The following is a 57,671-nucleotide window of genomic DNA, read 5'->3' as shown; positions in this document are numbered from 1 at the left end:
ACGCTCTTTGTGACTCTCTTATTAGCCCCGACATACGTCCACCCCCAGCACGCCCCTGCCCAGCAACCCCTCGACTCAGAACATCACACCGGCATCGCCCTGCGCAGTCGCGGCATCAAACCCCTGAGGCCTCCTACACGAACGACCGTCGAAATCCGACGACGTTTCTACAACCTCCGCGTTACTTTTCCACGATTCACAAAGTCAGACACGTCTGCACTCCCGGCAGGAACGTACGATAGACAGAATGAGTTTCAGCACCTCGACTCCGCCTAAGATCACGCGACGCAGCGCGACCAAACTCCTCGGCGGAGCCATCCTGTCCAGTTTTGCAGCAGCCCCTCTCGAAGCTCAGCAGGCCGCCCCCGCAACACCCGCCTACACTCGGCTGCTCACCGACGAAGACATCGCCTTCCTCGAAGAGATGGAGCGCGCCGGCTGCCTCTACTTCACCGAGCAGGCTGACCCAGCCACAGGACAGGTCCTCGACCGCGCCACCAACAAGACCGCCACCGGCGAGTTCGACCAGCACTTCGCCGCCAGCATCGCCGCCACCGGCTTCGGTCTCACTGCACTCTGCATCTCCGACAAGCGCGGCTATCAAGACACCGCTCGCATCAAAAAGCAGGTCATCACCACGCTCGACTTCCATCTCAACAAGATGCCGCACGAGCACGGCTTCTTCTATCACTTCAGCGACGTCAGAACCGGCAGGCCCCTCATCAACGTCGAAGTCTCCTCCATGGACACCGCCATCTTCCTCTGCGGCGTCCTCACCGTTCGCGCCTACTTCAACGATCCCAAAATCACCGACCTCGCCACCCAGCTCTACAACCGCGTCGACTGGCCCTGGATGCTCAACGGCGGCAAGACCTTCTCCATGGGCTGGTTTCCCGAGACCGGCTTTCTCTCGACCCGCTGGGATCACTACTCCGAACTGATGATGCTCTACCTCCTCGCCATCGGCTCACCTACCCACCCCATCTCCGCCGAATCCTGGAGCGCCTTCACCCGCCCTCCCATGACCTTCGGCCCCTACTCCTACATCAGCGGACGCGATCCCCTCTTCATCCACCAGTTCTCCCACGCCTGGTTCGACTTCGCCGGCAAACGCGACGCCTTCGCCAACTACTTCTCCAACTCCATCACCGCCACCCGCGCACACAAGGCCTTCTGCCTCGGCCTCAAACGCGGCTACACCGACGACTACTGGGGCGTCTCCGCCTCCGATTGGGAGCACGGCTACACCGCCTGGGGCGGCCCTCCCCTCATGGGTCCAGTCGATGGGTCCGTCGTCCCCTGCGCCACTGCCGGTTCACTGCCCTTCCTCCCCCACGACTGCGTCCGCGTCCTCCGCGCCCTCCGCGACAACTTCGGCAAAGACGCCTGGGGACGCTACGGATTCTGCGACGCCTTCCACCCCGACCTCCACTGGTACGACCCCGACGTCCTCGGTATCGACCTCGGCATCAGCGTCCTCATGGCAGAGAATCTTCGCAGCGCCTTCGTCTGGGACATCTTCATGCAGAACCCCGAACCGGTCGCCGCCATGAAGGCCTGCGGCTTCCACAGCGCTCGCCAGCCCATCAACCCCTCCGAGCCAAAGCCCACCGCGATCCCGAGCTCCGACCAGCCTGTAGCTCCAAGCACCAACCGCCCACCAAACATCATCTCCCCGAAACTAGTAGACCAGCACTAGCCGAGAGCAATCCTCCCGACCGAAGGGAGGGCCCGCGCACCTAATCCACAAAGACCGGTATACGCCCCTCGAAGTGACCGCCCCACGCGCAGCGGGCCCGTCCGGCAGGACGCACTACCCCAGCAACTCCAGCAACCCCGCCTCATCCAGCACCTTCACCCCCAGCGAGTTCGCCTTATCCAGCTTCGAACCCGCCTCCTCCCCCGCCACCACATAGCTCGTCTTCTTACTCACGCTCCCCGAAACGCGCCCCCCCGCCGACTCAATCTTCTCCTTCGCCGACTCCCGCGTAAGATTCGGCAGCGTCCCCGTCAACACAAACGTCAGCCCCTCCAGCGTAGAGGTCGTCACCCGCTTCTCCGCCGTCATCTCCAGCCCCAGCCCAGCAAGATCCTTCACCAGATCCTTGTTCTTCTCCACCGCGAAGAACTCCGCAATCGCCTGCGCCACCTTCGGCCCCACCTCATTCACCGCCTCTAACGCCTCGCCAGCCTTCCCCGCATCCTGACTCGCCGCCGTCATCAACTCATCCATCGAACCGAAGTGCTCCGCTAGCAGTTGCGCCGTCCGCTCACCCACAAACCGGATCCCCAGTCCCAGCAGCACGCGCGCCAGCCCCGCTTTCTTCGACCGCTTGATCTCTTCCAGCAGCGCATCTGCCGTCTTCTCGCCCACCCGCTCCAGCCCAAGAAGATCCTCGCGCTTCAGCCGATACAAATCCCCAATCGTATGGATCAACGGCCCCCGCACCACGACCGGCGCACCCTCCTCCGTCACCACATCCCCACCCAGCTCCGCACTTTGGCCAAGCAGCTGCGCCACCATCGCATCACCCAGCCCCTCAATGTTCATCACCCCACGCGCCGACCAGTGCAGCAACTCTTCGCGAACCCGCGCCGGACACGAATTATTGACGCACCGCCAATCCACCTCGCCCTCGATCCGCTGCAGTTCGCTCGCGCAAACCGGGCAGTTCTTCGGAAAAACAATCTCCTTCGTCCCTCGCGGATGCGTCTTATCCTCCACCACCTCCACGATCTTCGGAATCACATCCCCGCCCCGCTCCACCTGCACAAAATCCCCTATGCGAACGCCCAACCGCGCAATCTCATCCGCGTTATGCAGCGTCGCGCGCGACACCGTAGTCCCCCCAATCAACACGGGAGTAAGCGCAGCCACCGGAGTCACCTTCCCCGTACGCCCCACTTGAAACAACACACCCTCCAGCTTCGTAATCCCCGCCCGCGCCGCAAACTTGTAAGCAATCGCCCACCGCGGAGCCTTCCCCGTAAATCCCAGCCGCCGCTGCTGCGCCGTCGCATCCACCTTGATCACAACGCCATCAATCTCATACCCCAGCGAATCACGCAGCGGCTCCGCATCCGCAATAAACTTCACCACGTCATCGATACTCTTCAGCGCCTTCGCATAGTTGTTAACGCGAAAGCCCGAAGTCTTCAAAGCCTCCAGTGCAGTCGACTGCTGCGGCAGCAAAAACTCGCCATCCTTCAGCAAAAAATAAGCATAAAAATCCAGCCGCCTCTGCGCTACGATGTTCGGCTCCAGCGTCCGTATCGTCCCCGCCGCAGCATTCCGCGGATTCGCCGCCGGAGCTTGTCCTGCCGCCTCGCGCTCCTCATTCATCTTCACAAACGCCGCATGCGGCAACACCACCTCGCCGCGCACCTCAAAACTCTGCGGCAAACCCGCCGCCTTCAACTTCGCAGCCGGGATACTCAGCGGCACCGACCGAATCGTCCGCACATTGCTCGTCACATCCTCGCCGATCGACCCATCCCCACGCGTCAGCCCCCGCCCCAGATGCGCAGCTCCGCCCTTGTCAGATCCCAGCCCAGATCCAGGCCCATACTGCAACGCCAGCGAAAGCCCATCCAGCTTCAACTCGCACACATACCGCACCGCCTCCGTACTCGGCAGCGCATCCCGCACCCTCTGGTCCCACGCCCGCAGCTCCTCCTCGTTGTACGCGTTATCCAGCGACAACATCGGCCGCGAGTGCGGCATCTTCACGAACCCTTCCTTCGGCTTGCCCCCCACGCGCTGCGAAGGCGAGTCCGCCGTCACCAGCTCAGGATGCTTCTCCTCGAGCCGCTTCAGCCGGTTCATCAGCGCGTCATACTGCGCATCCGTCAACTCTGGCGCATCTTCGACGTAGTACAGATGCTCATGATGACGAAGCTGATCGCGCAGCTCCTCTATCTCTTGATCCGGTGTCAACGCAGTCGCCATAGGCCAGATTATAAAAGCTGATGTCCTGCCGGACGGGCTCTCTACGCGGGAGGCGGTCACTTCGTGACGCGTATACCGGTCTCGGCAGGATTGGCAGCATGGTCCTCCCGTTGGTCGGAATCATCTTCGTTCGCGACCAACGGGAGCACCATGCGAAGCGGTATACAAGTCACGAAGTGACCGCCCCGCGCGCAGCGGGCCCGTCCGGAAGGACAAAATCTGCATCTCACACTCCATGCCCTACCGCCTCCGCCGCTACCCGCCCGCCCCACTCGCCAATCAAGACGCGCAAAAGAATCTCGAACGCCCCAGCGCCCAGGACATCTACGAACAGGTCGCCAACAACGCCCGTCAGGAGCTCGGCCGCTCCAGCGTCTCCCTCGCCATCTCCGGCCTCGCCGGCGGAATCTTCATGGGCCTCTCCGCCCTCGGCAATGGCATCGCGATCGCTCTCCTCACCACCCCCGGCACCGTTCCCTCCCACACCATCTTCTTCGTCGGCAAGATGTTCTACCCCCTCGGCTTCATCGTCGTCATCCTCGGCCGCTCCCAGCTCTTCACCGAAAACACCCTCTACCCCGTAGCCCTCGTCCTCGCCGAAAAGAAACACTTCTGGAAGACCCTGCGTCTCTGGGCCACCGTCCTTCCCGCCAACGTCCTCGGCGCTCTCACCTTCGCGGCCCTCGCCGCCCTCACCAACGCCGTCAATCCAAGCGTCGTGCAAGCCCTCGCAGGCCTCGGCCTCGAGGCCATCCACAACCCCGCCGCCACCATCTTCTGGAGCGGCGTCATGGGCGGCTGGATCATCGCCACCGTCGCCTGGCTCGTCTCCGGATCACACTCCATCACCGGCTCCGTCATGATCATCTGGATGCTCACCTTCGTCGTCGGCCTCGGCAACTTCGCCCACTGCATCGCCACCAGCGGCGAGATCCTCGCCGCCGTCCTCATCGGCAAAGCCGCCTGGACCAGCTACTTCACCTGGCTCCTCCCCGCCGTAGCCGGCAACATCTGCGGCGGCGTCGGCATGGTCACCCTCCTCGAGTACGGCCAGGTCATCTACGGTGGCGACGCCGACGCCGAAGCCATCGCCCCCCATCAGAAAGAAGAGACCAAGACCGAAGAGTCTGCAAAAGCCTGAGCCCCTCTCTCCGAAATCCGCGACCTTTCGCCCACTTCCTCATCCAAGACTCACGCAGCAGGATTGCAGGAGTACTCAACATGCCCGACACAGTAAAGATGGTCCGCTTTCACAAAATCGGCGGCCCCGAAGTCCTCCAGTTCGACGACCTCCCCCTCCCCGAACCACGCAAGGGCGAAGTCCGCCTCCGCGTCAGAGCCATCGGCCTCAACCGCGCCGAGAGCATGTTCCTTCACGACCGCTACCTCGAAACGCCCGTCCTCCCCTCCACCAACGGCTACGAAGCCTCCGGTATCGTCGAAGCGGTCGGTCCCGGCGTCGACACCAGCTGGATAGGCAAAAAGGCCAGCACCACCCCGGCCTTCTCGCTCAATCACTACGGCGTCTATGGAGAGGTCGCCATCGTCCCGATCCACGCAGTCGCTGAGTACCCTTCCAAGCTCTCCTACGAAGAAGGCACCAGCATCTGGATGCAGTACATCACCGCCTACGGAGCCCTCATCTACTACGGCCATCTCACCAGGGGCGACTACGTCATCATCACCGCCGCCAGCAGCAGCGTCGGACTAGCCGCTATCGAGATCGCCAAAGCCGAAGGCGCCACCAGCATCGCCACCACGCGCACCTCAGCCAAAAAAGCCGAACTCCTCGCCTTAGGCGCCGACCACGTCATCGTCACCGACGAAGAGGACCTCGTCGCCCGCGTCAACCAGATCACCGCCAACCAGGGCGCGCGCATCGTCTTCGATCCCATCGGCGGCAAAGGCATCGAAGCCCTCGCCAGCGCCACCGCAGTCCAGGGCACCATCTTCGAGTACGGCGCGCTGGCCATGGAGCCAACCCCCTACCCCCTGTTCACCGCACTCAGCAAGCGTCTCATTATCCAGGGCTACACCCTGCGCGACATCCTCGCCGATCCAGTCAAGTCGCAAGATGCGAAGAAGTACGTCTTCGACAACCTCGTCGCCGGCAACTTCAAACCCCGCATCGACAGGACCTTCCCCTTCGCACAGATCGTCGAAGCCCACCGCTACATGGAATCAAACGCGCAGATTGGCAAGATCGTAGTAACCCTTTAGCCCTCGCGAGCTTCCATCCCAAACCTACGGCGCCTTATCCTCACCGATGTTCAGCATCGTATCCACGTTGCTTTTATCGATCAACGAAACTCCGGTATCGATAAACGTAGGAATCGGCGCAAAGGAATTCAACGAGTAGTCCTGCGCCAGCGGCTTCAAGGGATAGTGATGAATATCGTCCAGCGCCTTCAGCCCCACCAGCGCCATCGTAAAGGGCTTCTGCGAGATGGTCGAATCGATCGTCCCATCCTTCACCCCCTGCAGCACGGTTTGGTCCGTGTCCATCGCCACCAGCAACCGATCCTTCACGTTCGCCCGCCGAAACGCCTCGGCCACATCTCTACCCGACGCCGCCTCCAGGCACACGATCGCATCCACCCGGTTCGCTCCCGTTCGCGAAAGATAATCCCGCGTCTGATCCATCGCCAGACCCGAGTCGCCCTTCATGTCGAACACATCAACAATCTTGATCCCCGGATAGTGCGACAACGCATCCTTGTAACCCTTCAACCGCTCATCAATGTTCGGCTGCCCAGGAATCGAAAAGAAAGCCACGTTCCCCTTGCCATTAAGCTTCGCCGCAACCCGCTGTCCACCCAGTCGCCCTGCCTGCAGATTATTCGTTCCGATGAAGTACAGCCGTCCACTCGCTGGAGCGTCCGAGTCCATCGTGATCACCGGAATCCCCGCACCCAGCGCAGCCGTGATCTCCGGACCCATCAACTCCGCGCTCGCCACCGAAACCAGGATCCCCGCAGGCTTGCGTGCCACCACCGTACGAAACTCCGCGACCTCGCCCTGCGGATCGAACGTAGTCGTCCCGCGCATCTCGGCCGAAACCCCATACTGACCCGCCGCCTTCTGAAACCCGGCATTCGCCGCCTTCCAGTAGGGCAGGTTGATGTTGGTAGCAATCAGATAATAATGCTCGTCTTTGCTGTGTCGGGTGCATCCCGCAAGCACTGGAAGAAACATAGCCAAGAGCACAAAAAGAGGTCGTCTCATAAAAGAGTTCATCGTCATCCTCTGGCAAAACTTCTGTCCGAAGCCAAAAACATTGAATCAGGCATCGGCTCAGATCACATCTCGCGGGCCCTGACACAAAATCCAAACCACGGAACGAAGGAACCGTCCCGAAATCTCCGCGCCGCCGAATGAGTCCATCTCTTTGCTTCAACCGGAAAACTCTCAGAGAAATCGCCAGATACCACCGCAAAAAAATCTACTGGTTCACCGATCTCTGCTTCTTCATAACAGCGTCCAGATTCGTCTTATCCACCAGCGCAACTCCCGTATTGACGAAGGTCGGAAACGGAGAATAAGGATCCAGCGCGTAGTCCTGGTCAAGCGGTTTCACGGGATAGTGATGAATATCGTCCAGCGCCTTCAATCCCAGAAACGCCATCGCGTACGGCTTTTGAGAAATCGTCGAATCGATCGTTCCATCGCCCACCAGCTTCAACGTGTCCGAGTCCACATCCATCGCGATCAACAAGCGGTCCGTAGCATTTCTCCGTTTGAAGGCCTCCGCTACGTTCGCACCCGACCGGGAGTCCAGGCAGATAAACGCGTCGATCCTCGCCGGCCCCTTCCGCTCAAGGTACTCACCCGCCTTATCCATCGCCGTCCCCGGATCCGTCTTGATATCGAACACCTCCACGATCTTGATCCCGTGATAATCCTCTAAGATATCCTGATAGCCCTTCAACCGCTCATCCAGGTTCGGCTGCCCCGGATTCGTGAAGAACACTACATTTCCTTTCCCATTCAGTTGCGCCGCCGCGCGCCTCCCGCCCAGCTTGCCCGCCTCGAAGTTGTTGGTCCCGATAAAGTACAACCGCTTGCTCTCCGGCGAATCCGAGTCGATCGTAATCACCGGGATGCCCGCCGCAATCGCCGCATCGATCTCCGGCTGCATCAGCTGGGAGTTCACAACCTGGACCAAAATCCCCGCAGGCTTCCTCGCCACCATCGCCTTGAACTCATCCACCTCTGCCTGCGCGTTCAACCCCGCCGGCCCGCGCGTATCGACCGAAACCCCATACTCGGCCCCCGCTGCAGCAAATCCACTCGCGGCCACCTTCCAATATGGCAAAGCCGTATTTGTGGCGATCAGGTAGTATTGCTCACTCTTGCTGTGACGGGTGCATCCTGCAATCAGTGGAAGCACCACCGCTAAAAGCGCAAAAAGATACCGCTTCCTCAAAGTATTCATGTCCATCCTCCGGCAGTATCTCTGTCCGAAGCCGAAAAAAATGTCGAAATCGGACAGCAGCGCAGGCTCTATTTCCCTGCGGGAGCCAGATACTACTCCAAATCACTCTGCGGAGTAAACCCGTGCAGACTCCGCCTGATAACTCCACTTGATAAACTCCATACAGCATGGTCCTACCCTTCGTCCGCGAGCTCCTCGCAGACCTGGAGCACTCTGAAGCTTTTGAGCGTGTACGCCGCCACCTCAGCGGAGGCACGGGGCGCAGACGTGTCTCCGGACTCACCTTCACCGCCCGCGCCCTCTACCTCCCCTTCTTCGTCCGCGCCGCCCAGGCCCCCTGCGTCATCATCGTCGCCGACAACAAAGCCGCCGAAGCCCTCCAGGCCGCCGTCCTCAGCGCCTGCGAACTCACCGGTGCCCTCGCGCCCGAATCCGTCCTCCGTCTCCCCGCACACGACGTCCTCCCCTTCGAAAACCTCTCACCCCACCCCGAAATTCAAGAGACCCGCGCCGCCACCCTCTGGAAGATCGCAACCAATCAGGCACGCCTCGTCATCGCGCCAGTAGAAGCCGCCTGCATGCGTCTCTTCCCCCGCGACTACTACCGCGCCCTCACCCTCCATCTCAAAGTCGGCGAAGAGTACATGCCCGACATGCTCGTCGAGCACCTCCTGTCGGTTGGTTATACGAAGGTAGACGTAGTCGAGATGCCCGGCCAGGTCACCCTCCGCGGCGGCATCCTCGACATCTACTCCCCCGAGATGGACCGCCCCGTCCGCATCGACTTTTTCGGCGACGAGATCGAATCCATCCGCCGCTTCGACCCCGACACCCAGCGCTCCGCCTCCACCCTCGACCACGCGCTACTCCTCCCCCTCACTGAAACTCCCGTCACCGACAAGCTCCTCACCGCCATCAACGCCCGCCTCACCCGCGCAGGCAAAGCCGGAGCCGCAATCGAAGGCGGAGAAGAGCCCGCCGAGCTCCTGACCCATGTCAGTACAAGAACCGGTGAGGCCACCATCTTCCCCGGCTGGGAGTTCTTCGCCCCAGTAGCCGGAGCCAACCTCACCCTCCTCGACCTCCTCAGCGCCTCCAGCCCCACCGCCCCGCGCGTCTTCCTCGAAGAGCCCGCCATGATCAAAAACCAGGGCGAGCGCTGGTGGAACAAGATCGAGCAGCGCCACGAGCGCTCCGGCATCGGCAACCTCGTCCGCCCCGAAGACATCTACCTCTCCCCCTGGGACCTCGACGACCGCCTCCACAAGTTCCCCGGCATCGAACTCGACCAGCTAGGCGCAGTCGACATCCTCGACGCCGACCGCAGCGACCTCTCCGAAGTCGACTTCGCCACCCGTCCCACCATGCGCTTTCACGGCTCCATCCCAGCCATGATCGACGCCATCAACGCCCTCATCAAACAGGAAGCCCGCATCCTCCTCACCGCCCCCAATCAAGGCGAAGTCGAGCGCCTCGCCGGCCTCCTGCAGGAGTACCAGCTCCCCTATCGCCTCGGCTCGCGCAACGAGAGCCCCGGCAGCTCCACCATCTACACCGAGTCCAGCTACCTCGGCGGCAACACCATCGACCTCCGCACCCCCGTCATCGTCAAAACCCCCATCGCCGCAGGCGTGCAGATCCTCGAACTTCGTGAACGAGCCCTCGACAAAGGCACCGCCCACGGCCAGATCGTAATCTTCGGCGCGCAAGACCTAACCGACGACGCCGACGTAACCACTCGCCCCGTCCGCCGCGGCAAATCCAAAGCCGCCGCCTTCATCTCCGACTTCCGCGACCTCGCCGTAGGCGACTACGTCGTTCACGTAGAGCACGGCATCTCCCGCTACTGCGGCCTGCGAGTAATCGAAGAAAACGACGCCCCGCCACTCGAACTCATGATCCTCGAGTTCGCCGACGAAGCCAAACTCTACGTCCCCCTCACCCGCCTCGACCTCATCCAGAAGTACCGCTCCAGCGAGACCGGCCCACCGCCCGAGTTAAACAAACTAGGCACCCAAGCCTGGCAAAAGACCAAAGCCCGCGTAAAAAAGGCGATGGCCGACATGACCGCCGAGCTGCTCAAGCTCTACGCGCAGCGTCAGGCCGCCGTCGGCACGCCCTTCTCGCCCGACACCAACATGCAGCACGAGTTCGAAGACGCCTTCGACTTCAACGAGACCGACGACCAGCTCACCGCCATCGCCGACATCAAGGCCGACATGGAGTCAACCCGCCCCATGGACCGCCTCCTCTGCGGCGACGTCGGCTACGGCAAAACCGAAGTAGCCATGCGAGCCGCCTTCAAAGCAGTACAAGACAGCAAACAAGTAGCCGTCTTAACCCCAACAACAGTCCTCAGCTTCCAGCACTTCGAGTCCTTCAAAAAACGCTTCGCCAACTTCCCCGTCAACATCGAGATGATCTCCCGCTTCCGCACTGCCAAAGAAAAAAAGATCATCCTCGAAAAAGCCGAAGCAGGAAAGATCGACATCCTCATCGGCACCCACGCCGTCCTCTCCAAAGATTTAAAGTTCCAGGACCTCGGCCTCCTCGTAGTCGACGAAGAGCAGCGCTTCGGCGTCCGCCACAAAGAGCGCCTCAAGCAGATGCGCGCTCAAATCGACGTGCTCTCCATGTCCGCCACGCCCATCCCGCGTACTCTGCATATGTCACTGATTGGGTTACGTGATATGTCGGTCATCGAAACTCCCCCCAAAGACCGCATGGCCATCCAGACCATCGTCGCCAAGTTCGACGAAAAACTAATCCGCACTGCAATCGAGATGGAGCTCGAGCGCGGCGGCCAAGTCTACTTCGTCCACAACCGCGTCGAAACCATCTACGACCTCGCCTCAAAGATCCGCGAGCTGGTCCCGCAAGCCCGCATCGTCATTGGCCACGGCCAGCTCCCCGAAGCCGAGCTCGAGCGCGTCATGCTCGCCTTCATGAACCACGAGTACGACGTCCTCGTCGCCACCAGCATCATCGAAAACGGCCTCGACATCCCCCTCGCCAACACCATCATCATCAACCGCGCCGACCGCCACGGCCTCTCCGAGCTCTACCAGCTCCGCGGCCGCGTAGGCCGAAGCAACCGCCGCGCGTATTCGTACTTATTAATCCCACCCGAAACCGAACTCACCGAAGTCGCCCGCCGCCGCCTGGCCGCACTCAAAGAGTTCTCCGACCTCGGCACAGGCTTCAAGATCGCCGCCCTCGACCTCGAGCTCCGCGGCGCAGGCAACATGCTCGGCGGCGAACAGTCCGGCCACATCGAAGCCATCGGCTTCGAGATGTACACCACCCTGCTCGAAGAGGCCGTCCGCAAGATGAAGGGCGAAGAGGAAAAACCCGCCCACGCCAACACGGTCATCAATCTAGGCATCTCCGTCCGCATCGACTCCGACTACATCCCCGAAGAAAATCAGCGCCTCCGCATGTACAAGCGCATCGCCGGAGCCCAAACCCAGGCCGACCTCGCAGACGTCCGCGCCGAGCTGCAAGACCGCTACGGCACCCCACCCGAAACTGTCCTCAACCTCTTAGCCGCAGGCGAGATCCGCCTCCACTGCGAACAACTCGGCATCTCCCAACTGGACCGCAAGCGCACGCAAGTCGAACTCCCCAACCCCAACGGCAACAAGAAGGCCCCCATCAAGACCTTCGTCGAGATGCTCCACGTAAAATTCGCCGCCGTCAACGCCGACCCCTCACACTTCACCAACGACAACAACAAAACCGTAGACCCCGCCACGCTCATGAAGCTAGTCAGCCGCAACACCAAACGCGGCGCCCAGTTCACCCCCCAGGGCACCCTGCGCTGGCCCCTCCCCTCCGCAAAATCCGAAGAAGTCCTCTCCGAAACCCGAGCACTCCTCGACGCCCTCGACACCACCCTCCCCAACTGACGCGCACTTAACCATCGCGCTTCTTATGAGTGCCTTCTGGTACACAAAGAGATCTGTAGAAAAAAACTCAGCCAGCACGCGACTGTTATATGTCCCTCCTTATCTGCGCCTCATCACCAGAAATAGAATCAGGAGCAGCACCAATAACCCTATACTTCCCGGCCAAATAAAAAATCCGCCGCGACTCGTGGTACCCATCACCAGGCATCCTGTCATCATCGAGCACGAAACAAGCGCTAATACCAGCACGCCAATCGTCGTACCAGCTCTCCCCATTCGCCCAAACTCCATTTGCCTCATATCGCTCCTTACAGTCAGTCGGTATAGATGCACACCCGCAGAATTGCGTCTCCTTGCGGGGCTGCTGTCTATTGGGTTTCGAGATAGACCGCGTCGAGACAATCGGCGATGATTCCAATCACCAATGAAAACCGCCATCCGCGTCCTCTGGACCATCTGCTTTGTACTCGCATTCAACACGGCAGTCTCCACTCACACCGCCAAAGGAGCGACCCTGCCCGCCGACGAAACCGCCGGCTCACCCTCCATCGCCCGCATGCTCCTCGACAAGCACTTCCACGACCTCGAAGCCACCAGCAAAGGCACCATGCTCGCCGCTGGCTCCGGAGCCAAAGGCTCCTCAGGAGGCTACGTAGCCCTCGAGATCGTCACCGAAACCCTCAAAGGCCGCACCGGCACCTTCCTCCTCCAGCGCACCGGCACCATGACACACGGCACGCCAACCCTCAGCGTCACCGTAGTCCCAGATTCAGGCACCGGTCAGCTCACCGGCCTCGCCGGCAAAATGTCCATCAATATCGTCGAAGGCAACCACTCCTACGACTTTGAATACACTCTGCCGTAGCGCCCTTAACGCAGCTCCTCCCTGCTCTCCGTAACCTTTTCCTCCACTCGGTGTCCTATTAATAAGTAGTCACCGAAGCCGTCCTCCCCTGTATCGAGACGGGAAAGGGGCCTTATGCATCAGCCCATCCAGATCGGCAAACTCACCATCACCTTCCTTCAAAGCCGCCATGAGACCCAAGGTGCCGCGGACGTCTTCGAGCTCCTCATCCCGCCCCACGCTCACCTCAACATTCCCCACCTTCACCGCCTCTCCGACGAGACCATCTTTGCCAGGAACGGCATCACCACCTGGATCGTCGACCAGCGCCGCATCACCCTCCACCCGGGCCAGCAACTCCACATACCACGGGGCACCATCCACTCCTACCTCAACGACCACCAGCAAACCGCGCGCGTCATCTGCCTGCTCACCCCCGGCCTCCTCGGTCCCGAGTACTTCCGCGAGCTCTCCCGCATTCTCAAAGCCGAAGATCCACCCAACCTAGCCGACATCGGCAGCGTCATGGCCCACTACGACGTCATCCCAGCGGGCCTCCCGTCCCCGCCCGTTCATGATCACGGCCCACCCATCCTCACTCTGCCGTAAACTGGTCGCATCTCATGACCAGCCGCATCTTCGCCTCCAAAGCCCTCCTCGTCGCCGCTCTCGCCTTCGCTTGCATCCAACCCGTCCGCGCCCAGCACCTCTCCGCCGACGGCGGCGTTCAGACCTTCAACTACCTCGCCGACCAATACTTCTCCGACGTCTACTTCCACTTCGGGCCCACTGCAGGCACCTCCGCCGGCCTCCACCAGTACGACGACAAGCTCGAGGACTACTCCACCCAAAGCATCCAGAAACAAATCGCCGCCCTCCACACCTACGAGAAAAAAGTCGAAGCCATCGACCCCTCCGCCCTCGACGCCTCCGTAGCCGGCGACCGCGCCATCCTCCTCAACAGCATCCGCAGCACCCTCCTCACCCTCGAGGTCATCCGCCCCTGGGAAAAGAACCCCGACAACTACTCTTCCGGCATCACCAACTCCGCCTTCGTCATCATGGAGCGCCCCTACGCCTCCGCCGACATCCGCCTCAAAGCCCTCATAGCCCGCGAAAACCAGATGCCGCAGGTCCTCCTCGAAGCCCGCAAGAACCTCAAGAATCCCCCGCACATCTACACCGAAATAGCCCTCGAGCAGATCGACGACATCATTGGCTTCTTCCAGACCGACGTCCCCTCCGCATTCACAGACGCCACCGACGCCGACACCAAAGCCGCCTTCGCCAAGTCCAACGCCGCCGTCATCGAAGCCCTCAAGTCCTACGCCGCCTGGCTCAAATCCGACCTCCTCCCCCGCTCCAACGGCGACTTCAAGTTCGGCGCCGACACCTTCGCAAAAAAACTCAGCTACGACGAAATGGTAGACATCCCCCTCGACCACCTCCTCGAGATCGCCTACGCCGACCTGCACAAAAATCAAGCCGAGTTCGCCCGCGTAGCCAAAGAGGTCGACCCCGCCAAAACCCCGCAGCAGGTCCTCGCCGAACTGGCCACCATCCACCCCGCACCCGACAAACTCCTCAGCACCTTCAACGAAACCTTTGCCAGCCTCATCGACTTCATCAACACCCACCACATCATCACCATCCCCTCCAAGGTCGAGCCCACCTTAGAAGAAACCCCGCCCTTCATGCGCGCCACCACGCAAGCATCGATGGACCCTCCCGGCCCCTTCGAAACCCACTCCACCAAGGCCTACTTCAACGTAACCCTGCCTGAAAAATCCTGGACACCCGAGCACATCGCCGAGCACATGGCCGCCTTCAACGTCGGAACCGTCATCAGCACCAGCGTCCACGAAGCCTACCCCGGCCACTACGTCCAGTTCCTCTGGACCCCGCAGTTCCCCTCCACCATTCGCAAGGTCCTCGGCGCCAACACCAACATCGAAGGTTGGGCCCACTACACCGAACAGATGATGCTCGACCAGGGTTACGGCCAACCCGGCACCGGCGCGCAGAACGAGCGCGAAGCCAAACTCATCCGCCTCGGCCAGATCCAGGACGCCCTCCTCCGCGACGCCCGCTTCGTCAACTCCATCAAGCTCCACACCGGTCAATTCACCTTCGATCAGGCCGTCAACTTCTTCGTCACCGACGGCTACCAGTCCCACTCCGTCGGCCTCGTCGAAACCAAGCGCGGCACCGCCGACGCCACCTACCTCTACTACACCCTCGGCAAGCTACAGATCATGAAGCTCCGCGCCGACATGATGAAGAAACAAGGCGCAGCCTTCAACCTCCAGGACTTCCACGACAACTTCATGCGCCAGGGATTCGCCCCCATCAAAATCGTCCGCAAAGCCATGCTCCACGACGACTCGCCTGTCCTCTAGCTAATGAAGCTGTCGAGACAAAATCGATCACGGCTGGCTTGGATTAAATCTTTCTCTAAGACCTCTTGGCGCTTCGAAGATTATCCACTCGATTACATCGACCAGGGAGAATGCCCGCCCAATCTGCCCGGACGCCTTCAGCACAAGCGGTGGCGCGCAGATTTAGTCAATTGGTACGCCGTCTCTGGTTTGGGTGACAGCAAAGAAGCTGCCTTAGCGGATGCAAAGCAGAAATTTGCCGATTGGAAGACAAGTGGCGAGAAGATGTGGCGGCCTGGCACAGGGCCTGGAATTGTCTTTGCCGCCAAGGAAACTCCCACTCGCTATCCTGAACTCAGCGACGACTTCATTCACAAGGTTCTGAATTTGCAGTGGGCGTGGATCTCCGACTTTTCGACCCTTTGGGATTTTCATACTGAGAATGACAACGACGCCATGTATTTGCGAATTGGCGAAATATACGGTGTCGATGTATCAAGTGTTCCTAATGCGAGGCTCATGGATATCTTTGCGGAAATTATGAATCAAATTGGATCCTTCCCGGAAGACCCCGTATTGAAAGCGATCAGACTCACCAGAGACGCTCGCGATCGGCACGTGGCAGGACTTCCTGCCTTATCCTGGAATCCAATCGTGGAGCCTTGACGAAGCATCCAACTTTCTTCCCAACCCGATCGGGCTATCCCACCCATCCTCCAGCCCTGTTAGCATTTTCGAAGTCAAACCTGCATCCAAGAAATTGATGACACCAACCATGACCCAGAAAATCCGCAAAGCAGTCTTCCCCGCCGCAGGAATGGGCACCCGCTTTCTCCCCGCCACCAAGGCCATGCCCAAAGAGATGCTCTGCCTCGTCGATAAGCCGCTCATCCAGTACGGCGTCGAAGAGGCCGTAGCCGCCGGCTGCACCGAGATCATCATCGTCACCGGCCGCGGCAAGTCCACCATGGAAGATCACTTCGACTCCAGCCCCGAGCTCGAAGCCTCCCTCGCCGCGAAACACAAAACCGCACTCCTCGAACTAGCGCGCTCGGTCTCGAAGCTCGCCAAGATCACCTACACCCGACAGCCCCACCCCCTCGGCCTCGGCCACGCCGTCCTCATGGCCAAAGAGCTCGTCGGCAACGAACCCTTCGCCGTCCTGCTCCCCGACGACATCGTCGACGCCACCATCCCCTGCATGAAGCAGATGGTCGAAGCCTTCAACGAAGCCCAGGCCGCGAACGGAGAGATGTCCAGCATCCTCGGCTCCGAGATCGTCGAAGGCGCAGCCATCCAGAACTACGGCTGCCTCGACTGCACCCCCGACCCCAAAAACCCGCGCCTGCTCACCGTCAAAGACCTCGTCGAAAAACCCAAACCCAAAGACGCGCCCTCGCAGAACGCCATCATCGGCCGCTACATTCTCACCCCGCGCATCTTCGACATGCTCGAGCACATCACCCCCGGCGCAGGCGGCGAACTCCAGCTCACCGACGGTATCAAAGCTCTCCTCCAACACGAAAAAGTCTACGGCTTCGTCTACGAAGGCAAGCGCCACGACGCAGGCGACAAGCAAGGCTTCCTCCGCGCCACCGTAGAGCTCGCCCTCAAGCACAAGGACCTCGGCCCCGCCTTCCGCACCTGGCTAAAGTCCTACCCTCTGTAGCTTCCTCCTCTGCTGGCATTGCTGTTTTAGCCCTGATGTCCTTGACGTCATTCCGCAGCAAAAGCGAAGGAATCCGCTGTCGCGGCTATTAATGCAGCAATGTCGATTCGTTTACTCACCGCCCCAACGTGTACTTCCATTCCTGCATCTCACCCCAAAGACCAAGCACCGCAGAAAAACATTGGAGAAGACATGTCCGGACAAAAAGCAAGCGAACCGACCACCGCCATCACCCGCGAAAAACTAATCGACCTCCTCAACGAAGATCTCTCCCGCGAATATCAAGCCATCATCTCCTACGTCAACTACTCGCAGGTCCTCAAGGGCGCGCAGTACATGAATATCGCCGACGAGCTCGCCGTCCACGCAACCGAAGAGCTCGCCCACGCTATCGCCCTCTCCAACCACATCGACTATCTCGGCGGCATGCCCTCCGTCACCCCGAAACCCGTCAAGACCTCTGAGAAAAATGAGGACATGCTCCGCTTCGATCTCGAAAACGAGAAGGTGACTATCGCCAACTATCGCCGCCGCATCCGCCAGTGCGATGAGCTCAACGAGTTCGCCATCGGCGAGTCCATCCGCGAGATCCTCATGCAGGAGCAGGACCACCTCATCGCCCTGGCCACAGCCCTCGGCGTAGACCCACCCAACCCAGGCATCGCCGATTAGACCCGTTCCCCGCAACGAGCCTGTAGTCCTCCTTCCGACCAACGGGAGGACCCAACGAGGCTCATCCCACCCAGAAAAGGTACACGCGTCACGAAGTGACCGCCCCACGCGAAGTGGGCCCGTCAGGCAGGACACATCTTTTGTCTATAAGCGAAGTGGGCCGTCCGTCAGGACGGCTACTTTCCGATCTTCAAATCGATATAAAACTGATTCTTGTTATCGAATGAGCTGATCGTCTTCACGGCGCTCTTCTTCCCGTTACTCTCCGCCCAGATCTCATAGTCCGTATTCTGCGCCAGCTGCCCAAACCGATAGCCGCCCTCGTCATCGGAAAAAAAGCTCTTCACCGACAGGCTATGGCCATCCTTCAGATACACCACCGCGCCCTTCACAATCGCGCCGCTGCTATCGGTAACCTTGCCCTGCACGACCCGTTGCACAGGCCCCCGCTGCTCCGCAACCGCAGAGACCGACCGCACAGCACCCGCGACAGCCACCATCGCACAAGAGGCGAGAATCACCTTACCAGCAAACGAACGGAGCAAGAGATCAGTACGCTTCATAGCTTTCAGTATACGGCTATCCCCATCCAGATCAGCCGTTACTCCTCTTCCTCTTCGTCGGTATGCGTCACATCTTCATCGTCATAACCCGCATCGTCGATAGCCGCCAACTCCAGTGGGTCCACCGAAACCACCTCGAGGTCGACGCCGCACTCATCGCACTGGACCATCTCTCCCTCTTCCACTTCATCGACGTCAACCACAATCGGGTTATCGCATTCCGGACAAACAACAGCCATGATCGTGCCTCCAGGGTCTTTGGGCCCACTCGCCCGTCTATAGGATTACAGGAACATCCCCGTGGACGTCCTGGCTATTTATCCTTGTTATTTATTTAGCGGCCCTCCCGCTCCCACGTCAAGCATACGATTTACCCGGCACAACGGTTTTTTTGCACAAGGAGAAGATTCCGTGATCGCTCGATCCGCCTCATCCGCACGCCCGGCCCTCTCCCGCCTCCTCGCAACCTCTGCCCTCGCCTGCACCCTGCTCCCCTCCACCCCCCTTCCCGCGCAACAACCCCTCCCCACCGGCAAGCCCATCACCCCCTCACCAGCCGACCCCGCCATCGCCGCCGCCATCGCCCAGGTCTCCCCCGACCACATCAAAGCCACCATCACCAAGCTCGTCTCCTTCAACAACCGCAGCACCCTCTCCAGCATGGACACCGACCTCGCCCCCAACACCGGCGTCAACGCCGCCGCCGACTGGATCGAGTCCGAGTTCAAAGCCATCTCCGCCGCCTGCAGCAACTGCCTAGAAGTAAAGCGCGACACCTTCACCGAACCCGCCAGCACCGCACCCAACGCCCGCATCACCAAGCCCACCAAAATCAGCAACGTCTACGCCATCCTCCGCGGCACCGACCCCGCCCAGGCCGCCCGCATGGTCCTCGTAACCGGCCACTACGACTCACGCAACTCCAAAAACGAAAACACCCACGACCCAGCCCCAGGAGCCAACGACGACGCCAGCGGAGTAGCCGTCTCCCTCGAATCCGCCCGCGTCCTCTCCAAACTCAAATTCCCCAGCACTATCGTCTTCGTAGCCGTAGCCGGCGAAGAGCAGGGCCTCAACGGCAGCGCCCACCTTGCCAAACTCGCCCGCGAAGAAAACTGGCAGCTCGAAGCCGTCCTCAACAACGACATCGTCGGCGGCGACACCACCCCCAACAACACCACGACCCCCAACATCCAGGACAAGACCGCAGTCCGCGTCTTCTCCGAAGGCATCCCCGCCAACGCCACCCCCGACCAACTCCGCGCCATCGAAACCCTCGGCGCCGAAGGCGACTCCCCCTCCCGCGAGCTAGCCCGCGCCATCGTCGACGTCGGCGCCACCTACTTCCGCCCGACATCCCAGCACGCGCCCAGCGCCCCCGGCAGCCGCGTCCACAACAACCTCATGCGCATGATCCCGGCCTTCCACCCCGTCCTCATCTTCCGTCGCGACCGCTTCCTCCGCGGCGGCGACCACACCAGCTTCAACCAGGAGGGCTTCGCCGCCGTCCGCTTCACCGAGTGGACCGAGAACTTCGACCACCAGCACCAGAACGTCCGCACCGAAAACGGCACCCAATACGGCGACCTCCTCCAATACGTCGACTTCAACTACGTCGCCAACGTAGCCCGCCTCAACGCCGCCACCCTCGCCACCCTCGCCTCCGCCCCCGGCCAGCCGCAAAACGTCCGCATCCTCACCACCGCCCTCGACAACAACACCGAGCTCATCTGGCAGCCCCCCGCCGGTGCCCCCGCCAACACCACCTACGAGGTCGTCTTTCGCGAGACCGACCAGCCCGTCTGGACCGACTCCGAGTCCGCCGGCTCCGCCCTAAGCCTCAAGCTGGCCATCTCCAAGGACAACGTAGTCTTCGCCGTCCGCTCCGTCGACCCCGCCGGCCATCGCAGCACAGCCGTCCTACCCACCCCACAGCGCGCCGCAAAATAACGCTGTCCTACCGGACGGACCCACTGCGCGTGGGCCGGGCGTTCGCACGCCTTTCTAGAGCTTCGCGTGGTCCTCCCGTTGGTCGGCACAGATCTTCGCTCGCGACCAACGGGAGCGCCAACCGAAGGGGTATACCCATCACGAAGTGATCGCCCGAACCGGGGTCCCCGCAAACAGGTCTTCGTTTGCGGGGTGGCCTAGCACAGTGGGCCCGTCCGGCAGGACAGAACCTTCGAAAACAGCTTCTATCGCACCTGCCGACACTCCTGGACTAGTATTGCTCCAGGCAAACGGAGGTCACACCCAATGCTGAACAAAACCTTCAACGCAACCCTGCAAAAAAGCCCCGCCAAGGGTGGTTGGACCTACGTAGTCTGGCCCGACTCCGTCAAATTCTTCGGCACCCGAGGCCTTGTCAAGGTCACCGGAAAGATCGACGGCCACCCCTTCCGCAGCTCCTTCATGGCCCTTGGCGACGGCACCCACAAACTTCCCGTAAAAGCAGACATCCGCAAAGCAATCGGCAAGCAGACCGGCGACCAGGTCAAGGTGCACCTCGAAGATCGCATCCAGTAAATCCGAAGATCGCATCGAATAAGGCCAAACAGCAATCCGGTCCATTTTGATGAAAAAATCGACGCCGTCCGCGCAAATCGGCGCAAACCCTCCCCACCGCCGAACCGGAGAACCTATGATGAAATAAGAAAAGCGCCCATGCCCCGTTCCGGCCCCATCTCGCTCGCTCTCCCCGCCTTCGAAGGCACCACCCGCAAGCTCATCCTTCTGAACGTCGGAACCTTCTTCGGCCTGCTCCTCCTCCGCTGGCTCGCCCCACAGCTCCAGGCTGTCCTCCTAGCCCATCTCATCCTCGAACCCATCGCCGTCCTCCACGGCGAACTCTGGCAGCTCCTCACCTACTCCTTCGTCGAACAGGGCATCCTCGGCATCCTCTTCGGCATGCTCACCCTCTGGTTCACCGGCTCCCTCCTCGAGCCCTCCTTCGGCGGCCGCTGGTTAGCCGAGCTCTACCTCACCTCCGTCATCGGCGGAGCCATCATCGCCTCTGCCATCTCCTTCACCCACGTCCTCGGCCTGCGTCCCGACATCGTCGCCGCCGGCGCCTGGTCCGGCATCTTCGGCCTCATGGTCGCCATCGCCATGATCTTCGGCGACCAGGAGTTCCTCCTCTGGTTTGTCCTCCGCATCAAGGCCAAGTACATGGTCGCGATCTACATCCTCATCGCCATCGCCATCCTGCTCAAGCAGGCCGACAGCTTCAACGCCCTCATCCAGCTCTCGGGCGCTCTCTGCGGCGCGCTCTTCGTCAAGTTCGCCCCCCGCCGCGGCCTCGCCTTCGCCGCCTCCGAGCAGTACTTCGGCGTCCGCAACCGCTACTACCGCTGGAAGCGCCGCCGCGCCGCCCGAAAGTTCGAGGTCTACATGAAGAAGCAGAACCGCGAGGTCCACTTCGACAAGGACGGCCGCTACGTAGACCCCGACGAACTCCGCAAGAACCCAAACGACAAACGCTGGATGAACTAAGACAACGCCGTACAAAAACTAATCCACCTCTCCTTGGCAATCAGACTACTGCGTTTGCAGTTGTCCCTTTTGCAGTTGTCCCTTTTGCAGTTGTTTGTTCTTTTGTTGTCATCCGGTAGGGATCTGCTTTTGTATTCCCCAGCCCAGGCAAACACCCAGGGTGCCCCATCCATCGCGCTCTATGCGATGGGTGGGAATGTAGAACTCTTCCCAACCTGACGTGTTCTCTTGCTCTTGCAGTTTTCTCGATCTAATCCAAACCTCAAAGAATCGTCATCTCGACCGGAGCGGCGGACAGTCTCACCGTCCGCGCAGTGGAGAGACCCCATATCTGGCCGTTGTCGTTGTCTGTCTGAATCAGCCCGTAGTTTTTTAGACAGGTTCTAGGGGCATCTTCAAATCAGCCACCGTCAAACTACCAAACGCCTGCTGATAATTAGCGCTCCAAACCCCCTCCGCATCCTCGCTCTGCAGATAAACCCGCTTCTGCCCGGCAAACTCCGGCGCAAACTCCACCACAAGACTCACCGTCAGACTCTTCCCCTCAACCTGCGACGAAGCCCCCGCCGCCATCACCGTGCACTGCGAGTTCTTCACCATCGCCGAACTCCCCACCTTCGCCGGATGCGTCCCCCATACCCCACCCATATTCGGAACCAGATTGATCTCCTGCGCCCGTACGTCATACCGCATCAGGCACTGCTTCGCCGACCACTGCCGTTGATCCCCCGGACGCAGCCCCCCCGACATCACCGACACCGTTACCTCGCGGATATGCGCCCCACCCTTAGGGTCTTGAAAGACTGCCGTAAGCCTCTGTGCCGATCCCACATTCGGCGAGATAACCACCGACACCGGAGTCGAAGAATCCATCCTCATCGGCGCCACCCGCCTGCACCCTGTCAGCAGTACGGCGCCCAGCACCACTACGACTACCAGAAAACCCTTAGGCCGCATCGTCAGCCTCCTGCCCGAACGACCACCGTCTCTCAATCGACAGCTCCGTTTCAAATCCTTATACCGAAGCGCACTTCGCTCTGACTACACCTGGCGAACGAACTCCAAACATCTTTACTTCGCCAAACTGCGTACCCGTCGTCATTCCGCCGAAGTGCAGCGAAGAACCCCTTTTACCTTCACCCATGCGAATATGCCCGAAAAATCACATGTCAACCCCCAAAGTCATCTAACCATCACAAAACAAAATAGATCGACCTGGCGTATTAGTTTCGCTCCATCCCATAAAATAGAAGGTGAGATTCAAAAAAAGCCCCGAGCCAACCGGCCGGGGCTTCTGTTTTAATCTAAACCCTTTAGAAAGAAGAATCTGCAGGCAACCCTTTTGCTTGTAAGTATTTAGCGGACTCAACTTCCGCCATCTCTCTGAAATAAAATGGCTTACACAACGGTAATAAGGGGGGACCCCAGGAGGATGTCAATGAAATACACACTCTGCCGCCACATCAAGACCAACGGCACGCGCTGCCAGGCCCCATCTCTCACCGACGGAATCTGGTGTTACTTCCACTCCCGCCTCCACCAGAGCCACAAGCGCTTCCGCCACAACGACGCCACCCGCGGCTACCTCATCCCCGGCCAGCATATCGAGCTCAACACCCTCGAGGACCGCGAATCCGTCCAGGTAGCCCTCTCCGTCGTCATCAACGCCCTGGCCACCGGCAATCTCGACACCCGCCGCGCCACTGCTCTCCTCTACGGCCTGCAACTAGCCTCCAACAACGCCGCCAGCCTCAACACCAAACCCTACGCCCCCAAAGTCGTCCGCGACGTAGAGCCCGGCCCCGACGGCCTCGATCTCGCCCAGCCCGGAGCCACCATCGAGGTCTCCGAAGACTATGACCCCAACGCCGACTTAGCCCTGGACGAAGACGAAGAGGAGGACGAAGACGATGATGATGTTATGAGCAGGCTTGCCAGCCTCGATCTGCACGGCTCGAGTGAAAACGAACCATCGAGTGAAACCGAACCCTCGAGTGCAAATGAACCCTCAGGCAGCCAGCGCGAGCGTATGGGTGTGGAGCTCTGCCAGCCAGCGGGCAAGGTCGAGCTTCCGGCTGGTCAAATCGCGGGTGGCGATCAGGCTCAGGATAGCGTCCTGCAGGTCGGTGTGAAGCTCCGTGAAGGAGTAGCCCGTACGGGTGCGGGTGATCGTCTCAAGCTCGTCCAGGCCCAGGCGGTAGTCGAAGGCGATCGGCGGAGCCGGAGCATCGACCTCGGCCTCGCCGGCGCTCGAAGTAAGGCTGGCGTCCAAACGGCAAGCCGCATAACGCGAGCCCGGATGCGACAGAAGCAGCGTGATCGCCTGCAGCGTAGCGAACTGACTGGGGTTCAGGTTCTGCGGGATATAAAGGGTGCCGCTGTCGATGAGCCGTTTCAGCCAGATAACCGGCGAAGGGTCAGTTGTTCCGCGCAAAGCAGGTGCAGTCAGCTGTTCGGCGTTGATGGCCACGATACGACTCTCCTGTTGTTTCGGGCACTGCATATCAAGACGTCCCTCGCTATTGATTGGACGCCCGGAGAGCGAGGAAAAGCCGAAAAATGAGCGCGTGGTTCTCCCCCAAAGGTGGGATACCAAAACCTAAGATGCTGCGCAGGATGTGGATAAACAGGCAGTAACTCCGGTTCGGGTAAGAATAGAGTTCGATGGAAGTTTTTCGGAGGGTTTTGATGGCGTTGGAGTCGGAAGAGATCGTGCGGATTCGCGTAGTGAAGTTGCATCCGGAGGCTCAGCTGCCGAAGTACGCGCACACCGGAGAGTATGGCGACCTCGCAGCCGATCTCTACGCCGTCGCAGCCGCAACCCTCGACGCCGGAACCACGATGCCGATAGCCACAGGCGTTGCGATGGAGTTTCCCGCAACCCATGGAGCGCTGGTCGAAGACCGCTCCGGACTCGCAGTGAAGGGAGTTACCACACTGGCAGGCGTCATCGATCCGGGATATCGCGGGGAGATCAAGGTCGTGATGACCAACCTGAGCGCGAAGCCAGTCGAGATCAAAGCAGGCGACCGGGTAGCTCAACTCCGTATTGTCCGCAGAATCGAAGCCGTCTTCGAAGAGGTAAGCAAGCTGGTCGAAGCGCCACGTGGAGTGAAAGGTTTCGGCAGCACCGGAAGCTAGCCCGACCACTGAAGAAAAAATCGAGAGAAGAACGCTGGATCAGTCTGCCTCCGCTGGAATCCACATCTCTCGCTCCAGACGCCATCTGCCTTCGGAGCTCTTCCGCAAGACCAGAAGCATCCTGCCGCGACCGTCGAATGGCGGTTTGCCGTCTGGCATGTGAACAACCTGATGTTCGGTACACCACTCTGAAGCCAGATCGCCCGAAACCTCGATATCGAAGCACTTCAACTCGAACTTTTCCATCCGGGCGCCGGGAAACTGTGCTGTGACGCGGTCCAGAAAAGCGGCGATCGCTGCCTTTCCCACGATCGGCTTGGTGGAGGGAAGCAGACTGACGCCCTCCTCAGTCCACAGTGCGACCGTGGCTGCATTGTCCATACGGAAGGTAGCATCTTCAAGACTTCGATTGAACGCATCGATATCGGGATGGGAGCCCTCTGAATGGGAGCCCGGACCTGTCGTCTGCGCCAACATGGCCTGCGCAAACACGGACAACGCCACAGCTAAAAACACCGTGAGTACGATCAGACGCTTTCGCATACACCTCCTCGGCCGCGACCCTGGTGGATTGAAACAGCGACGAACAGCACGGCGGATACTACTCCGCTAAACTCGTCTCCGCAAGGTGCGGAGGATTGGAAGTTCAACGTGTTCTCTCTCTTGACATGGGGAGTATCCTCTGGCTGATGCGGTTACTGTGTGGCGAATCTCAGGAGGCGTTATGAGCGCAGTTGACGGAAGCAGGATGCAGTGGCCTGAGCTGGCCTGGAACGATTGGGCTGATACCGCCGAGACGCTGCACATGTGGACCCAGATCGTCGGCAAGACCCGTCTGGCGCTCACTCCGCTCCAGAACCACTGGTGGAATGTGCCCCTCTATGTCACTGCCCGCGGGTTGGGCACCTCGGCGATGGACTACGAAGACGACGTGCTCGACATCGAGTTCGACTTCGTGGCGCATGAGCTCCATCTCCGCATGAGCTCCGGTACAAACCAGACGATGAAGCTGAAGCCCCGCAGCGTCGCCGACTTCTATGCAGAGTATCTCGGCTGCCTGAAGGAGCTTGGTGTCACGGTGAAGATCGATCCCATGCCCTGCGAGTTGGCCACGCCCATCAGGTTCGATCTCGACACCGAGCATGCCTCTTACGATCCCGAGTACGCGCACCGCTTCTGGCAGGTGTTAGCCCATGCGGGGAAGGTGTTTCGTGCCTGGGGAACAGGATTTCTGGGCAAGGTGAGCCCGGTGCACTTCTTCTGGGGAAGCTTCGACCTCGCCGTGACCCGGTTCTCAGGCCGCACAGCGCCGACGAGGCCAGGAGCAGACAGCATTCAGCGCGAGGCGTACTCGCACGAGGTCATCTCGGCCGGATTCTGGCCGGGAAACGGCGGCTACGGCGCAGCGGCGTTCTACTGCTACGCGGCTCCGGTGCCCGACGGCCTCACCGACGCGAAGATCCGGCCTGACGGAGCAGGATGGGATAAAGCATTAGGGGAGTTTGTCTTCAAGTACGACGTAGTACGCGCACTAGCCTCGCCGGAGAAGGCAGTGATGGACTTTCTCGAAAGCTCCTACGGCGCAGCCGCCGATGTGGCAAGGTGGGATCGCGCTGCCCTCGAGCGACGCTGAGTGGATCTTGTCCTGCCGGACGGGCCTACTTCGCGTGGGACGATCACTTCGTGGTGGGTATACCGCTTCGCTTGGCGCTCCCGTTGGTCGCGGGGAAGATGATCATTCCGACCAGCGGGAGGACCACGCGAGGCTCTAAAAAGGCGTGCGAACGCCCGCCCTCCATGCAGGAGACCCGTCCGGCAGGACAGCGTCTTTCCAACGTGCGACAATCTTAAGTAGCGAGCCATGCCAAATCTGCAAGCCCAGCAAGACAAAGCCCCCTCCCCAGCTACCATTACTCCGGCGCTGCTCAAGCAGCACAGTATCACCCCGGAGGAGTACACGCGCATCGAAGCAGCGCTTGGACGCACCCCCTCCCTGACCGAGTTGGGGATCTTTTCTGTGATGTGGTCCGAGCACTGCTCCTACAAGTCCTCGCGCGTACATCTTAGGCGGTTGCCCACCAAAGGCGAGCGCAAGACCGGGCCAGGAAGCGTAGTGCAGGGCCCGGGAGAGAACGCCGGGATCATCGATGTAGGCGATGGGTGGGCGTGCGCGTTCAAGATCGAATCGCACAATCATCCCAGCTACATCGAGCCGTATCAAGGTGCAGCCACGGGTGTGGGTGGGATCCTTCGCGACATCTTCACGATGAATGCGCGGCCCCTCGCTGTGATGGATTCGCTGCGCTTCGGACCACTCGATGAGGCAGAGCCGGATGAAGCTCTGCGCCGCAGAAATCACCAGATCGCCACCGGCGTGGTGCATGGCGTCGCGGGCTATGGAAACTGCTTTGGCGTCCCGAACGTCGGCGGTGAGACGCGATTCGAAGCCTGCTACTCCGGCAATCCGCTGCTGAATGCGTTTGCCCTCGGGTTGGTGCGCAGCGATGAGATCTTCTATGCGAAGGCCACCGGCGTCGGCAATCCCGTGATCTACGTCGGGGCCAAGACAGGCCGCGATGGAATCCACGGAGCCACGATGGCGAGCGAAGAGTTCACCGAAGGCTCGGAGCAGAAGCGGCCCAACGTACAGATGGGCGATCCGTTCCTGGAGAAGCTGCTGCTCGAGGCCTGCCTTGAGGCAATGGCCACCGGCGCAGTGCTCGGGATTCAGGATATGGGCGCGGCTGGTTTGACCTGCTCAACCTGCGAGATGGGTGCTCGTGGAGATCTTGGATTGACCGTAGAGCTGGATCTGGTGCCGCAGCGCGAGACAGCAATGTCGAGCTACGAGATTATGTTGTCCGAGTCGCAGGAGCGAATGCTGCTGGTGGCCGACAAGCCCCGCGCGCAGGAGGTTCTCGATGTCTTCGCTAAGTGGGGTCTCGATGCTTCGATCGTCGGTGTAGTGACCGAGAAGCCGAATATGGTGATCACGCAGCATGGCGAACTGATGGCTGATATTCCGAATCGCTCGCTGACCGATGATGCTCCGCTCTATCACCGGCCAGTAGGCGTCTGGGAGGCCCCCGTGCCGCTCGATCCTCCGGCGCATGTGCTCGAAGAGTTGAAGAAGCCTAGTGACTACACAGCAGATTTGAAGAAGCTGCTGGCGAGCGCGAACATCTGCGACAAGCGCTGGGTCTTCGAGCAGTACGACTCAATGGTGCAGACCAACACTGTGCAGGGCCCCGGCGGGGAAGCCGGCGTGATCCGGATCAAGGGCACCGGCAAAAGTGCAGGAGCAGCGCGTCATCAGGGATTGCTCGGTAAGTTAGCCGATCTGGTGGCCTCCTCGACTCCGAAGGGTGAGGCAACACTTGCGACCGATAGCCTGGATGCTACGAATCCTGTGGTTTCGCCAGATGACTCGCATGCGTTTACTGAAGCGGAGAAGGGCGATCGCGGATTGGCGATGGCGCTGGCGGGCAATGGGCGCTGGACCTATCTCGATCCGAAGCTGGGTGCGATGCACGCGGTGGCCGAGGCTGCACGAAAGGTCGCTTGCACAGGCGCGATGCCGGTGTCGGCCACCAACTGTCTGAACTTCGGAAATCCCGAAAAGCCGGAGATTATGGCTCAGCTCTCGCAGGCGATTGATGGGATTGCGGCGGCTTGCATCGCGCTGGGAACTCCGGTCACTGGCGGGAATGTCTCGCTCTACAACGAGACCAGGGGCGAGGGGATCTATCCGACCCCCGTGCTTGGCATCGTCGGAATTATTGACGACGTGACGAAGGCTGTACCCTCCGCTTTTCGCAAAGCGGGAGACGCGATCCTCTTCCTCTCGGCGTTTCAAGGTGAAGGACGAAAGATCGAGCAGGAGTTTGGATCGACCGAGTATGCGAAGACCGTGATGCACGAGCTCTGGGGCGCCCCGCCGTTGCTGGACCTGACCGAAGAGGCTGCGTTGCACAAGGCGCTTGCAGCGCTTGCGGCCAAGGGCTTGCTGGTTTCGGCAACAGACATCTCGGATGGTGGCTCGGCGGTCACGTTAGCCAAGGCATGCTTCGCTCGCGAGTTGGGTCTACGCGTGTCGATGAACGTCTCGGAGACGGAGCCGTTCGCATTGAAGGAGCGATTCTTCAGCGAGATTAGCTCGTCGGTGATAGTCTCCGCGGATCCCGAGCGGGTAGAAGCGATCCGGACCGAGTTAGCAGCGCATCCAAAGATGTGGATGGCTCCGCTGGGCGAGGTGACCGCGGGGAACTTTGAAGTTGTGATCAATGGGAAGAAAGTGATTGATGAACCAATCGCTGCGCTGAAGGGATCGTGGACGGGCGCTCTGGAAGAACAGTTGGCCGCAGAGGTGGTGACGGCATGAGCGATCTTCTGGTTCAGGATGAGTTGGTGGTAAAACGAGAAGTCGCAACAGCAGAGCTAGACGAAGAAGAAGGTATGCCGTACGACAAGCTGCGCGAAGAGTGTGGCGTGATGGCGATCTATAACCATCCCGATGCAGCCCGGATGACATACTGGGGGCTCTACTCCCTGCAACACCGTGGGCAGGAGTCGGCGGGCATTGCCACCGCGGATGGGCAGCAGGTTAACGACATCAAAGGCATGGGACTGGTGTCGGAGATCTTTACCGATGATGTGCTGGCGAAGCTGCCGGGCCACATTGCGATTGGGCATACCCGTTATTCGACGACGGGCGACTCGGCGCTGCTGAACGCGCAGCCTATCTCGGTGGAGAGCACGAAGGGTCTGATTGCGATTGCGCACAATGGCAACCTGATCAACCTGGGAACGGCGAAGGAGAGGCTGGAGCGCGATGGCGCGATCTTCCAGACCACGTCGGACTCCGAGATCATCATTCAGTTGATTGCGCACTCCACGAAGAACACGCTGATTGATTGCATGGCGGAGGCACTGACGCAGGTGCAGGGCGCGTTTTCGATTGTGATGATGACGCGAAACCGCATCTTTGCAGCGAGAGATCCGCATGGATTTCGGCCGCTGGCTATGGGGCGGATTGAGGGCAAGGACGGCGCACCGGACACGTTTGTCTTCGCGAGTGAGACGTGCGCGTTCGATCTACTGCATGCGAAGTACGAACGCGATGTGAAGCCGGGCGAGCTGGTGATGGTGTCCGAAGATGGCGTGACGAGCCGCTACTTCAACACAACGACCGAGCAGGCGAGCTGCGTGTTCGAACATGTTTATTTTGCGCGCCCTGACTCGAAGATCTACGGGCGGTGGGTGCAGCAGTCGCGCGAAGAGATGGGACGGCAGCTGGCTCGGGAGTCGGGTGTGCCAGCGGATTTGATCGTGCCGGTGCCGGACTCGGGCGTGACAGCGGCGATTGGGTATGCCGCAGAGTCAGGGATACCGTTTAATTTTGGACTAATTCGAAATCACTATGTGGGACGCACGTTTATTCAGCCCGAACAGCGGGTGCGGGACTTCGGTGTGAGGATGAAGCTTAATCCGATGCGAAACCTGCTGGAAGGCAAACGAGTTGTGTTGATCGATGACTCGATCATTCGCGGAACGACGTCGAGGAAGATTGTGAGGATGGTACGGGCGGCCGGGGCGACGGAGGTGCATCTGCGAATCTCTTGCCCGCCGACGATCTCGCCTTGTTTTTATGGAGTGGATACGCCTTCGAAGAAAGATCTAATTGCCGCGAATAAGTCGATTGCTGAGATCTGCGCATTCGTGGAGGCGGATTCGCTGGCGTATTTGAGCCTGGTGGGGCTGACGCACGCATGTACAAAGGGGGAGCCGGTGGATGGGCTGTCACCAGGGAGCTTCTGTACGGCCTGCTATACGGGGGACTACCCAACGCAGTGGGTGGATGTGTCGGAGATTCTGCCAGCAGTGACTACGGCGTAAAGCAAGCGTGCAGGCGGTGTTCGAACTCGGACAAGACGCCTCTCGAACTGCCTTATGCCTTGACGGTCTGGAGGTAGGCGAAGTTTTCTTTGAGGCTGTCGAGGATTGGAAGGGCGGTGTCGTCCTGATCGACATAGGCGTAATGGATGCCCTGCTTGTGGGCCTGAGCGAAGATGGCGGGCCAGTTTAGAGTTCCCTTGCCTAACTCGGTGATGTGCTTGGCGGTGGGTCCCATGACGAAGCCGGTGGGGGCGTTCGCGATGCGGTCTTTGAGGTGAAGGAGACGAACGCGGTTGGCGTAGCGGGTCAGCATGGTGAGTGGATCCTGGCTGGCCTGGGCGAGCCAGTACATGTCCAGCTCGAGTTTTACGAAGGCAGGATCCGTGTGCTTCATGAGTTCGTCGAAGCCTGTGGAGAGGCCTTGCGGGGCGAACTCGTAGCAGTGGTTATGAAAGGCGAACTGCATGCCTGTACCGTGGATGCTTTGTGCCCAAGTATTAAAGTCGGTGGCGGCTTTGTGGAAGCCTTCGAGGTTCCATTGCCCTTTCGGGATCATGGGGCAGACCATGTACTCGAGGCCGAGTTGGTGGGCGTAGTCGATCTTGGTGGGGACGCTGGCGTAGTCGAAGTGGGCGGAGACCATTCCAAGCCCGGCGTCGGAGACAATGCGGCGCAGCTCGGGCGCGGGGTGAGTGTAAACAATGGGAAAGAGTTCGATCTGGGTGTAGCCGATCTGTTGGATAGCGCGGAGGATGCCTGGGAGATCCTGCGGAGCCTCCTTCCGGACCATGTAGAGCTGGACGCCGTAGGCGAAGGGCGCGTCGGCGGCGAAGGCGGTGGGGAGTCGACCCAGGGTACAGCCAGCGGCGGTGGCAAGGGTAGAGAGACGGAGGAAGTCGCGGCGGGTGGGCATGATCGTTGCTCCTGGGTTCTTCGAGCTGCGGTTGTTAGCGGCCCAGCTGTCCAGCGGTTTTCAGCTTCGGTAGGTGCTTGCCAAGGATTGGGAGCAGCGATACGAGCGGGCTCTGCGCATAAAAGAAAAACTTTAGTTGCTGGTCAGACCTTTGTCAAAACACCGGGCTCGATGTCGTCGTGTTGCAGCGCGGATAGTCTTCGAGCCGATCTTTTCGCGTAGGAGCGAAATCAGACGGGCTCGATATCCATGAAGAGATAGTCCATGGGCCAGCCGGGCTTGACCCCATGCTGACGGACGAGGGTGGAGAGCTGCGCGTAGTGGCGAATCCCATGGAGGAGGAGGTGAATGAGGATGGTCTTGCGGGCAGAGCGAGCTGGGCCCATTGTGCGGGTGGAAAACTCGATTGCCTCATCCCAATTCATTTCAGAGTCGAGAAGAAGCTTGCGGAGGAGCGCGAGGGCACGATCATGGGTATCGTAGATCGCTTCGATGGAATCGTAGGGAATATTGGAGTAGTCGGTCGCGGGCTGGTTGGCGAGGCGTTCGGCGTAGCGAAGCTCAACGGCTACGATGTGCTGAAGGAGTTGGGCGACGGTCTGGACTCCCATAATGTCGCAGGGGATGGTAAGCAGTTCAGGATGGCGGGTTAGAAGGCTGCGCCATCCGGTAGACGTTTTTTCCACCCAGTCGATCAGGTCGTTCGCAGTGAGAGCAGGTACGGTCATGGTTTCACCCCCTGTTCTATTTTGCAATAGTTGTCTCAAAGGGTTGTTCGCGACGGGCTCTCGGTATTTTCGGCGATTTTGAGAATCGGTTAGGGCAGCGAAAAGCAGATTCTTTCGCCACGCTGTGGTGGAGAACAAAGGCGTAGTGACAACGAAGGAAGGGGTTCAAGCAGCAGCTAGCGCAGGGCGCGGTGGCCGATGTCGCGGCGGAACTGCATGCCTTCGAAGGAGATCTTTGCGAGTTCGGAGTAAGCCTTGTCGAGGGCAGTTTGGAGATCGGGCGCGGCGGCGGAGATCGCGAGGACGCGGCCTCCAGCGGTGATGATCTTTCCGTCTTTGATCGCTGTGCCGGAGTGGAAGATGACTATGTCGTCCTCTTGGGCTTTGTCTCCCTCGTCCCGTATCAGATTGTCGGGCAGGCCCGAGATGGGCTTGTCGGAGGCGTACTTGCCGGGATAGCCGCCGCTGGCCGCGATGACGCAGACGCTGGCTCCGGGGCGCATGGCGATGGTGAGCTGATTGGCGGTGCCGTCGATCGAGGCGTTGAAGAGGTCGAGGATGTCAGTCTCGAGGCGGAGGAGGATGGTTTCGGTCTCGGGATCGCCGAAGCGGGTGTTGAACTCGAGGACCATGGGACCGCGCGGGGACATCATGATGCCGCAAAAGAGGATGCCCTTGAAGGGTTCGCCTTCGGAGCGCATGCCGTCGACTACCTTTTGCGCGACGTTGTGGAGGAGCCAGCTGCGCATGGCGGGAGTGGCGATGCCGTCGGTGGAGTAGGCACCCATGCCGCCAGTGTTAGGGCCGGTGTCGCCTTCGCCGATGCGCTTGTGGTCCTGCGCCGAGGCAATTTCGATGGCGTGAGTGCCGTCGCAGAGAGCGAAGAAGGAGAGCTCTTCGCCGGTGAGGAACTCCTCGAGGACAACTGCCTCCTCCGTCGTGCCAAGGAGGGAGCCGCTGAACATCTCGGCTGCTGCGGCTTCGGCCTGAAGGTGGGTCTCGCAGATAACGACGCCTTTGCCGGCAGCGAGGCCGGAGGCTTTGACGACGATGGGGACAGTGAAGCGGGGCAGTTCTTCGCGGACCTGATCCAGGGTGGTGCAGATGCCGTACTCCGCGGTAGGAATGCCGTGACGCTGCATGAACTCTTTGGCGAAAGCTTTGCTGGTTTCGAGCTGGGCCGCGCCTTGAGTGGGGCCGAAGACGCGGTGGCCGCGCTTGGTAAGCTCGTCGACGAGGCCGATGGAGAGCGGGAGCTCGGGACCGATGACGGTGAGAGTGGGTTGCTCGACGGCGACGATGTTGACCAGCTCGTGCAGATTGCCGGGGTCGCAAGGGATGCAGCGGGCGAGCGCGGCGATGCCGCCGTTGCCGGGAGCGCAGAGGACCTCGGTGACTTGAGGGGATTTGAGGAGAGCCCAGACGATAGCGTGCTCGCGACCACCGCCGCCGATTACCAGAACCTTCATTTGTTGACCTTCATTTACTGATGCGCTCCTGTGCTGCGAATTTGCTCCGCAACTTCGAGGCTAGCATCGTCGGAGATGAAGTCAAACCGAGTCGGCTGTAAGCTATTGACCTGGAGAAGAGAATGATTGGCGATGCAGCGCAGTATCAGGAGCTGGTGACGCTCTATGCAGGCTATGGGGATGAAGAACTGTTGGGGCTGGCTCGAGGAATGAGTGACCTTACAGATATGGCGCAGGAGGCGCTGCGCGGAGAGCTGTCGCGGCGCGGGCTTAAGGCTTCGTCGGCGCCGGAGCGCGCGGAGCCGAGAGTGCTGAGTGATGACGATCTGGCAGATCTGCGGGCCTTTGCCGCGCTGGCTCCGGCGGAGTGCGTCTTTGAATACGCCGACAGGCGCGGTGCGGTGGCTGCCTCGCTCGCGCTGCGAGAGGCAGGGATTGAGTCTATCGTTTTACAAGGAGACGGATCGCGGATGGACGTGCAGGGGCCTCGTGTTGTGGTGGCTCCGGAGAATGCGGAGGACGCGGCGATATTGTTGTCGCAGCCGTTGGCAGAGCGGTTCAAGACGGAGGTTGACGAGTCCGCGTCGGGAGAGTTTATGTTGCCGGCCTGCCCCATATGCGGGAGCCACGAGACCCTGCTGGAGGCGGTCGAGCCGGCAAATCGATGGCGATGCGATGACTGCGATCATGACTGGCTGGAGGGGGAGTGATTTTTTGATTGAGAGGAATAAAAAGACCCGCGCCAGGCGGGTCTTCTCACGTGCAACGGAGAAAGTAGCTTTAGTGTGGCTTTCCCTCTCCGCGTGGACCGGATTGTGGAGCGGGTCTTGATTCAGCCTGCTGCCTGGGTTGAGGTGCCGGACGCGGTTGAGGCGCGGGGCGCGATTGCGATTGAGGCGCCGGACGCGGCTGAGGTTGAGGTCCCGGGCGCGATTGTGGTTGAGGCGCCGGACGTGATTGTGGTTGAGGGCGGGGTTGCGGTTGATACTGAGGACGGGATACGTTCTGCGGGATTGGCTCAGGTCTGCTCTGCGGTGCAGGGCGAACCTGGGGCTGCGGTTGGGGTTGGATAGGACGGGTTTGGGGTTGGACTGGTCGCACCTGCGGTTGGACCGGCTTGGTTTCAGGCTGGACTGGTCGCACCTGCGGTTGGACCGGTCTGGTTTCGGGTTGAGCGGGTCGTACCTGTGGCTGAACCGGACGAGTCTCGGGTTGCACGGGACGAGTTTGAGGTTGGCCTGGACGGTTGACTTCGCCGGGCCTCGTATTGGGCTGACCAGGGTTTGGCTGAGCAGGACGAGTTTCAGGCTGTGTGGGGCGGCCTGGCTGGACGGGTGGCTTACCAGGACGTGAAGGTTGTATAGATGGCTGGCCGGGCCGACTATTTTCGCCGGGTCGCATATTTGGCTGGCCGGCATTTGGCTGACCGGGTCGCGTTTCAGGCTGGACGGGCCGGCCGGGTTGAACTGCTGGCTGACCAGGGCGAGCCGGCTGGACGGCAGGCTGGACGAGGCGGTTGACTTCGCCGGGACGAGTGCCTGGTTGGCCCGGACGATTCTCTGGCTGGCTGGGACGGGCCGGTTGCACGGCTGGACGAGCGACTGCGGCGATCGGTCGGGGCGAGGCGACTATAGCGGGACGGCCTTTGTTCACGTTGTAGAACTGCTGGCGATTCTGTGCGGCCTCGCGCTGGTTCTGGAGTTGCGTGGTCATGGGCGGGACGCGGGGGCCGCGGTTGGCTGCGACCTCGGCAGGCTGGGGGCGTACATTGATGCCGCCGCGACCGCCGTTGTAGGAGACGCGGTTGATGGTGGTGTTGTTGACGATGACCGTGCGGTTATAGACGTTGGTGATCCGCGTGGTGTTGATGTTGTTGACCGAGCGGTTGTAGTAGAAGTTGCGGCCCTGCCAGTAACCGCCGTGGTATCCGCTGCCGGTATATCCGAAACCATAGTTCACGCCGCCGTAGAAGCCAATGTGCGGGCCCCAGAAGCCGCGATGAAGGATGTAGCGGCCGCCAAAGAAGCCCCAGTAGCCGGGGGTCCAGAGAGCCCCGTAGAAGGGCGGAGCGCACCAGGCGCCAGGAATCCAGTAGTAGCCTACGGGAGCGTATCCCCAATAGCCCGGCGTCCAGAGATAGTTAGGCGCGGGGGCTTCTGGCTGCTGGTATTCGGGGAGAGGTGGGGGTGGCTCATTGGCTTCTTCGAGAGCCTGCTGGCCGGCATCTACCTGCGACTCGTCGTAGTTGCCGGGGGCGTTGTAGTCGTAGTCCTGATCGTAGTTCTGATCAGACGGCTGGGCGCTCTGGGCGGCGGTGTAGGCCTCGTTTTGCGGGGGCGCGGCCTGGGGAGTGTACTGTTCGGAGCTTTGCTGCGGAGCCTCTTGCGAGCGAATGCCGAGGACTCTTGCTGGCGCAGCTTGCGAGGCGGGTGCGGCCTGAGGTTGACTGCCATCTACAGGCGCCGTGTTGGCATCGGTAGGGTCGGGACCAGAGTTGTCGGGGATAGCCGCGGGCTCTACACCTTTGTGACAGCCTGAGAGGGTCATGGTCGCTGCGAGTGTTGCAATGCCAAGCGATAAACCTAGAAAAAATCTGGGAAATGATTTGTACATACTGCCAGTCTCCTCGTACCTGCTGCGGGTATAAACACGGACTTCTTGAATGAGATGCACTTTTCTAATTATTACGAGTTTTGCGGTGAATTGCGCGATAGCCAATGCAGCGCGTTGTGCTGTGGAGTCTGATAGTTGTGGCACTTGGAAGAGGGAGTGCGTATTTGCAAGCACCCTTCGGTGGGAAGCTAGGCGCTTTACCGCAACGGGCTCGAACGCAGTAAAATTAGGTTGATGGCAAGCTGTCTTCCCAATACGAAGCGCTTTCGCCACGGTCGCCCTGACCGCGGACGTTGCTAACTCGACCCCTCCCCTGAAAACTTGATAGGCTTCAGCCGTTGACGTCTGCGGTTCGAAGATGTGACCACGGCCCCAACCATCGCGCTTCGAAGAGCGCGCCTCGGAGAAGATACCATGCCGACCCAATCGCATCCTGATTCGTTCAAGAGCTTGTCCACACTCGCTGTAGGGAAGACCACGTACGACCTGTTTCGACTCAAGGCGCTAGAGGGGACGGGCATCGACCTTGGCCGGCTTCCCTTCTCGCTGCGGATTCTGCTGGAGAACCTGCTGCGGCATGAAGATGGCCGCACCGTGACTGCGGAAGACATTCAGTTTCTGGCTTGCTGGGATCCGAATGCGGAGCCTTCGCGAGAGATTGCGTACATGCCGGCGCGGGTGCTGATGCAGGACTTTACCGGTGTGCCTGCGGTTGTCGATCTGGCTGCGATGCGAGATGCGATGAAGGCGCTGGGCGGCGATCCGGAGAAGATCAATCCGCTGCAGCCCGCAGAGCTGGTGATCGACCACTCGGTGCAGGTGGATGAGTTTGGCACGCAGCGAGCGTATGACCTGAATGCGGCGCTGGAGTTTCAGAGGAATCGCGAGCGGTATGCGTTTCTGAAGTGGGGGCAGACTGCGTTCAATAATTTCTCTGCGGTGCCGCCGGGGATGGGGATCTGCCATCAGGTGAACCTGGAGTATCTGGCGCGGGTGGTGTTTACGACGACGCCGGATGCACAGGGGAAGGTGTTCGCTTATCCGGATACGCTGGTAGGGACCGACTCGCATACGACGATGGTGAATGGCTTGGGCGTACTGGGCTGGGGCGTGGGCGGGATTGAAGCCGAGGCCGCGATGCTGGGACAGCCGGTGAGCATGCTGGTGCCTCAGGTGGTTGGGTTCAAGCTGACGGGCAAGTTGAAGGAAGGCACGACCGCTACCGACCTGGTGCTGACCGTGACCGAGATGCTGCGGAAGCTCGGCGTAGTCGGTAAGTTCGTGGAGTTCTATGGTTCCGGTATCGCGGAGCTGCCGCTGGCTGATCGCGCGACGATTGCGAATATGGCACCGGAGTACGGAGCCACTTGCGGGATCTTCCCGGTGGATGCGGAGACGCTCAGATATCTCCGGCTTACTGGGCGCAGCGAGGAGCAGATTGCTCTGGTCGAGGCTTACTACCGCGAGCAGGGACTCTTTCATACAGCGGACGCGAAGGAGGCTGTCTATTCCGCGACGATTGCGCTGGACCTTGCGACGGTTGAGCCTAGTGTTGCGGGGCCGAAGCGGCCGCAGGATCGGGTTGCGCTGTCGCAGGCGGGTGCGAGCTTCAAGGAGCAACTGCCCGGGCTGCTGGGGCCGAATGGAAACAAGCATGTGATTCGGCAGATGGTGCGCTGGGAGGGTGAGGGTGGAACGGCTTCGGAGTCGGGCGATCTGAGCAGCAGTGTCGGGGCTTCGGCTCCGGTGGTGGAGGCTCCGGTGGTGCCGGTGATTACGATCAGTGATGAGACCATCCCGCAGCTGGAGGCTCCGCATGTGTCGATTCGGAGCAGGTTCGGCGTGGATCCGGATCAGTATCTCGATCACGGGTCGATTGTGATTGCGGCTATCACCTCCTGTACGAATACTTCGAATCCTTACGTGATGATGGCTGCGGGCCTGCTTGCGAAGAAGGCCGTGGAGAAGGGATTGAGCACGCCGCCGTGGGTGAAGACCTCGCTGGCTCCAGGTTCGCGCGTGGTGACGGACTACTACGTGAAGGCTGGGTTGATGCCTTATCTCGATCAGCTGCGGTTTCAGGTGGTGGGATATGGATGCACGACCTGCATTGGAAACTCCGGGCCGCTGCCAACGGATGTCTCGAAGTCGATTGAGGATCATGGACTGGTCGCGGTGTCGGTGCTCTCGGGAAATCGTAACTTCGAGGGGAGAATTTCGCCGGAGGTGAGGGCAAACTACCTGATGAGTCCTCCGCTGGTGGTGGCCTATGCACTGGCGGGGCATATCGCGCACAACTTCGAGACGGAGGCCCTGGGTCGCGATCTGGATGGAAAGCCTGTCTTCCTGCGCGACATCTGGCCTACGCAGGCAGAGGTCTCGGCGGCGGTGAACTCGTCGATCGATTCGGAGATGTTCCGTAGGCAATACTCCACAGTGTCGGATGGCGACAACAACTGGAAGAGCCTGAAGTTTCCGGATGGCGAGACGTATGGGTGGGAGCCGGATTCGACCTATATTCGCAAGGCTCCCTACTTCGATGGGATGCCGGCTACGCCTGCTCCGGTTGGAGATATTCATGGGGGTCGGGTGCTGGCGGTGCTGGGCGATTCGGTGACAACGGACCACATCTCGCCGGCGGGTTCGATCAAGCTGAATGGGCCTGCGGGGAAGTACCTGATCGAGCATGGGGTGAAGCCTTCGGACTTCAACAGCTATGGATCGCGGCGCGGCAACCATGAGGTGATGGTGCGCGGCACGTTTGCCAATGTTCGGCTGCGGAACAAGCTGGCTCCGGGGACCGAGGGCGGTGTGACCCGGCTGCTGCCCGAGGATGTGCCGATGTCGATCTACGATGCGAGCGTGGAGTATGCGAAGCGTGGAACTCCGCTGGCGATTCTTGCTGGCAAAGAGTATGGCTCGGGGTCTTCACGCGACTGGGCGGCGAAGGGGCCGCGGTTGCTGGGGATCAAGTTTGTGATCGCGGAGAGCTATGAGCGGATTCACCGGTCGAACCTGGTCGGGATGGGGATTCTGCCGTTGCAGTTCCTGCCGGGTCAGAGTGTCGAGTCGCTGCATCTGACGGGCGAGGAGGTGTTTGCGATCGGGGATGCGCCGGGACAACTGAAGGAGATGCTGGACAGCAAGTTCGCCGAGGGCAAGGTGGTGACGGTTTTCGCGGAGTCCGATCTGGGGAAGACAATCGAGTTCTCGGCTACCGTGCGCATCGATACGCCGCAGGAGATTTTGTACTACCAGAACGGTGGAATCCTGCAGTACGTGCTGCGGCAACTGGCGGGGAAGGTTCCGGCCTCGGTTTAGCTGTCGGTACTACCGCTTCTCCTTTCTTCCTACCTCCAAGGGGGGACCCCTCCCCCCCCTATTACCGGGGCATAAAGTGCTTATATTCAACAACTTGCAGAGGGTTAGTGTCTGTAAAAACCAGATAATAAATGGGTTGTGTACAGAATCCTTGTTATCAACAAGTTAGCCCCGGAGGAGTCTTGTCCCTGCGGGGCTAACTTGTTTTTGGTCTCCGTATCTAGTGTAACGAATGGAGTGAAACTAAAGTGCCAGGTTTTGGAGAATCTATCTGGTTTGTTATGTGTGGGTTAGTGGGCGTTTGAGAAGCTTAGGGGCTTGACAGGATTTTTGTGGGTAGGAACAGACAATCTTCCGCTAATCATTGAACATTCGATGCTGTGGTGACGTGCGTCCCGTTTGGGATGGTGTAACTGCTGACACGCTGGTCGGCGGTGAGTACGAGGAGCTGGGTTCCGTGGTTGCGGAGCTCGGCAAAGCGGAGGGGGCTGTCGAGGGTAAGGTGCAGAAGTTCAGCGCCGGTCTGGTCGAAGACGGTGGTCTCGTTGCGGCGGTTGTGGGTGCAGACGGTCTGCGAGGCGGTATCGGCGGCGACGACAGATCCATAGAGCTGGCGGAGTTGGACGCCTGTCTTGAGCGAGTAGACGATGGTGCGGTTGTCGCCGGTGGAGAGGTAGAGGAGGTCGCCGAGCCTGGAGAAGCCGTCGACGCCTTCGTATGTGAGTGGTACCTCGACCACGACCTGGGCACGGACGGCGCCGTCCTCTGCGTTGACGATCTCGATAAGACGTCCGGCGGTTTTTTGTTTGATTGCGTCTGCCTGCTCTTTGAGGATGGGATTGCTGCGGAGTTTCTCCTTCGCTGCTGGCGACTGGATGAGGTCGCTGAAGATGAGGTCGGGCACAATGGCCTTCTTTCGTTATGGCGGCAAAGGGGTTGACGGTTCGGCCTATAATGAACTATGGCAATCGCTCCTCCGGCCGCTTCGCAGGCTGGCCCGCAGCCGAAGCCGCACGACGAACCGAAGAGTCAACCGGATGGGAACCATACCGATACGGGGATCGAGCTGGGAACAGCTCTTCCGGTCGCGGAACCATCGGTTGCATCGGAGACGATCCCTCGCGTGAAGAATAAGAAGCCTGCGGCGCCTGATGCCTCGGCGCTGGTGATTGCGGGCGTGGAGGAGTCTTCGGCGAGCCATCTCGCGGGTAGTTCGGCGAAGGATATCCATGCGGTGGATGCGAAGTTTCATCGGCTGCTGGAGACGGTGCATGAGAACCGGCCGGCGGATGATCTGGAGATTATTCGCGGGGCGTGGGCGTTCTGCCTGCAACAGCATGAGGGGCAGAAGCGGGCCAGCGGCGAGCCTTACATCATTCATCCGCTGGAGGTGGCGCAAGTGCTGGCCGAGCTGAAGATGGATTCGACTGCGATTGCGGCTGGGTTGCTGCATGATGCAGTGGAAGACACGGATGTCACCTCTGCTGAAATAGCCAAGCGGTTTGGGGACCAGGTGGCGCACATCGTCGAGGGCGTGACGAAGCTGGAGAAGATCAAGTTTGCCAATCGCGAGGATCACCAGGCGGAGAATATTCGCAAGATGCTGCTGGCGATGGTGACCGATGTTCGGGTGGTGATCATTAAGCTCGCGGATCGGTTACATAATATGCGGACGCTTGAGCACCTGAAGCCGGAAAAGCAGCAGAAGATTGCGCGGGAGACGCTGGATATCTACGCTCCGCTGGCGCACCGGCTGGGTATGGGCAAGCTGCGTGGGGAGCTGGAGGATCTGGCGTTTCGATATACCGATCCTTATGCGTATGAGCAGGTGTCGACCGAGGTAGACGCGCTGCGTGGGAAGGGCGAAGAGTTTCTGCAGAAGATTGTGAAGCAGCTTGAGGCGAAGCTGAAGGAGTTCAAGATTCAGGGGCGGGTGGAGTCGCGGATCAAGCGGCTGTATTCGATTCAGCAGAAGCTGGTGGATCAGAAGATTCCGGTTGATCAGGTTTATGATCTGCTGGCGATTCGCGTGATCTGCAATACCGTTCAGGACTGCTATGCGCTGCTGGGGTTGCTGCACTCGATCTGGCGACCCGTGCCGGGAAGGATCAAGGACTTTATCGCTATGCCGCGGCCGAATCTTTATCAGTCGCTGCATACGACGCTGATTGCGGAGGGAGAGCATCAGTTCGAGGTGCAGATTCGGACGGAGGATATGCATCGCGTCGCGGAGGAGGGCATCGCGGCGCACTGGAAGTACAAGGCGTCGGACAACGTAAGCGCGAAGGACGAGCAGAGGCTGGCTTGGGTGCGGCAGTTGATGGAATGGCAGCGGGAGATGACCGATCCCAATGAGTTTATGTCGACGCTGAAGATCGATTTGTATCCAGAGGAGGTCTACACCTTTACGCCGAAGGGCAAGGTGGTGGTGCTGCCGAAGGATGCGAGCCCGATTGATTTTGCTTATGCGATTCACACCGAGGTGGGCAATACGACGGTGGGTGCGAAGGTGAATGGGCGGATCGTGCCGCTGCGGACGAAGCTGCGGAATGGGGATATCGTCGAGATTTCGACGCAGGCGGGACATGCTCCGAGCCGCGACTGGCTTAGCTTTACGAAGAGTTCGCGGGCGCGGAACAAGATCAAGCACTGGCTGAATGAACATCAGCGGGAGCGCGCGATCGAGATCGGCAAGAAGCTGCTGGACCGCGAGGCGAGGAAGTACAAGCTGGCGCTGGGCAAGTTTCATGAGGCCGACTACGACAAGGTGGCCAGTGAGTATGGGCTGGGAACGCAGGCGGAGCTGCTGGCGGGTGTTGGGTTTGGGAAGTTTTCGGCGCGGCAGGTTCTGAATAAGCTGGAGCCAGGGTCGACGATGTCGGCGGAGCCCCAGGCGCCGGAGGGTGGGGTCGGCAACACGATTGGGCAGATGTCGGAGGCGGTGAAGCGAGTCTTCTTCGGGAAGGGGTCGGACTCGCTGCAGGTGGAGGGGCAGGACGATCTGCTGGTGTACCGGGCGCGTTGTTGTAACCCGATTCGCGGCGAGGAGATTGTGGGGTACGTGACGCGGGGCAAGGGCGTTGCGGTACATGCGAGAAGCTGTCCGAATGTGCAGAATTTGTTGTATGAGTCGGATAGAAGGATTCAGGTGGAGTGGTCGCCGTCGCCGACTGAGCCGGGGACGAATAAGGCGCAGACGTATCCGGTGAAGCTAACGGTGCTGTGTGATGATCGGGCGGGGATGCTGAAGGAGTTTACGGCGATCATCTCCGATGATGGGACGAATATTCGCAGCGTGGATACAAAGCCGCTGCCGGATGGCCAGGTGATGGTGGACTTTGTGGTGGAGACGGTGGATGTGCGGCATTTGAATAAGCTGGTGCAGAATCTGCGCAAGGTGCCGGGGGTTCGGGATGTGCAGAGGGTGCAGAAGATCTAAAGGCGACGAGGCATGATCTTAGAAATGCATCATCGGCACTTAGATTAGTAGCGTTGGTAGAATTGGCGCGTCGCCGTGAAAACATCCAAGTTCGTCATCGGAATTACGCTCGGAAGCTTGTTTACTCTGTGTGCTGCGGTAACTGCCGGAGTGCTCATGGCTCACATGTATTGGTCCCTGCGAGTTAGTGCAACCGTGCTACTCGTTCAAATCGCCCTATCAATTCTTTGTTTTCGTTGGGCCATGCGTCGTGGCATATCTAAGTCAGGCATCTCAAATTAAGACATGCCTCGTTTAGAGAAGAGTTGCAGAGCTGCTTGGCACAATGTATTGTGAATACCAAGATGATGATTCAGCACAGCCGAATTTCGTTTATTCTCCGCTATTGGCGCACAATAGCGGCCTCGGCGGAGTAGCTTCATCTGAGAGATATCTGTAACTTCAGTTGATTCGACATCCATACGAGCCGCGACCTTCCGAGTCGCGGCTTTTGTTTTGTGCAAGGCGAGATTGCAGGAGGGCCGATGAGTGCAGGTTCAACGATAGGTGCGGCGGTGGCGGGGCGGTTTGGTGCTTATGGCGGCAGGTATGTGCCAGAGACGCTGATGGCGGCGCTGGAGGAGCTGGAACAGGCGTATGCGTTGGCTCAGAAGGATGCGGCGTTTCAGGCTGAGCTGGATAACCTGCTGCACCACTACTGCGGGCGGCCTACTCCGCTTTATTTTGCGAAGAGGCTGACCGGGCAGCTGGGTGGGGCGAAGATCTATCTGAAGCGCGAAGACCTGCTGCATACCGGCGCGCACAAGATCAACAACGCGCTGGGCCAGGGGCTGCTGGCGCGGAGGATGGGGAAGCAACGGATCATTGCGGAGACGGGCGCGGGGCAGCATGGGGTGGCGACGGCGACGGTTTGCGCGTTGCTAGGTTTGGAGTGCGTCGTCTATATGGGCGAGGAGGATATGCGGCGGCAGGAGCTGAATGTCTACCGGATGCGGCTGCTGGGGGCGGAGGTGCGCGGGGTTTCGGCGGGGTCGGCTACGTTGAAGGATGCCATCAACGAGGCGATGCGGGACTGGGTGACGAATGTTCGGACGACTTATTACATTCTTGGGAGCGCGCTGGGGGCGCATCCTTACCCGACGATGGTTCGGGACTTTCATCGTGTGATCAGTCGCGAAGCGCGGGCGCAGATGTTGGAGCAGGAGGGAAAGCTGCCTACGGCGATCGTTGCCTGCGTAGGCGGCGGCTCGAATGCTATTGGCGCGTTCTATGAGTTTCTGCCGGATGCGAAGGTACAACTGATCGGCGTCGAGGCTGGCGGGCGCGGGACGGCGCTGGGAGAGCATGCGGCGCGGTTTCAAAAGGTCGGTGGCGGCTTGCCGGGTGTGCTGCAGGGTACGTACTCGTATGTGTTACAAAATGATGCCGGCCAGGTGAGCAGCACGCACTCGGTCTCTGCCGGGCTGGACTATGCGAGTGTGGGGCCCGAGCATGCAATGCTGCATGATTCCGGGCGTGCGACCTATGTGTCGTGCTCGGATGATGCTGCGTTGAAGGCAACGGTGACGCTGTCGCGGACGGAGGGGATTCTGCCTGCGCTTGAGAGTGCTCATGCGGTCGCGGAGGCTATTCGACTGGCGCCGACGATGGCGAAGACGGATGTGTTGATGGTGAATCTGTCGGGACGTGGCGATAAAGATATGGGGATTCTGGCGCGGGAGTTACAACTTGAAGGCGCGTCGGAGGTGAAGGCATGACGGCGCCTATCGAGCATCGCACCACACTAATAATTGAAGGGTGGAACAAAGGTTTCAACAAGGTCGCCTTCACCAAAATGCTCCAGCACGAGTTCGGTTTCTCGCTGACTGTAGCGAAGAACATGACTGACCAAGTACTCGAACGCACACCCATCGCAATCAATGTTGAGAGTGCAGACATCAAGCGGATCAGCTCGTTGGCTCAGCAGATGGGCGCGATCGTATGCTCGGGGAATTCTTCGACGTCAGCAATACCGGAGGATTCATGTCGATAAGCTTCCGCACCAAACCCGGCATTGTTGCCTATCTCACCGCAGGTGATCCCGATCTGTCGACGACGCGCGATATTGCGCTGGCGGCGATTGATAACGGTGCGGATGTGATTGAGCTTGGGGTTCCGTTTAGCGATCCGCTGGCGGATGGGCCGGTGATTCAGCGAGCCAGTGAGCGGGCCGTGGCGCGAGGGGTAAGGCTGACCGACGTGCTGGAGCTGGCAAAGCAGCTGCGGGTGGCGCGACCGGCGGCGGGACTCGTTCTGTTCTCTTATCTGAATCCTGTGGTGCGGATGGGGATGGGGGCGTTTTGCGCGCGAGCGGCCGGGGTTGGAGCGGATGGAGTGCTGCTTACGGACATGATCGTCGAAGAGGCGGCGGAGTATCTGGAGGCGATGAAGGCCAACGGGCTTGCACCGATCTTTCTGGCTGCGCCTACGAGTCCGGATGCCCGGTTGAAGGCGATTGCGGGTGTGTCGCAGGGGTTCGTGTATGCGATCTCGCGGGTTGGAATCACCGGGACGCAGCAGAAGGTGGCCGGCGATGCTTCGGAGCTGGTGACGCGGCTGCGGCGGTTTACGAAGCTGCCGATTGCCGTGGGGTTTGGGATCTCGAATGCTGAGCATGTGAAGGCGGTGGGGGGGTTTGCAGACGCAGCCATTATCGGAAGCGCTATTGTGGCTCTGATCGAAAAGACTCAGCCTGCCGATGCCGCGGCTGCGGTTGGCCAGTTCATCGCGGAGTTGAGAGCATGAGGACCGCTGAGGTGGCCGGCCAAAGCGGCGCAATGGGACGTTTATCATTGTCTGTACAAAATACTTTGCAGCGAGCTGCGTTCAGGCGTGTTCGACTGCACTGCGAGGCGAATGGATGGATATCTCCGACTGGAGACGGAAGATTGATGAGCTGGATGTTGAGATCGTTCGACTCATCAGCCAGCGGGCAGAGGCTGCACGCGCGATTGGCGAGCTCAAAAAGACCGCGGACCTGCCGGTCTATGAGCCTCGGCGGGAGCAGGAGGTCTTCGACCGTGTCCGCAAGGCGAATCCGGGACCGTTGGCGGATGCTGAGCTGCTGCATGTGTACGAGCGGATCATCGACGTGATGCGGACGCTGCAGCGAAGAGATCTATAGCTGGCCCGCACGGGAGCCGGAAGTTTGCAATCTGCCGGATCGATTTGTAGCTAATTATGTTACACAAAGAGAGTGAAGCGAAGACGATGATAGTTGCGATGCATGACCAGGCGACGGAAGAGAATATTCAGCAGGTGATTGAACGGATGGTGGAGCTTGGCTTCAACGTTCACCGGACAACGGGCGCGGTACAGACGATTCTGGCGGGTGTGGGGACGCCGGAACACTTCGACGTCGCCGAGTTCAAGGTGCTGGCCGGCGTCTATGACGCTTATCGGATCTCGTCGCCATACAAGCTGGCGGGGCGGAGCTTCCGGCCGGAGGGAACCACGGTTACGTTTCCGAACGGCGTGGTGGTGGGCGGAAAGGAAGTGGTGGTGATGGCGGGGCCGTGCTCGGTGGAGTCTCGGGAGCAGATCCTGACCAGCGCGAAACAGGTTGCTGCTGCGGGCGCGAAGTTTCTGCGGGGAGGCGCGTTTAAGCCGAGAAGCTCGCCCTACAGCTTTCAGGGTATGGGGCTGGATGGGTTGAAGCTGTTGCGCGAGGTCTCGGATGAGACCGGGCTGCTGGTGATCACAGAGGTGATGGAGATCTCGCAGATTGAGCTGATGCTCCCCTTTATCGACTGCTTCCAGGTGGGCGCGCGCAATATGCAGAACTTCAATCTGCTGCGCGAGCTTGGGCATGTGCGGAAGCCGGTGCTGATGAAACGCGGGATCTCGGCGACGATTGAAGAGGTGCTGTTGAGCGCGGAGTACATTCTCTCGGGCGGCAACTACAACTTGATGCTGTGTGAGCGGGGAATTCGGACGTACGAGACTTATACGCGGAATACGATGGATATCTCGGCGATTCCGGTGCTGAAGAAGCTTACGCATTTGCCTGTTCTGGGCGATCCATCGCATGGCGTTGGGATCCGCGACCTTGTGCCACCGATGGCTCTGGCGAGTGTGGCGGCTGGGGCAGATGGACTGCTGATGGAGATGCATCCGAACCCCGATAAAGCAATGAGCGATGGGGCACAGAGTTTGTATCCTGAGCAGTTACAAAAGCTGATGACACAACTAAAGTTACTGGCTCCAGTGGTGAACAGGGTAATGGCGTAAGGCGAGGTTTCGGGCATAATGGAGCGGGTATTCATCATTGGAACGGGATTGATTGGCGCTTCGACGGGCCTGGCGCTGCGTGCGGCCGGCTTTGGGGGGCGCATCGATGGATGGGATACGAGCCAACTCGAGATGGCGTCCGCGGTGCAGATGGGTGCGATCGACGGCAGGGCGGCGAGCCGCGAGAATGCTCTGGAGTTGGCGAGGCTGGCGGATGTAATTGTGCTGGCGGTGCCGGTGCTTACGATCAAAGACTGGATGCAACAGCTGGCGCCGGTGCTGCGTTCGGGACAACTGGTGACCGATGTTGGGAGCACGAAGCTCGAGATTGTGGAGTTGGCGCGGGAGTTATTTGCTGGAGATACTACCGCTGTTTTTCTTCCTGGGCATCCGATGGCGGGCAAAGAGTCTGGAGGAGCTTTGCTGGCGGAGGCTGGACTTTTTGATGGCGCGATGTGGTTGTTCACGCCGATCAGGCCCGAGATGACCGCGATGGAGAGAGAGTGGCGCGGATGGATTGGGTGCTTCGGGTCGCGGATGCTGGACATGGACGCGACGCGGCACGACGAGATGTGCGCCTGGGTGAGTCATCTGCCGCAGATGCTCTCGACTGCGCTGTCGGCGCTGCTGGAAGAGAGGTTTGGCGATGCTCCGGAGATTGCGGCGATCGGGGGCCGTGCGCTGCGGGAGACGACGCGATTGGGAGCCAGTCCGTACAGCATGTGGCGGGATGTCGCGATGACCAACGCGGGGCCGGTCGCGGATACGCTGCTGGCGTTGGAGCAGCGGTTGCAGCATGTGCGGGAGAATCTGCGGACGCCGGAGTTGCGGGATGAGTTTGCGCTGGCGAACCGGTTTCGTCAGCGGCGGTGATTCGTTTTTTTTACGCTAGAAGATTGATGTTTTGCGAGTTTGAAGAGAGAGCATGATGCCTGTGAAAGATTCGATAAGCCAACTGAGTATCAGCCTTGCGGATGTAGCCGCTGCGCGGGAGCGGGTGCGTGAGGCGATCTACTACTCGCCATGCCCGCACTCGCAGATGCTGTCTGCGCTGACGGGGCAGCAGGTGTATTTGAAGCTGGAAAACCTGCAGATGACGGGCTCGTTCAAAGAGCGCGGGGCGCTGAACCGGATTGCACTGCTGACGCCGGAGCAGGCTGCGCGGGGTGTGGTTGCTGCGAGTGCGGGGAACCATGCGCAGGGCGTTGCCTACCATGCGACGAAGCGAGGGATTCGTGCACTGATCGTGATGCCGCTGGCGACGCCGCTGGTGAAGGTTACGGCGACGCGTGGATTTGGGGCGGAGGTGGTGCTGCACGGGGCGAACTACGACGAGGCTTGCGAAGAGGCAACGCGACTCTGCGAGGCGGAGGGAATGACGTTTATTCATCCGTTCGACGATGCGATGGTGATGGCCGGGCAGGGCACGATTGGGCTTGAGCTGCTGGAGCAGATACCTCAGCTGGAGGCGGTGGTGGTGCCGATCGGCGGCGGCGGCCTGATTGGCGGGATCGCCTGCGCGATCAAAGAGGCTTGCCATCAGGCTTCGCGGCCCGAGATTCGCGTGATCGGGGTGCAGACGTCCAGATTGCCTTCGATGGTGGCGGCACGGACGGTGGGTCATCCGGTAACGCTGGAGGCCTCAACCACGATTGCGGATGGTATCGCGGTGCGGCGTGCGGGAGATGCCACGTTTCCCGTTGTCGAGCGGTATGTCGATGAGATCGTTACGGTCGACGAAGACGAGATTGCTTCGGCGATTCTTGTTCTGCTCGAGCGCGAAAAGACATTGGCCGAGGGTGCGGGAGCCGCGGCGCTGGCGGCGTTATTGCAGAAGAAGACGACCTTGAATGGGGCGCATACAGCAGTGATGGTTTGCGGCGGAAATATCGATGTGACGCTACTGAGCCGGATCATTGAACGCGGTCTGGTGCAGGATGGAAGAATGATCCGGCTACGGATTCATCTGCTGGATAAGCCGGGGGCGCTGGCGGAGCTGACGATGTTGATTGCGAGGTATCGCGCGAACATCGTGGATACGCTGTACAACCGGGCGTATTACGGCGTGAACCTGGGCGACACGACGATCGATATTACGCTGGAGACGCGCGGGCGGGAGCAGGTGGAGGAGTTGCTGGCTGCGATGACGGCTGGCGGTTACAGGTACAGCCAGGTGGTCTAGCAATCTGGGACGGCGCTCTGCTGTCAGGCCTTTTCGTAGTGGAAGTGAAGCTCCTGCTCGCTGGCTACGGGCTGGCCGTCCTTGGTGGCGGGATGGAAGGTCCACTGCTGGACAGTTGCGATAACGTTTTCGTCTATGCCGTGACCGAGACCGCTGGTCATCTTGATGTCGGCGATCTTGCCTGTGGTGTCGATGACGATGTCCAGGATGACGTCGCCTTTGGTGCCACGGGGAAGGGCGGAGAGGTCGGGCTTGGGCGTGGGAAAGTAGCTGACGAGGGCGATGTTGATGTTGCCGGAGCCGAGGGAGTCGGCGCCTGCGACGGAGTCTGGCTGGGTGGAGGCTGGGGAGCTGGTGTTGGGAGAGGCGGTGGTGTCTTTCGGCTTTTGCGTGGGTGGAGTTGGCAGCGGAATAGCGGATTGGGCCTGTTTGGGCTGGGTTTTGGGGTTGGGCGCGGAGGTTTGTAGAGGGGCCTTGCCGGGGGAGTACGTCAGCAGGAGGTTGGTTCCGTGGGGGCTGCCTGGTAGGCGGATGGGCGCGATCCAGGAGGCGCGCTGGTGGATGAGCGCGGCGAAGAGGAGCAGATGGAGAAGGGAGGAGGCCAGGGCGTAGTTCGGCGTGCGGGATGGAGATGTGACGGGTTTGCCGATGGTATCCATGCCTCCTCCTTTCTCTGCAATGTGGCTCTGCCATGTGACCGCGACGCGATTGTTATTAGACGCGGGTGAAGGTGGTCTGTTGTTTTTCTTCGTGGCGTTCGGCGGCAAGGGCTATGAGGCGGTCAATGAGTTGTCTGTAGGGAACGCCGGCGGCCTCCCACAGCTTTGGGTACATGCTGATGCTGGTGAAGCCGGGCATGGTGTTGATTTCGTTGAGGTAGATGCGGGCGGGTTTTGATTCCCTGCCCTTCTTGCTGACTACGGCTGGTTCCATGAGAAAGTCGACGCGGGCGAGGCCGGCACAGTCGCAGGCGCGGAAGGCGGCGATGGCCATCTCGCGGATCTGTTTCGATTCGGACTTCGAGAGCTTGGCGGGGATGATGGGGATGGAGGCGTCGGAGTGGTACTTGGCGTTGTAGTCGTAGAACTCGGCGCCGGGGACTATTTCGCCGACCACGGAGGCTTCGGGCGAGTCGTTGCCGAGGACGGCTACTTCGAGCTCGCGGGGCTTTGCGCCGGGGCCGCCTACTCCCTGTTCGATGATGAGCTTGCGGTCGTAGCTCGCGGCGAGATCCATCGCGGGGGCTAACTCGCTGCGGTCGTGGACTTTGCTGATGCCTACGGAAGAGCCTAGATTGGCGGGTTTTACGAAGACGGGGTAGTCGAGTTTCTTTTCGATGCGCTTAATGCAGCGTTTGGCGTCTGCCTTCCACTCGCTGCGGAGGAGGTTGACGTGCGGGGTTTGCGGGAGGCCGGCGGCAGCGAAGAGCTGCTTCATGGCGGACTTGTCCATGCCGGTGGCGGAGCCGAGAACTCCGGAGCCTACATAGGCGATGTCGGCTAGTTCGAAGAGGCCCTGAATAGTGCCGTCTTCGCCGAAGGTGCCGTGGAGGACGGGGAAGATGACGTCGAGGGACTGGGCGAGGGAGCCGTTCTGCTGGGCGAGACTGGCGCCGTCATGGAGTTCGATGGATTTGGTGGCGGTGCGTTTCTTCTGGATTGGCGCGGGGTTTGTGTTGCCCGCGAGGAGGTGCTGGGCGGCGGTGGAGGTGAGCCACTGGCCTTGTTTGGTGATTCCTATGGGGATTACTTCGTACTTTGACTGGTCGATGGATTTGAGGATGGAGGCGGCGGAGAGGAGGGAGACCTCGTGCTCGCCGGAGCGGCCACCGAAGAGGATGCCGACGCGGAGTTTTTTGGGGGAGGGCTTGCTGGTCTGCTTTTTGGTCTGTTTCTTTTGTTTCGTGTTTTTTGTCATGAGTAGGTACAAGTCTCTCCTAAATTTGGCGGGTTCTGCGGGAAAAAATTTGTTGGGTATCGAAGTGGTCTTTTGCTGGGGGTTTTGCGAATTCTGGTGTGTTTTGTGGTGGTTTTTTGTGGTGACGTTGTGGTGATTTGCGTGGCTGATGTGGTGTTTTAGCCGTCACTTTTTTGGGGCTAAAAAATGCGCCAACTTTTTGTAAGATTTTCAGGGGTTCCGTGCCGGCCGGTGGGATGGCTCTGCGGCTCCCTGCATCTTATTTTTTATGGGATCCCCGCTCCTTCTTCTTTATGCCGGACCGTAGACGCAAACCCGAACGCACGACTCCGCACAGGGACAAGATCTGCAAGACGTGTGGGCGCTCGTTTGCGTGGCGTAAGAAGTGGGAAAAGGATTGGGATGTGATCAAGTACTGCAGCGATGAGTGCCGGGGGCATAAGCCGGGGGAGTTGGACGCTGAGCTTGAGGCGGCGATCCTTGAGCTGCTGGCGGAGCGGGGACGGGATAAGACGATCTGTCCGTCGGAGGCAGCGAAGGCGGTGGGTGGGCTGGAGAGGCGGCGGGACTGGGAGGGTCTGATGGAGCCGGCTCGGGCGGCGGCTAGGCGGCTGGTGGCTGCGGGAAAGATCTTGGTGACGCAGCATGGGCACGTGGTCGATCCTTCTACTGCAAAGGGAGCTATTCGTTTACGACTGCGTTGAAATTCTCAGCGTCGGGAGGGGAAAATCCGGCTTTCTCGACTCGCGCGATTTGTTGGGATGCTTCTAACATCTGATGACAACCGCGAAGAAATCAGCGATCCGGACGGCGTCTCCCAAGTCCACCAGTAAAAAAGGCAGTGCGCGGCATAGCGCATCTGCTCGTACGGGCAGCACGGCTGCCCATGGCGCTTCCAGCGAGAAGGCGCATAAGACGGGCAGGAATACCGCGAGGGGGCAGGCATGGACCGATCAACACTCTGAACACAAGAGTTCGACCGGGCAGGGGAAGGCCAAGAAGCAGCCAGCGAAGCAGGAGTCGCGTTGTTGGCCCGGTTATGAACCGGTTCCTGGCACCAAGCGCGGTGAAAAGGGGAGTTGTAAGCCGAAGGCTCATCAGAGTGGCGCGGAGAAGAAGTCGGACGCGATGGCTGCTGCTGCGAGTAAGTTGCGAAAGGGTTGAGCCGATCGCGAGCCGGTGAATTTGTCGATTTATACTGCGTGGGATGGATATTGAACGGATTCGCAGCTATCTGCTGAGTTTGCCGCATGTGCTTGAGACGGCGCAGTGGGGTGGGCTTGTCTTCTGGGTGGGAGATAAGGCGATTGGCGGCAAGATGTTTGCGATGATGCGGCTGGACGAGAACGAGAACCTGGAGCGGAGTGAGAAGAGCCGCGTGATCTCTTATTCTGCAGGCCCGGAGCGCTACTCGGAGTTGATTGAGGTTGATGGAATCTTTCCTGCTCCTTACTCGGCTCGTATTTTTTGGGTCGCGGTGTCTGGTTGGAATGTGTTTCGCAAGACGGAGTGGGAGCGGGAGCTGAGTGCGGCGCATGCGCTTACGCTGGCGAAGCTGCCGCCGAAGGTTCGGGCGGTGCTTGAGATGCCTGCGGCTCAGCAGAAGCGGTTGATTGCTGAGCGGAGGAAGTTGTTGGCTGCTAAGGCTGCTAAAGGGCGGTGAGCCTAGAAGCTCTGTCCTGCCGGACGGGCGCCCTGCGCGGGCGGCGGTCACTTCGTGACTTGTATACCCCTTCGGTTGGCGCTCCCCGTTGGTCGCGAAGAAAGATCTTGTGCCGACCAGTCGGAGATCAGCAGACCTTCGCGGCCCCGACCGGAAGCTCCTGTCCTGTAATGAGGGAGCGGCGTCTGACTAAATGCTCCGATAGCTTTGAGAGCCATAGCTCCCAAGGAAAGGAAAAAAGACTCGCTTGAAGCCGCCAACGAATGGTCGTTTCGAGCATGCGGTTAAATACTCGTTTTGTGAACGTCGCTTCCTCAGAGTGCTTGCGCAGCTGATTTAGAAGAAGGAAAAAAGAGAGTACCCGCTCAAAGTGGCTAAACTCGGGCCCCTGGAGCCACGGTAAAAGATTCGCACCGAGCGGCATATCCATCCATTCCTGCAGGGTCTTCGGTTCTACTACTCCCAGTTCGCGAAGCTGAGGCCAAATGGGAATTCCAGGATAGGGGGTGAAGATGTTGGGTGAGAAGCGCATGTTGCCGAATCTTCTGCCGATATCGCTCATGGTTCGGAAGGTAATCAGCCGATCCTCATCGGTTTCGCCAGGATATCCAAGGATGAGGTTGAAGGTGACGCGAATGCCGGCCAGACTCGTCTTGCGCGCTGTCTCGTACATCTCGTCGACGCGCTGGTGGCGCTTATTCATCAACTTCAGTACGGCTTTCGATGTGGACTCTGTACCGAAGCCCATATGAGTTACACCGCTATCAGCGAGTAGTTGAACCTCTTCCTGACTCATGCGGCAGATGAAATCCGTAGAGGCCTGAAAGGTCCAGGTGAATTTTACGCCCGAGTCACGAATGCCCTGAGCGATGGCAATCGCACGCCGCAGATCGACGGGAAAGTTGGAGTCGAGCAACGCGACGTGGGAAATACCATACTGCCTGACAAGCCCAGTCAACTCTCCAACGACATGCTCCGCTGAATAGGCATTGAAGCGACGCTTATAGACGACCATGTCGGTGCAGTAGTTGCATGCGTACGGACACCCTACGCTGGTTGCATAGGCAAGCTCTCGTTTGCCAGAGGCTTTTTCATAAGCATCAAAGTCGATTAGCTCGTAGGCGGGAAGAGGAAAGGTGTCGATCGGTTGAACGCGCCGTTCGAAGTTTTCGATCAGGCGACCGTTCTTCTTCCAGGACAACCCCGGAATGAGGTCCAGAGGCCTGTTGTCGGCAAGCGCCTGTGCAAGCTCGACGATCGTGATTTCACCTTGCCCACGCACCACCACATCGACGAACTCTTCTCGGAGAGTCGACTCCGGACAGAGCGTAGGATGCCAGCCGCCAAAGACGACGCAGACATCCGGCGTATGTTTTTTAATGTGTTGGGCTGCCTCGATCGCACCGCGAATCATTGGGCCGGTTAGCACAGAGATACCCATGCAAAGAGCGAATTGGCATTCTTCTTCAAGCCGCAACAGATAGTTCGGCTCGATTGCCGCATCAATCAGGACGACTTCGAATGACGCCGCTCGAAGGGTACCAGCTAGAGCAAGAAGTGAAAGGGGCGCTCCAAGAGGTGGTCCGTCGTAGGGCGGATAGAAGAGGACGACCTTTCCACGTGTCATCATCAGATCGATTGGTGCCGCCCTTTCCCATCTTAGGATCGGTCGCGAAGTATAGAGAGGTGTCAGCATACTGTCATCGTGTTGTAAGCAGATTGTCTTCGGTCTCCTGCATCGCGTTTGCGGCTGTAATCATGGAGCATGTTGCGTGTCGAGGACTGCTCTAACGCTTGCGTCCTGTTATGCGCTCCAGCGATCGGCGCAATCTGTTCGCGGAGGACTACTCGTTATGAGTCTCTCGGATCCAATCGTGCACGAAACTATGAACTCTCCAATGCCGGAGAGACGGTCTGCGTTGGAAGATGATTGGGTTGGGGCTCGCAGTCACCCACAAGTTCAGCCTGCTTATTTCGATTCGAAGGCCGACTGTTGGATCCTGAGCCGTTACGCCGACGTCATTGCAGCACTTCACTCTCCCGAGCTGTCGTTGGTCGGCCCTTTGCCTAAGAAAGACGAGCTGATCGTCGATGAAGATGCCAGACTTGGTATGAGATTAGAGACACGCGAGGCACTCTCGTCAAAACTGCTGCGCTCGGTGCGAAGACAGATGTTCGAAGATGCCAGAGCGCAGCTTGCGATCCTCAACTGGGGACAGCCTGTTGATCTGATCCGGGATTACGCAGAGCCTGTCTGCCTTGCGCTGGCGCTGCAAGTGACGCAACCCTCCTGCAAGGACATAGACTCGCTCAATCAGTTGGCCAGGCAGGTCTCCGCTTCGTCCGCCGACCCTTTCGCGCCTAAACTTAAATTAAGATCGAAGGCAGCCTCTGTGGCGTTGTGTCCTTACTTTGCCTCAGGCCCAATGCCTTTGCGTGAGTCTGGTTTTGTGGCACTTTCGCAGACTATGGTGCACCTGCTGGGGAATGTATGGTTCGGGCTGATCAATCATCCCGAAGAATGGAGTCGTCTTCATCGCCAACCTGCTTTGATTGCACGAGGGGTAGAGGAGTTGTTGCGCTTTGCTGGATTGACGCGATTTGTCTATCGGCGAGCCCAGGCAGATACGATGATCAACGGAATCTGCATTCGCCATGGAGAGCGGCTTACGCTACGCATCTTCGCAGCGAACCGAGACCCTGATCGCTTTTCCAATCCAAACGAGGTGTCTGTCATGCGTCGGAGCCTGGGACAGGTGAGTCTTGGCGCTGGGCGACATGCATGCGTCGGGGCACCACTTATCCGCACCGCCACTCTTGCCGCCACCTACACGTTGGTCGAGCGTCTTCCAAAGGTGCGCCTTCTCTCGCCCATAAGCTGGCGCGGTGGCGATGGCTTCCGATCGCCCTCCTCTTTACCTGTCGTCGCTTCTCTGTAAGAGATTGCAGCCACGTAAGTATCGTCACCTGATTCAGCACGTATCGAAAGGGGCCATTGGATCGGTACCGATAGGTCGGCTTGTCGTCACGGACCTCTCGTTGCTACCATGACGGCCATGAACAAAGTTGCGCCATTCCTCTGGTTCAATGACAACGCGGGAGAGGCCGCCGAGTTTTACCTCAGCGTATTCCCGCACGCGCGCCGGCTCGATGAGCTGCGTTCGAAGGGCGTTGGTCCGTGGCCCGTGGGCAAGATTGCCACGATCACGATCGAGCTTCAAGGACAGGAGATGGTCTTTCTCAACGGCGGCCCCGCTCATCAGCTCAGCCCCGCCTTCTCCTTCTTCGTGCGCTGCGACTCCCAGGAAGAGATCGACAGCTACTGGGACAAGTTGATCGAAGGCGGTAAACCCATGGCCTGCGGCTGGCTGACAGACCGCTTCGGCCTGTGCTGGCAGATTGTGCCACGCAATATCGGCGAGTTGATCCGTCACCCCAAGGCGATGGAAGCCATGATGGGAATGATCAAGATGGACCTGCCCGCGTTGGAAGCTGCCGCGCGCGAGAGCTGAGCCTTCGCTCCATAGATTCGGAGGGCGAAGGTGGAGTTGAACTCCGAAAGGATGGCCACCCTGATGACGGCAAACCTGAATACCTATGGTTCTTGAAAACGGCCAGCTTTGGGGGTAATGATCCCAATATTGGCGACACCAGCCTGATGCCCGGAATTGATGATGTCGGCTACCAAAGAGAAGTCCAAATCAGCGCCGCCCTCGATAAACATCACTTTGTCAGTTCTAGTTGCAAAAATCTCGGCTAGCTTCGGCTCAATATTAGCTTGGCTCAACAAAGCCTCATTTATCTTGTAAGTCACGCCATGCTCGTTGTCGCCGAGGACCTGAACCACAATCGGTTGTGGGTTCGGCTCTGGCTGATCAAGGGATTTAGGCGGCTGCGGTATTAGAGCATCAAGGCCACGAACCGCAGTGGGCTGTATGACCATGAAAATAATCAACAGCACAAGAAGAACATCAATAAGAGGGGTAACGTTGATATCGGCCGTTGGCCCTTTGCTACTACTTGATGTCATACCCATAGGGCAGCTCCTCACTTCCACTTTTTGGACACCGGTTATACGATGAATGTTCCCGAAATCATAGTGCGCGTCACAATGTGAGTAACGATAAATGGGATGAGCAGGTCCTCCGAAGGAGGAGCAGACTATTCCCATGAAGAAGCCAGCGCAGCACCTCATCGCTGAAGTTCCACGC

Annotated in this window: 49 protein-coding genes; 33 read left to right on the top strand and 16 right to left on the bottom strand. The window is 59.8% G+C overall.

Annotated features, from left to right (window positions below; genetic code table 11):
* Positions 1–247: 247 nt before the first annotated feature.
* The gene (locus HDF10_RS19740; protein WP_183816539.1) at positions 248–1,699 is read left to right on the top strand and encodes a glucoamylase family protein; all 1,452 of its coding nucleotides are present in this window, start codon (positions 248–250) and stop codon (positions 1,697–1,699) included.
* A 114-nt stretch (positions 1,700–1,813) separates the two neighbouring features.
* Here HDF10_RS19740 and ligA read toward each other — a convergent pair whose 3' ends face one another.
* Positions 1,814–3,949 (bottom strand): NAD-dependent DNA ligase LigA, encoded by a 2,136-nt coding sequence (ligA, locus tag HDF10_RS19735; protein ID WP_183816537.1) that lies wholly within the window; start codon positions 3,947–3,949, stop codon positions 1,814–1,816.
* A gap of 235 nt (positions 3,950–4,184) precedes the next feature.
* Here ligA and HDF10_RS19730 point away from each other — a divergent pair, with 235 nt between their 5' ends.
* Complete coding sequence (locus tag HDF10_RS19730) at positions 4,185–5,090, top strand: formate/nitrite transporter family protein (RefSeq protein ID WP_183816535.1); 906 nt, start codon at positions 4,185–4,187, stop codon at positions 5,088–5,090.
* 80 nt (positions 5,091–5,170) lie between these two features.
* The gene (locus tag HDF10_RS19725; RefSeq protein WP_183816533.1) at positions 5,171–6,169 is read left to right on the top strand and encodes a zinc-dependent alcohol dehydrogenase family protein; all 999 of its coding nucleotides are present in this window, start codon (positions 5,171–5,173) and stop codon (positions 6,167–6,169) included.
* Between the two features lie 24 nt (positions 6,170–6,193).
* Here HDF10_RS19725 and HDF10_RS19720 read toward each other — a convergent pair whose 3' ends face one another.
* Together HDF10_RS19720 and HDF10_RS19715 are read right to left on the bottom strand one after the other, a co-directional pair.
* Positions 6,194–7,174 carry a substrate-binding domain-containing protein gene (locus tag HDF10_RS19720; protein WP_183816531.1) on the bottom strand — a complete coding sequence of 327 codons (981 nt, stop codon included), beginning with the start codon at positions 7,172–7,174 and terminating at the stop codon, positions 6,194–6,196.
* A gap of 217 nt (positions 7,175–7,391) precedes the next feature.
* Complete coding sequence (locus HDF10_RS19715; protein WP_183816529.1) at positions 7,392–8,384, bottom strand: substrate-binding domain-containing protein; 993 nt, start codon at positions 8,382–8,384, stop codon at positions 7,392–7,394.
* Between the two features lie 167 nt (positions 8,385–8,551).
* Here HDF10_RS19715 and mfd point away from each other — a divergent pair, with 167 nt between their 5' ends.
* The 7 genes from mfd to HDF10_RS19680 all read left to right on the top strand — a co-directional run bounded on the left by mfd (position 8,552) and on the right by HDF10_RS19680 (position 17,855).
* A complete protein-coding gene (gene mfd, locus HDF10_RS19710) occupies positions 8,552–12,292 on the top strand; it encodes a transcription-repair coupling factor (RefSeq protein WP_183816527.1) in 3,741 nt (1,246 codons plus the stop codon).
* A 424-nt stretch (positions 12,293–12,716) separates the two neighbouring features.
* On the top strand, positions 12,717–13,157 hold the full coding sequence (locus HDF10_RS19705; RefSeq protein ID WP_183816525.1) for a DUF3224 domain-containing protein: 441 nt from the start codon (positions 12,717–12,719) through the stop codon (positions 13,155–13,157).
* 114 nt (positions 13,158–13,271) lie between these two features.
* Positions 13,272–13,745 (top strand): cupin domain-containing protein, encoded by a 474-nt coding sequence (locus tag HDF10_RS19700; RefSeq protein WP_183816523.1) that lies wholly within the window; start codon positions 13,272–13,274, stop codon positions 13,743–13,745.
* Between the two features lie 14 nt (positions 13,746–13,759).
* A complete protein-coding gene (locus HDF10_RS19695) occupies positions 13,760–15,535 on the top strand; it encodes a DUF885 domain-containing protein (protein WP_183816521.1) in 1,776 nt (591 codons plus the stop codon).
* 3 nt (positions 15,536–15,538) lie between these two features.
* Complete coding sequence (locus HDF10_RS19690; protein ID WP_183816519.1) at positions 15,539–16,180, top strand: hypothetical protein; 642 nt, start codon at positions 15,539–15,541, stop codon at positions 16,178–16,180.
* A 109-nt stretch (positions 16,181–16,289) separates the two neighbouring features.
* Complete coding sequence (gene galU / locus HDF10_RS19685) at positions 16,290–17,183, top strand: UTP--glucose-1-phosphate uridylyltransferase GalU (protein WP_183816517.1); 894 nt, start codon at positions 16,290–16,292, stop codon at positions 17,181–17,183.
* A 192-nt stretch (positions 17,184–17,375) separates the two neighbouring features.
* Positions 17,376–17,855, top strand: coding sequence for a ferritin-like domain-containing protein (locus tag HDF10_RS19680; RefSeq protein WP_183816515.1), 480 nt, complete (start codon positions 17,376–17,378; stop codon positions 17,853–17,855).
* Positions 17,856–18,031: 176 nt separating this feature from the next.
* Here the strand turns inward: HDF10_RS19680 and HDF10_RS19675 are convergent, their stop codons facing one another.
* Both HDF10_RS19675 and HDF10_RS19670 read right to left on the bottom strand, forming a co-directional pair.
* Positions 18,032–18,418, bottom strand: coding sequence for a carboxypeptidase-like regulatory domain-containing protein (locus tag HDF10_RS19675; RefSeq protein ID WP_183816513.1), 387 nt, complete (start codon positions 18,416–18,418; stop codon positions 18,032–18,034).
* A gap of 38 nt (positions 18,419–18,456) precedes the next feature.
* Entirely contained in the window at positions 18,457–18,657 is a 201-nt protein-coding gene (locus HDF10_RS19670) for a hypothetical protein (RefSeq protein WP_183816511.1), read from the bottom strand.
* Between the two features lie 172 nt (positions 18,658–18,829).
* On the opposite strand from HDF10_RS19670, the gene HDF10_RS19665 reads away from it, so the two are divergent.
* From HDF10_RS19665 to HDF10_RS19655, 3 genes are all read left to right on the top strand, one after another.
* Complete coding sequence (locus HDF10_RS19665) at positions 18,830–20,368, top strand: M20/M25/M40 family metallo-hydrolase (protein WP_311732835.1); 1,539 nt, start codon at positions 18,830–18,832, stop codon at positions 20,366–20,368.
* A gap of 306 nt (positions 20,369–20,674) precedes the next feature.
* A complete protein-coding gene (locus tag HDF10_RS19660; RefSeq protein WP_183816509.1) occupies positions 20,675–20,944 on the top strand; it encodes a DUF1905 domain-containing protein in 270 nt (89 codons plus the stop codon).
* Between the two features lie 138 nt (positions 20,945–21,082).
* A complete protein-coding gene (locus HDF10_RS19655; protein WP_183816507.1) occupies positions 21,083–21,910 on the top strand; it encodes a rhomboid family intramembrane serine protease in 828 nt (275 codons plus the stop codon).
* 372 nt (positions 21,911–22,282) lie between these two features.
* Here HDF10_RS19655 and HDF10_RS19650 read toward each other — a convergent pair whose 3' ends face one another.
* On the bottom strand, positions 22,283–22,867 hold the full coding sequence (locus HDF10_RS19650) for a hypothetical protein (RefSeq protein ID WP_183816504.1): 585 nt from the start codon (positions 22,865–22,867) through the stop codon (positions 22,283–22,285).
* Between the two features lie 481 nt (positions 22,868–23,348).
* Between HDF10_RS19650 and HDF10_RS19645 the strand changes: the two genes are divergently transcribed.
* Both HDF10_RS19645 and dut read left to right on the top strand, forming a co-directional pair.
* Positions 23,349–24,473 (top strand): hypothetical protein, encoded by a 1,125-nt coding sequence (locus HDF10_RS19645; protein WP_183816502.1) that lies wholly within the window; start codon positions 23,349–23,351, stop codon positions 24,471–24,473.
* A 125-nt stretch (positions 24,474–24,598) separates the two neighbouring features.
* Positions 24,599–25,051 (top strand): dUTP diphosphatase, encoded by a 453-nt coding sequence (dut, locus tag HDF10_RS19640; RefSeq protein WP_183816500.1) that lies wholly within the window; start codon positions 24,599–24,601, stop codon positions 25,049–25,051.
* A 39-nt stretch (positions 25,052–25,090) separates the two neighbouring features.
* Here dut and HDF10_RS19635 read toward each other — a convergent pair whose 3' ends face one another.
* On the bottom strand, positions 25,091–25,594 hold the full coding sequence (locus tag HDF10_RS19635) for a YybH family protein (protein WP_183816498.1): 504 nt from the start codon (positions 25,592–25,594) through the stop codon (positions 25,091–25,093).
* 181 nt (positions 25,595–25,775) lie between these two features.
* Here HDF10_RS19635 and HDF10_RS19630 point away from each other — a divergent pair, with 181 nt between their 5' ends.
* The 3 genes from HDF10_RS19630 to purF all read left to right on the top strand — a co-directional run bounded on the left by HDF10_RS19630 (position 25,776) and on the right by purF (position 30,946).
* Positions 25,776–26,684, top strand: a complete 909-nt coding sequence (locus HDF10_RS19630) for a DUF5996 family protein (protein WP_183816496.1) — start codon at positions 25,776–25,778, stop codon at positions 26,682–26,684.
* Between the two features lie 228 nt (positions 26,685–26,912).
* Complete coding sequence (gene purL, locus HDF10_RS19625; RefSeq protein ID WP_183816494.1) at positions 26,913–29,432, top strand: phosphoribosylformylglycinamidine synthase subunit PurL; 2,520 nt, start codon at positions 26,913–26,915, stop codon at positions 29,430–29,432.
* 74 nt (positions 29,433–29,506) lie between these two features.
* Positions 29,507–30,946, top strand: a complete 1,440-nt coding sequence (gene purF / locus HDF10_RS19620; RefSeq protein WP_183816591.1) for an amidophosphoribosyltransferase — start codon at positions 29,507–29,509, stop codon at positions 30,944–30,946.
* Positions 30,947–30,998: 52 nt separating this feature from the next.
* Here purF and HDF10_RS19615 read toward each other — a convergent pair whose 3' ends face one another.
* The 3 genes from HDF10_RS19615 to purD form a co-directional block, all read right to left on the bottom strand.
* Positions 30,999–31,859 carry a sugar phosphate isomerase/epimerase family protein gene (locus HDF10_RS19615; protein ID WP_183816492.1) on the bottom strand — a complete coding sequence of 287 codons (861 nt, stop codon included), beginning with the start codon at positions 31,857–31,859 and terminating at the stop codon, positions 30,999–31,001.
* Positions 31,860–32,089: 230 nt separating this feature from the next.
* Positions 32,090–32,587, bottom strand: a complete 498-nt coding sequence (locus HDF10_RS19610; RefSeq protein ID WP_183816490.1) for a DinB family protein — start codon at positions 32,585–32,587, stop codon at positions 32,090–32,092.
* Positions 32,588–32,763: 176 nt separating this feature from the next.
* A complete protein-coding gene (gene purD, locus HDF10_RS19605; RefSeq protein WP_183816488.1) occupies positions 32,764–34,056 on the bottom strand; it encodes a phosphoribosylamine--glycine ligase in 1,293 nt (430 codons plus the stop codon).
* Positions 34,057–34,178: 122 nt separating this feature from the next.
* Between purD and HDF10_RS19600 the strand changes: the two genes are divergently transcribed.
* Complete coding sequence (locus HDF10_RS19600; RefSeq protein WP_183816486.1) at positions 34,179–34,766, top strand: hypothetical protein; 588 nt, start codon at positions 34,179–34,181, stop codon at positions 34,764–34,766.
* 70 nt (positions 34,767–34,836) lie between these two features.
* On the opposite strand, the gene HDF10_RS20625 is transcribed toward HDF10_RS19600, so the two are convergent.
* Entirely contained in the window at positions 34,837–36,669 is a 1,833-nt protein-coding gene (locus HDF10_RS20625) for a hypothetical protein (protein ID WP_260178035.1), read from the bottom strand.
* A 414-nt stretch (positions 36,670–37,083) separates the two neighbouring features.
* Here HDF10_RS20625 and acnA point away from each other — a divergent pair, with 414 nt between their 5' ends.
* On the top strand, positions 37,084–39,990 hold the full coding sequence (gene acnA / locus HDF10_RS19590; RefSeq protein WP_183816484.1) for an aconitate hydratase: 2,907 nt from the start codon (positions 37,084–37,086) through the stop codon (positions 39,988–39,990).
* 361 nt (positions 39,991–40,351) lie between these two features.
* On the opposite strand, the gene HDF10_RS19585 is transcribed toward acnA, so the two are convergent.
* Positions 40,352–40,894 (bottom strand): hypothetical protein, encoded by a 543-nt coding sequence (locus HDF10_RS19585; protein WP_183816482.1) that lies wholly within the window; start codon positions 40,892–40,894, stop codon positions 40,352–40,354.
* Positions 40,895–40,951: 57 nt separating this feature from the next.
* Here HDF10_RS19585 and HDF10_RS19580 point away from each other — a divergent pair, with 57 nt between their 5' ends.
* From HDF10_RS19580 to ilvA, 8 genes are all read left to right on the top strand, one after another.
* Positions 40,952–43,429, top strand: coding sequence for a RelA/SpoT family protein (locus tag HDF10_RS19580; protein WP_183816480.1), 2,478 nt, complete (start codon positions 40,952–40,954; stop codon positions 43,427–43,429).
* A 524-nt stretch (positions 43,430–43,953) separates the two neighbouring features.
* Positions 43,954–45,186 (top strand): tryptophan synthase subunit beta, encoded by a 1,233-nt coding sequence (trpB, locus tag HDF10_RS19575; RefSeq protein WP_183816478.1) that lies wholly within the window; start codon positions 43,954–43,956, stop codon positions 45,184–45,186.
* Positions 45,183–45,461 carry a hypothetical protein gene (locus HDF10_RS19570; RefSeq protein ID WP_183816476.1) on the top strand — a complete coding sequence of 93 codons (279 nt, stop codon included), beginning with the start codon at positions 45,183–45,185 and terminating at the stop codon, positions 45,459–45,461. Before trpB ends, HDF10_RS19570 begins: the two co-directional genes overlap by 4 nt.
* Entirely contained in the window at positions 45,452–46,213 is a 762-nt protein-coding gene (gene trpA, locus HDF10_RS19565; protein ID WP_183816474.1) for a tryptophan synthase subunit alpha, read from the top strand. Before HDF10_RS19570 ends, trpA begins: the two co-directional genes overlap by 10 nt.
* Positions 46,214–46,328: 115 nt before the next feature.
* The gene (locus tag HDF10_RS19560) at positions 46,329–46,592 is read left to right on the top strand and encodes a chorismate mutase (RefSeq protein ID WP_183816472.1); all 264 of its coding nucleotides are present in this window, start codon (positions 46,329–46,331) and stop codon (positions 46,590–46,592) included.
* A gap of 86 nt (positions 46,593–46,678) precedes the next feature.
* Entirely contained in the window at positions 46,679–47,698 is a 1,020-nt protein-coding gene (gene aroF / locus HDF10_RS19555) for a 3-deoxy-7-phosphoheptulonate synthase (RefSeq protein WP_183816589.1), read from the top strand.
* A gap of 18 nt (positions 47,699–47,716) precedes the next feature.
* Positions 47,717–48,571: a prephenate dehydrogenase gene (locus HDF10_RS19550; protein ID WP_221271914.1), complete on the top strand. Its 855-nt coding sequence runs from the start codon at positions 47,717–47,719 to the stop codon at positions 48,569–48,571.
* 52 nt (positions 48,572–48,623) lie between these two features.
* Entirely contained in the window at positions 48,624–49,880 is a 1,257-nt protein-coding gene (ilvA, locus tag HDF10_RS19545) for a threonine ammonia-lyase (protein WP_406706804.1), read from the top strand.
* Between the two features lie 23 nt (positions 49,881–49,903).
* Here the strand turns inward: ilvA and HDF10_RS19540 are convergent, their stop codons facing one another.
* Positions 49,904–50,539 carry an energy transducer TonB gene (locus HDF10_RS19540; protein WP_183816470.1) on the bottom strand — a complete coding sequence of 212 codons (636 nt, stop codon included), beginning with the start codon at positions 50,537–50,539 and terminating at the stop codon, positions 49,904–49,906.
* 55 nt (positions 50,540–50,594) lie between these two features.
* On the bottom strand, positions 50,595–51,797 hold the full coding sequence (locus tag HDF10_RS19535) for a D-alanine--D-alanine ligase (RefSeq protein WP_183816468.1): 1,203 nt from the start codon (positions 51,795–51,797) through the stop codon (positions 50,595–50,597).
* 236 nt (positions 51,798–52,033) lie between these two features.
* On the opposite strand from HDF10_RS19535, the gene HDF10_RS19530 reads away from it, so the two are divergent.
* From HDF10_RS19530 to HDF10_RS19520, 3 genes are all read left to right on the top strand, one after another.
* Positions 52,034–52,501, top strand: coding sequence for a DUF3253 domain-containing protein (locus tag HDF10_RS19530; RefSeq protein WP_311732833.1), 468 nt, complete (start codon positions 52,034–52,036; stop codon positions 52,499–52,501).
* Positions 52,502–52,574: 73 nt separating this feature from the next.
* Positions 52,575–52,961, top strand: a complete 387-nt coding sequence (locus HDF10_RS19525; RefSeq protein WP_183816465.1) for a hypothetical protein — start codon at positions 52,575–52,577, stop codon at positions 52,959–52,961.
* 43 nt (positions 52,962–53,004) lie between these two features.
* Entirely contained in the window at positions 53,005–53,460 is a 456-nt protein-coding gene (locus HDF10_RS19520; RefSeq protein WP_183816464.1) for an MmcQ/YjbR family DNA-binding protein, read from the top strand.
* Positions 53,461–53,587: 127 nt separating this feature from the next.
* Here the strand turns inward: HDF10_RS19520 and HDF10_RS19515 are convergent, their stop codons facing one another.
* Positions 53,588–55,156: a B12-binding domain-containing radical SAM protein gene (locus HDF10_RS19515; RefSeq protein ID WP_260178034.1), complete on the bottom strand. Its 1,569-nt coding sequence runs from the start codon at positions 55,154–55,156 to the stop codon at positions 53,588–53,590.
* A gap of 415 nt (positions 55,157–55,571) precedes the next feature.
* Between HDF10_RS19515 and HDF10_RS19510 the strand changes: the two genes are divergently transcribed.
* Both HDF10_RS19510 and HDF10_RS19505 read left to right on the top strand, forming a co-directional pair.
* Entirely contained in the window at positions 55,572–56,399 is an 828-nt protein-coding gene (locus tag HDF10_RS19510; RefSeq protein WP_183816462.1) for a cytochrome P450, read from the top strand.
* A gap of 117 nt (positions 56,400–56,516) precedes the next feature.
* Positions 56,517–56,972: a VOC family protein gene (locus HDF10_RS19505; RefSeq protein ID WP_183816578.1), complete on the top strand. Its 456-nt coding sequence runs from the start codon at positions 56,517–56,519 to the stop codon at positions 56,970–56,972.
* A gap of 83 nt (positions 56,973–57,055) precedes the next feature.
* Here the strand turns inward: HDF10_RS19505 and HDF10_RS19500 are convergent, their stop codons facing one another.
* Positions 57,056–57,496 (bottom strand): ExbD/TolR family protein, encoded by a 441-nt coding sequence (locus HDF10_RS19500; protein WP_183816460.1) that lies wholly within the window; start codon positions 57,494–57,496, stop codon positions 57,056–57,058.
* Between the last annotated feature and the right edge of the window lie 175 nt (positions 57,497–57,671).

The sequence above is a fragment of the Tunturiibacter empetritectus genome (assembly GCF_014201375.1).
In the GTDB taxonomy this organism is placed as follows: domain Bacteria; phylum Acidobacteriota; class Terriglobia; order Terriglobales; family Acidobacteriaceae; genus Edaphobacter; species Edaphobacter lichenicola_D.
The sequence above is the reverse complement of the archived record's forward strand: the minus strand, read 5'-3'. Positions and strand labels throughout refer to the sequence as shown.

What these genes read in the sequence shown, in the direction of transcription:
- HDF10_RS19740 (WP_183816539.1), top strand. Translation starts at nt 248, where the DNA reads ATGAGTTTCAGCACCTCGACTCCGCCTAAGATCACGCGACGCAGCGCG.
- ligA (WP_183816537.1), bottom strand. Translation starts at nt 3,949, where the DNA reads ATGGCGACTGCGTTGACACCGGATCAAGAGATAGAGGAGCTGCGCGAT.
- HDF10_RS19730 (WP_183816535.1), top strand. Translation starts at nt 4,185, where the DNA reads ATGCCCTACCGCCTCCGCCGCTACCCGCCCGCCCCACTCGCCAATCAA.
- HDF10_RS19725 (WP_183816533.1), top strand. Translation starts at nt 5,171, where the DNA reads ATGCCCGACACAGTAAAGATGGTCCGCTTTCACAAAATCGGCGGCCCC.
- HDF10_RS19720 (WP_183816531.1), bottom strand. Translation starts at nt 7,174, where the DNA reads ATGAGACGACCTCTTTTTGTGCTCTTGGCTATGTTTCTTCCAGTGCTT.
- HDF10_RS19715 (WP_183816529.1), bottom strand. Translation starts at nt 8,384, where the DNA reads ATGAATACTTTGAGGAAGCGGTATCTTTTTGCGCTTTTAGCGGTGGTG.
- mfd (WP_183816527.1), top strand. Translation starts at nt 8,552, where the DNA reads ATGGTCCTACCCTTCGTCCGCGAGCTCCTCGCAGACCTGGAGCACTCT.
- HDF10_RS19705 (WP_183816525.1), top strand. Translation starts at nt 12,717, where the DNA reads ATGAAAACCGCCATCCGCGTCCTCTGGACCATCTGCTTTGTACTCGCA.
- HDF10_RS19700 (WP_183816523.1), top strand. Translation starts at nt 13,272, where the DNA reads ATGCATCAGCCCATCCAGATCGGCAAACTCACCATCACCTTCCTTCAA.
- HDF10_RS19695 (WP_183816521.1), top strand. Translation starts at nt 13,760, where the DNA reads ATGACCAGCCGCATCTTCGCCTCCAAAGCCCTCCTCGTCGCCGCTCTC.
- HDF10_RS19690 (WP_183816519.1), top strand. Translation starts at nt 15,539, where the DNA reads ATGAAGCTGTCGAGACAAAATCGATCACGGCTGGCTTGGATTAAATCT.
- galU (WP_183816517.1), top strand. Translation starts at nt 16,290, where the DNA reads ATGACCCAGAAAATCCGCAAAGCAGTCTTCCCCGCCGCAGGAATGGGC.
- HDF10_RS19680 (WP_183816515.1), top strand. Translation starts at nt 17,376, where the DNA reads ATGTCCGGACAAAAAGCAAGCGAACCGACCACCGCCATCACCCGCGAA.
- HDF10_RS19675 (WP_183816513.1), bottom strand. Translation starts at nt 18,418, where the DNA reads ATGAAGCGTACTGATCTCTTGCTCCGTTCGTTTGCTGGTAAGGTGATT.
- HDF10_RS19670 (WP_183816511.1), bottom strand. Translation starts at nt 18,657, where the DNA reads ATGGCTGTTGTTTGTCCGGAATGCGATAACCCGATTGTGGTTGACGTC.
- HDF10_RS19660 (WP_183816509.1), top strand. Translation starts at nt 20,675, where the DNA reads ATGCTGAACAAAACCTTCAACGCAACCCTGCAAAAAAGCCCCGCCAAG.
- HDF10_RS19655 (WP_183816507.1), top strand. Translation starts at nt 21,083, where the DNA reads ATGCCCCGTTCCGGCCCCATCTCGCTCGCTCTCCCCGCCTTCGAAGGC.
- HDF10_RS19650 (WP_183816504.1), bottom strand. Translation starts at nt 22,867, where the DNA reads ATGCGGCCTAAGGGTTTTCTGGTAGTCGTAGTGGTGCTGGGCGCCGTA.
- HDF10_RS19645 (WP_183816502.1), top strand. Translation starts at nt 23,349, where the DNA reads ATGAAATACACACTCTGCCGCCACATCAAGACCAACGGCACGCGCTGC.
- dut (WP_183816500.1), top strand. Translation starts at nt 24,599, where the DNA reads ATGGCGTTGGAGTCGGAAGAGATCGTGCGGATTCGCGTAGTGAAGTTG.
- HDF10_RS19635 (WP_183816498.1), bottom strand. Translation starts at nt 25,594, where the DNA reads ATGCGAAAGCGTCTGATCGTACTCACGGTGTTTTTAGCTGTGGCGTTG.
- HDF10_RS19630 (WP_183816496.1), top strand. Translation starts at nt 25,776, where the DNA reads ATGAGCGCAGTTGACGGAAGCAGGATGCAGTGGCCTGAGCTGGCCTGG.
- purL (WP_183816494.1), top strand. Translation starts at nt 26,913, where the DNA reads ATGCCAAATCTGCAAGCCCAGCAAGACAAAGCCCCCTCCCCAGCTACC.
- purF (WP_183816591.1), top strand. Translation starts at nt 29,507, where the DNA reads ATGCCGTACGACAAGCTGCGCGAAGAGTGTGGCGTGATGGCGATCTAT.
- HDF10_RS19615 (WP_183816492.1), bottom strand. Translation starts at nt 31,859, where the DNA reads ATGCCCACCCGCCGCGACTTCCTCCGTCTCTCTACCCTTGCCACCGCC.
- HDF10_RS19610 (WP_183816490.1), bottom strand. Translation starts at nt 32,587, where the DNA reads ATGACCGTACCTGCTCTCACTGCGAACGACCTGATCGACTGGGTGGAA.
- purD (WP_183816488.1), bottom strand. Translation starts at nt 34,056, where the DNA reads ATGAAGGTTCTGGTAATCGGCGGCGGTGGTCGCGAGCACGCTATCGTC.
- HDF10_RS19600 (WP_183816486.1), top strand. Translation starts at nt 34,179, where the DNA reads ATGATTGGCGATGCAGCGCAGTATCAGGAGCTGGTGACGCTCTATGCA.
- HDF10_RS20625 (WP_260178035.1), bottom strand. Translation starts at nt 36,669, where the DNA reads ATGTACAAATCATTTCCCAGATTTTTTCTAGGTTTATCGCTTGGCATT.
- acnA (WP_183816484.1), top strand. Translation starts at nt 37,084, where the DNA reads ATGCCGACCCAATCGCATCCTGATTCGTTCAAGAGCTTGTCCACACTC.
- HDF10_RS19580 (WP_183816480.1), top strand. Translation starts at nt 40,952, where the DNA reads ATGGCAATCGCTCCTCCGGCCGCTTCGCAGGCTGGCCCGCAGCCGAAG.
- trpB (WP_183816478.1), top strand. Translation starts at nt 43,954, where the DNA reads ATGAGTGCAGGTTCAACGATAGGTGCGGCGGTGGCGGGGCGGTTTGGT.
- HDF10_RS19570 (WP_183816476.1), top strand. Translation starts at nt 45,183, where the DNA reads ATGACGGCGCCTATCGAGCATCGCACCACACTAATAATTGAAGGGTGG.
- trpA (WP_183816474.1), top strand. Translation starts at nt 45,452, where the DNA reads ATGTCGATAAGCTTCCGCACCAAACCCGGCATTGTTGCCTATCTCACC.
- HDF10_RS19560 (WP_183816472.1), top strand. Translation starts at nt 46,329, where the DNA reads ATGGATATCTCCGACTGGAGACGGAAGATTGATGAGCTGGATGTTGAG.
- aroF (WP_183816589.1), top strand. Translation starts at nt 46,679, where the DNA reads ATGATAGTTGCGATGCATGACCAGGCGACGGAAGAGAATATTCAGCAG.
- HDF10_RS19550 (WP_221271914.1), top strand. Translation starts at nt 47,717, where the DNA reads ATGGAGCGGGTATTCATCATTGGAACGGGATTGATTGGCGCTTCGACG.
- ilvA (WP_406706804.1), top strand. Translation starts at nt 48,624, where the DNA reads ATGATGCCTGTGAAAGATTCGATAAGCCAACTGAGTATCAGCCTTGCG.
- HDF10_RS19540 (WP_183816470.1), bottom strand. Translation starts at nt 50,539, where the DNA reads ATGGATACCATCGGCAAACCCGTCACATCTCCATCCCGCACGCCGAAC.
- HDF10_RS19535 (WP_183816468.1), bottom strand. Translation starts at nt 51,797, where the DNA reads ATGACAAAAAACACGAAACAAAAGAAACAGACCAAAAAGCAGACCAGC.
- HDF10_RS19530 (WP_311732833.1), top strand. Translation starts at nt 52,034, where the DNA reads ATGGCTCTGCGGCTCCCTGCATCTTATTTTTTATGGGATCCCCGCTCC.
- HDF10_RS19525 (WP_183816465.1), top strand. Translation starts at nt 52,575, where the DNA reads ATGACAACCGCGAAGAAATCAGCGATCCGGACGGCGTCTCCCAAGTCC.
- HDF10_RS19520 (WP_183816464.1), top strand. Translation starts at nt 53,005, where the DNA reads ATGGATATTGAACGGATTCGCAGCTATCTGCTGAGTTTGCCGCATGTG.
- HDF10_RS19515 (WP_260178034.1), bottom strand. Translation starts at nt 55,156, where the DNA reads ATGCTGACACCTCTCTATACTTCGCGACCGATCCTAAGATGGGAAAGG.
- HDF10_RS19510 (WP_183816462.1), top strand. Translation starts at nt 55,572, where the DNA reads ATGAGATTAGAGACACGCGAGGCACTCTCGTCAAAACTGCTGCGCTCG.
- HDF10_RS19505 (WP_183816578.1), top strand. Translation starts at nt 56,517, where the DNA reads ATGAACAAAGTTGCGCCATTCCTCTGGTTCAATGACAACGCGGGAGAG.
- HDF10_RS19500 (WP_183816460.1), bottom strand. Translation starts at nt 57,496, where the DNA reads ATGGGTATGACATCAAGTAGTAGCAAAGGGCCAACGGCCGATATCAAC.